The organism is Planococcus salinus (assembly GCF_003719725.1).
GTDB classification, from domain to species: Bacteria; Bacillota; Bacilli; order Bacillales_A; family Planococcaceae; genus Planococcus; species Planococcus salinus.
Genome location: NZ_RIAX01000004.1, coordinates 288,358 through 346,028 on the forward strand (window position 1 = coordinate 288,358; position 57,671 = coordinate 346,028).

Sequence of the window (57,671 nt, forward strand, 5' to 3'; positions counted from 1 at the left end):
TGCTTCGCTACCTGACCGAAAGCGTAACAGCTGACTATGCTGAACAATTCATCAAAGAAATGGGCATTATTCAATATAGAGGCAAACTGGCCCAACTGGAAGCAGATGGCGGCTCTTTGCTGCAGTGGGAACAAGCCGAAGTCGTCCACCTGAAGACAGCCGGTAATAGGCATACATATAAGTTGATTGTGCCAATTGGAGAAACAACAGAAAAATCTGTTTACCATGTCCACCTGAAGAGAGTGTCGCAAAACTCCTGGAAAATTGACCAACTCGAGTACCAAAAAGATGTAACAGCCGACATTCCGGGGAATATCAATCCAGCTTTTGTGTTTTTCCATTATCTGCTGACTGATTCATCTGTAAGCCAGGAGCAATTGGCCCATAAAGATGTCTTGGATGTCCGCTCCTTTAAAAAAGGCATTGAAAAAGTGGAAATCAAATCAATGGAAAACAAAGGTTGGGTGGGCGACAAAGTGGAGTATGCCGTTACATTTCATGCCGACCTGGCAAGAAACTACAAAGGCTCTCTGAAAAAAGGCGAGAACAGGCTGTATTTCCTGATTGAACACACTGGACATATGGAATTCAAAATCGTCAGTGTCAAAAACACCTCCCACAGCAAGTAAAAACAAAAGCCAGGGAACGGTTGTCACGTTCCCCGGCTTTTTAAATGGCCCGAAATTACTCTACATTACGTCATGAGAATTTCCCGGATATCTTCTTCTGTCATCGCACGCAACGGCTCCTGACCTGATTGGATCACTTCATCGACCAGGTTTTTCTTTTTCAACTGCAATTGGGTGATTTTCTCTTCAATCGTCCCTTTGGCCACCATCCGGATCACCTGCACTTCTTTTTCCTGCCCCATCCGATGCGCACGATCTGCAGCCTGCTGTTCGACTGCCGGATTCCACCAAAGATCATAAAGAATCACGGTATCGGCGCCTGTCAGATTCAAACCGGTACCGCCTGCCTTTAAAGAAATCAAAAACAGATTCCCTTCCCCTTCGTTGAAACGGCTACACAGCTCAACCCGTTCGCTGGGAGGCGTTTGACCATCCAAATAAAAATATGGAACGCCACTTTTCGCCAATTGCCGACCGATAAGACCCAGCATTTGCGTAAACTGCGAAAATACCAGCACCCGTCGTCCGGCAAGACGTGCTTCCTCCAACATCTCCATCAATTGATCGTATTTAGCAGAGCCGCCGGTATAACCTTCCACAAACAACGCCGGATGACAGCATAATTGCCGAAGCCGTGTCAGGCCGGCCAATATTTGAATGCGGTGTTTTTGGAAACTGTCTTTGTTCAAATGCTTCAACGCATCATGCTTCAGCTCCGCCAAATAAGCGGCGTACAATTTCTTCTGTTCACCCTGGAGTTCGGACAGCTGGACCGTCTCGACTTTCTCCGGCAATTCTTTTAAGACTTCCTGTTTCACGCGGCGCAGGATAAACGGCCGTACCCGTTTTGCCACCTTTTCCCGTGCCATTTCACTGAACGCCCGCCGGTTTGGCAGCAGTTCCGGGAATACGACATGGAAAATCGACCATAATTCATCCAACGAGTTTTCAATCGGTGTTCCGGTCAAAGCAAACCGGTAGTCGGCCTGAATCGTCTTGACCGCCTTCGCCGTTTGTGTAACCGGGTTTTTGAACGCCTGTGCTTCGTCCAGGAACAAAGTATGAAATTGTTTTTTACGGTATAAAGCCCTGTCCATACGTAAGGAAGGATACGATGTGATAAGAACGTCCATTTTTTCACTTTCTTTTATGGTTAACGCTCTTTTTGCTTTGTTTCCATCGATAATGGCTGCCCGGATCGATGGGGCAAACTTTTTCAGTTCGTTCAGCCAGTTATACGTCAGTGAAGAAGGTGCCACTACCAGCACCGGCAATTGCCGGTTGCGGATATCCGGCAGGACCGATAGGATAAACGCGATGCTCTGCAGTGTTTTGCCGAGCCCCATATCGTCCGCCAGAATGCCGCCGAACCTGTATTTGGCCAGCAGTTTGAACCAGCTGAAACCGCTTTTTTGGTAATTGCGGAGCACATTTCTTAAACGATCCGGTATTTCCATATCCGCCGCTTCCGGCTCACTCAGCTGTTTCATCAGCTGAGTAAAGGTTTTTCCCGGGTCCACCAGTTTGTCCTGCTCCAAAGTTTCCACCATCCGCATTCCTTCGATCAACGGAACTCGTATCTCCTGTTCGTTGAAAGGAGCGTCCTGGACGTCCAGATCGACCAAGAAATCATGAAGGTTTCTGAATTCAGCTGTTTCCAAAGACAGTAATGTACCGTTTGGAATCCGGTAATACTTCCGCTTTTCCTTGAGTGCCAGCAACATTTGTTGGATCTCCGATTCCGGAATTCCTTGAAGGTCGAAACGGAATTCCAGCCAATCTGTCCGTTCACTAACCTCAACTTTGATTTTCGGGCCAGCATACGCTTTTTGCACACGCAATTTCACTGCTGTCGTGGCATAGACTTGCAGCAGTTCCTCCAGCTTCGGAATGGTGTGATACAAAAAATCGTATTCCGCTTCTTCGTCCTGCATATAAAAGCCGCCGTCTGTTTGTGTAAACGCATTGTTTTTCATCAGTTTCATGATTTCCTGTTCCTGATCACGCTGCCGCCGAATACCGGGAAAATGACGAAATTCGTCTTCCGGTTCTTCGCATGGATTGATGACCAGCTGTCCGTAATGGAACTCCACTCCAGCCAGCAGCCGGTGTTTGATGCGGTCCAAAAACAGTTTTGCGTGAAGCGGTGTTGCCACCATTCGTTCAGTGATAACGTCTGCAATTTCCACTTTTCCGAGCTGTTCCAAACCTGGCACCACAGCCTCCATAAAGTGCTCCAATTGTTCAGGCGAAATGAACAGCTGCTCTTCTGTTCCTTCCATCAGCTCTTTCAATTGCACCAGTCGGTTGATGTTGTCTGCTGTCAGGCGGATGACAGTTCCGTTATAAAAAGCGGTTTCATAGGCGGCTGCTACCAAAAGCTGGTCCAACCCCTCTACGTCAAGCCGGTAGCCGCCTGACTTATCTTTGTCAAAATGAAAAGACAAAGCCAACTCTTCCGTTACGTAAAGATCTTCAACCACCTGGCCTTCCTGCACCACTCTGACAAAAGGAGCTTTTTGCAATAATGGCAAAAACCGCTCCCAATCAGAAGGCGTCAGCAACAATGTATTTTCTGAACGGGTTGTTTCGGTGACTGCATGACGGCTTTTCAACAGGAACTGGATGGCTTCTTCCGTTTCTTTATCGAAACTATGGATGTCGGGTGAATACAGAAAGCCGGATGGGCTTTCATACATCTCTCCCTGCTCCACTTTTGAAAGGAACGTCCCCAAGTCCTCAATTTCATGGAATTGATCAAGACCGATTTTCAATTGAAGCCCTATAACAGGCTCCTTTCTTCCGAAAAAAGATGGAATGCAGCTGAATTCCACCCGCACAGCCTCCCTGTTTTCAAAGTAAGACCGTCTGCCTCTTCGTTGCGGTGTTTGCGGAGCAAACAGCTCCATCATTTTTTCTGATAACGGCTGTTCCTTCAGCTCCATGTCAGCAATTTCCCACATGACTGCTGCAATATGGTGGCAGTAAGTCGATACAAACCCGACCGGCGGGCAACTGCAGGAAGCGTCTATTTTCCCTCCGGCTGTCTGCTTCACATTGACGCAAAACCCATTTCTGCCCTGCACGGTCGCCTTCATGGTTAAATCATCCTCTGAATCCGGCTCGAGTCTGACTTTGCCGGCCAAGTGATAGCTCCTGCCTTTTTTTGAAGCGGCGGTTCCGCAGTATTTTTTTATTGTTCGTTCAGTTATTGAAAAATTCATGACCTGGTCCTTCCTGCTGTCCTATACATCATTTGCTCCTTATTATATAGTAAAACAGGGTGATAGCATGAAAATAAACAGTTACAGCAATAACGAGAAATTCATTTATGGACTGACCATGAAAGACGACACGGAACTTGAAAACAACAATATGGCGCTCCACGCTTCCGACAACTTGGAAGATGTATTGGAAAACCGAAGAAAACTGGCCGTTTTTCTGCAAAGCGGACTGGGGGATTTTGTTTGTGCCCACCAAACGCACAGCGCGAATTTTTACAAAGTGACGCTTGAAGATAAAGGCAAAGGATCCAAACATATGGACGATGCCATTGCAGACACAGACGCCCTTTATACGTACGAACCAAACTTGGTCTTATGCAGTTTTACTGCTGATTGCGTGCCGGTCATGTTTTATGATGAAGTGCAGGGACTGACCGGTGTCATCCATTCCGGCTGGCAAGGGACCGTCAAAGAAATTTCGTTAAAGCTTTTCGAACACCTGCAACAGGAAGAAAATTGTGCTCCTGAAAATCTGCATGTCCAGATCGGTGCCGCGTTGAGTCAGGAGAAATTTGAAGTCGATGAGGATGTCTACCTCAAATTCAGAGATCTCGGCTACGCCGATGATTTTATGTATTACAACGGACAAACGCGCAAATACCATATTGATAACCAGCAAACCGTCAAGAAGCAATGCGAATTGGCTGGTATTCCAGCCGGCAACATCTCGATTGACCGGACATGCACCTACATGAGTCCCGACGGATTTTCTTACCGGCAGGATAAAAAAAGCGGTCGGCATTTGGCTTTTATTACGAAGAGGCATGATTAACGCCTGTGACTCTGATAACAGATTTCGATGACACAGAATCATTAATACGCAAAAACCTGTAGACCTCTCTTCATAAGAATGGTCTACAGGCGATGAAATTCAGCTGAATACAAGGTCTTTTTCAGGTTTCGGGGCTGATTTCAATGAGATTTCCACAGCATCACCGACTTGGAAACGGGGTGAGGAGATCGGTTCGTGAACTGTCCACGTTTCGACCCCTGCTTCCACTGTGTAATGAATCTCATGTCCCTGGTATTGAACATAGGTGATACGCCCCTGTGTTTCAGTCCCTGTGCTTAAAGACAATCGGACTTGTTCGGGGCGCACAGGATACAGACCTTTCTTTTTGAAGTGTTCCGCTACCCCCAGATCCGGCCAGCTGCTTTTTGAATCGATTGCAGGAACAAAGCGCCCATCTTGCCAATGTCCTTTTACCACATTGCATTTCCCCACAAAAGTCGCCACAAATTCCGTTTCCGGACGGGTATAGATCAGTTCCGGCGGGGCGATTTGCTCAATCTTCCCTTTGTTCATCACAACGATTTTATCGGCGATAGCCAGTGCTTCGCTTTGGTCGTGTGTTACAAAAACAATGGAAGCCTGGGTTTCCCGATGAAGTTTTTGGATTTCTTTCCTCATCTCCATCCGCAGTTCCACATCCAGTGCACTGAATGGCTCATCCATCAGCAATACGTTCGGCAAAGGGGCGATTGCCCGCGCCAATGCCACACGCTGCTTTTGCCCGCCCGACAGTTCTGCAGGAAAACGTTCGGCAAACGAATCCAATCCGACGAGTGCCAGTGTCTCATTGATTCTCAAACTCATTGCCCGCTTGCTGTCTTTTCTGCTGTTCGGATGGTGACGCAATGGAAATTTGATGTGGTCTGCCACAGTCATATGCGGCCATAACGCAAAAGATTGAAAAACCATGCCGATATTTCGTTTTTCTGGAGGAACAACCCTTTTCGCTGATGCCACCATTGAATCGTTCATGACAATGCTGCCGGCTGTCGGCCCCATGAATCCTGCCAGCAGTTTCAATAACGTCGTCTTTCCGCATCCCGAAGGACCCAGCACGGCGATGAATTCCCCTTTTTTTATTTCCAGGTCCACGTTCTGTAAAGCAGGGAAAGAACCATAATCTTTTGAAACCCCTATCACTTCAATCATTTTGCCTTCAACACCTTTCTGTCCCATAATTTTCCGAAAATCATAAAGAGTGACCCACCAAGTAAAATCCCCAGTACCAATACAGTTGAAAAGGCGGTGGAATATGTAGAGTAGCCAGCCTGTTCGTAACCGAATATGACCACCCCTACGGTTTCAGAACCGCTCGACCATAACAGACTGGAAACGGTCAATTCAGTCAATGCCATCAAAAATACCAGAAGGGCTCCGCCGAGAATACCGGGGAACAAAAGCGGTAATAATATTTTTCGCCATTTCACCCAGCCTCTTGCACCGGAAGTCCGGGCCGCTTCATCCATCGATGGATCGATTTGGAGAAATGCGGTATAGCTGCCCCTGATTTGCAGGACGAGAAACCGCGTTGCATATGAGATGAACAAAATCCAGACAGTGCCGTAGATTCCCGGATTCCATCCCGGAACCGGTTCCATCCACATAAAGATCATACAGAGTGCGAACACCGTGCCAGGAAGCGCATAAGGAATTGTCATGAACAGCTCTGCCGCTCGTGTAGACCATCCCGGAGATTTAAAACGGAGATAGGCAAATACTGTACCAAGAACCAAACAAATTGCCACTGTAACCAGAGCCAGCTGCAAGCTGTTCGACAAGGCCGCTAACGGCTTTGAATCCGTGAAAAATACATGTTCATAATTTTTGAATGATAAATTTTCGAAAGTGAATGGCACTCCGTAAGCGGAAATCAGCGACAAAGCACCCATTGCGACAAGCGGCATGAGACTTGTCATCAAAAGAAACGTCCACAACGCTCCTTCCAACAGTTTTTGCTTCACAGGCTCCAAAAAAATGCGCGGGCTTGAATCGCTGCGTACCGTTTCTGTGACACGGCTGCGCCGAAGTATCATCCATTGAAGTACAGTGCCCATCAATGCAATGCCACCAAGCATCACTGACAAAACAGCTGCCCGTGAAAAAGCTTCGGGACCGAATCCGACCACTTGTTCATAAATGTATGTGCTGAGAACCCGGATATTGGCGGGCGTCCCCAAGAAAGCGGGGATTCCAAAGTTATCAAGATTCGATAAAAAAGCGATCAGTCCGCCGCTCGCAATGCCTGGTAGCGCAAGCGGAAGCACCACTTTCCGGAGAGCCTGTTTTTTCGACAAACCTGAAGTTGCTGCCGCTTCCTCCAAATCCCGTGGAATCTTCCGGAATACGTTAACTGTAAAAAGGTAGACAAGCGGGTAATGCGATAATCCGAGCAGGAGGAGGATTCCCCCAATGCTATAAAGATTCGGAACCTGCAAATCGCCCGGCAGCCAGGAAAGGACTGCCGCCACCGGTCCAGAACCGCCGAAAAACTGCGTCCATGCCAATGTCGTAATATACGAGGGAATGACAAACGGCAGAAAAATGAAAAGCTGCATGGCTCTTTTTCCTCTTATATGGACATACGCAACAACCCAGGCAAACATCACACCGAGAAACAAAGCCAAAAAAGTGGAGCCCAGCACAATGACCAACGTGTTCTGGACGGTGACCCAAGTTGCTTGTTCCTTCAGAACTTCAGCGTAATAGTGCAACGTCAGCGAGCCTTCCTTGACGAAGCTGAGCCAAATGAGCCGGAGGACCGGCAGCAGGAAAAACAGGAAGACCAGCAACAGACCGAGTCCTTTATACAATTTTTTGCTGTGAAAAAAGAGAGAGAAAGAGGATGGCCCCGTTCTTCTCTCTTCCATCATGGAATGTTTAACAATCATTTGGATAGCTCCTTACACCCGTACTTCTATGCGGATCATTGGCCGAAAATCTCGCCGAATTTTGCTTTGTCATCTTCCCTTGTTTCTAAAAGTTCTACAGAATCCGCTTCCAGCACTGTCATTTCATCAAGCGTCTTAAGACCTTCCGGTGCTTCAATGCCTTCACGGATTGGTGTGTAACCCAAGTCCGCCGCTAATTTCTGTCCTTCTTCCGATAAGATGAAATCGACAAACGCCTGAGATGCCTCTTCGTTGTCCGTGTTCGCCAGTATGCCTACCGGTTCTGTGATGACAGGCACCCCTTCTGTCGGATAAACCAGCTCTACAGGAGAACCTTCACTTTTCGCGCGTGCTGCCAGGTAATCGACGATCATGCCATATTGCTGTTCGCCCATCGCTACACCTTCCAGCACTGCGCCGTTTCCTTGAGTGATGGTAATGTCATTGGCGCGCAAGCCTTCATAGAATTCCCAGCCCATGTCGTCCTGTTTCGTAATCACACCTAAGTTATATGCGGCTGCCCCGGAATACAAAGGACTTGGCATAACGGCTTGTCCTTTTGACGCTTCATTCATCAGTACGTCCCAACTGTCCGGCATATCGTCCACATCGTTCGTATTGACGATGAGGCCTGTAGCCATCACTTTCGTTCCTGTGTAAGTTCCGTCCGGATCCACGAATGCGTCATCTATTTTTGCGGCTTCCGGCGATTCATATGCCATCAGCAATTCTTCTTTTTTGAAATTCTCAAATGTCACGGAGTCAGCCACCAGCAGAACATCCGCCTGTATATCACCGGCCTGGTTTTCCGCCTGGATTTTTGACACCACTTCTTCTGTTCCGGAACGGAAAATGCTTATGTCCACGTCCGGGTGATTTTCCGTAAATGCATCGACAAGCGCCTGCGCATCTGCATCCGGCTGTGATGTATAGAAATCCAGAGATCCGGAAACCACTGAACCGTTGCCCGCACTTTCCGCTTCTGCGCTTCCAGCCGTTTCGTCCTGTCCACCGCCACAAGCTGCCAGTAAAGCAGTTGAAAACAGCAACGGCAATCCCACAAATAATTTCTTCATGTAAGTTCCCCCTCTTCTTTTCTCGTTGAGTAGTGGTGCATTAGTTGAACACTAACCAAGTGTAGAACTCGATTATGAAGGCAAGGTTAAGCGGGGATTAAGAAATATGATTTTTTTGTAAAGGGGATGGCATGGAACGGGCAATAAAAAAAGCCCATTCTTTTTCAAGAATGGGCCTTCCCGTACGCTATTGTTTTCTTAAAAAGCATGAAAAAACCACCTTGTCCAAAGACAAGATGGTTTTCGATAATTTGCGGCGTCCAAGCCACGCTCCACAACGTGTTCCCAAAAGGAATGCTTGTCCGTCTTATGCAAACGAGCTCATCGCGTCTTTAACAATATACCAGGCTGCGTCTGACGTCAAGCTTATTTGCTTAACGCCTCTTCCCTTTTCATTTTCCAATTTGTTCTCTGAAATGGAAATTCAGGATTTTCACCAGCAATTCGTTCATATCAGTGGCGCTTTGATGAAAATCCTGACGATGCCACTCAATCACCATTCCGAGAATGGCATTCGCCTGGTAGGCGCTCAGCATGTCCTTGTCTATTCCATTGTCCTCCTGCCGCTTAATGTCCTGGTTCAACAATCGGTTTATCTGGTCAAACAGCAAATAGTAATAGGACATCGGAACATATTTCGAAAAAACGATGCGGTAAAACTTTTTGTACTTCTCAACATGATGAAATATACGGATTGTCGAAGGATCTAGCTCGTTGGATTGTAACGTCTGCACATGCTTATAAGGCTCCATATAAGAGTCAGTCAAATCTTTCATAATTTCCTTGAAATACTCTTCGAATAAATCTTCCACTTTGCCGTAATGCATGTAGAACGTACCCCTATTAACTTTAGCTTCCCGGCATATTGCCGTGACGGTAATCGAATGCAGCGGCTTTTCTTTCAGCATATTGAGCAATGCTTCATGCAAAGCTTCTTTCGTTTTGATCACCCGTAAATCAAGCGGCTTCATTTTTTCACCTCTTATTGAACAGATTTAATTTTTTTGTCTGTTACTGAACGGTTCTTTTGTTTTTGTCCGTTGTAACCGTTTGCTTTTTCATCGTATACTTTTATTGTACACTTGTTCAATAAAAAATGGAGGCGATAGTATGAAATTAGAAGGGAAAGTGGCAGTTGTCACAGGAGCAGCTTCAGGAATGGGCAGAGCCATTGCTGAATTATATGCGGCTGAAGGAGCGAAAGTCATCGTTGCTGACCTGAATTTTGAAGGCGCCGAAGCGGTGGCACAGGGCATTGCATCGAATGGCGGTGCAGCCAAAGCCGTCCAAGTGAATGTTGTCAAACAACAGGACATCGACGCAATGATTGATACTGCCGTGAATGAGTACGGAACTTTGGACATCCTTGTCAACAATGCCGGCATTATGGACAGCTTTGAACCGGTTGGTGACATCACCGACGAAAAATGGGATTTGATCTTTGACATCAATACCAAAGGCGTTATGCGCGCAACACGCAAAGCGATTCCGATTTTCCTGGAAAAAGGCAAAGGCGTCATCGTCAATACAGCTTCCACGGGCGGCTTAAACGGAGCACACGCCGGCGCTGCCTATGGAGCGTCTAAACACGCGGTAGTCGGTCTTACCAAAAACACCGGTTATATGTATGCCAAGGAAGGCATTCGCTGCAACGCCATTGCACCAGGCGGCGTAGCTACTAATATCGCTTCTGGCGTAACCAATTTCAACGAATTCGGCGCAAGCCGCACACAGCCTGTTCAGGCGATCATGCCACGCATCGGACAGCCGGAAGAAATTGCGCAAGTCGCTTTGTTCCTTGCGTCAGATGAGTCGAGCTTTGTAAACGGTACAGTCATCACTGCAGATGGCGGATGGACAGCTGCATTTTAAGTTTCAAGAAAGATTAGTGGGTTAACCTGCTATGGCGTACAAAAAGAGCTGGGAGACCAGCTCTTTTTTACTGCCTATTGTCAAAACAAAACCTTTGTTGCGTTTCGCAATATCGGCCGATTTATGCAATGCATATTCCGCTTCTGTGAAACCGCCTACAGCTACGATAATAATTCATCCAACAGCTCTCCTGTTGGAAATGAGTAAAACGGACGAAAATGCTGTCCGGTTATAAAAAAAACACGCCGACCCCTGTAAGACCATCTGCTTCTTTCACAGGATCGGCGCAATCAGCCGTGATAATCGCTGCTTTACTTTTTGATACAGAGATTGGCTTTCAAACAATTCTTTTGTTAACTCTTTGGATAATTCCATATCCTGCAGGAAAATCCGGGCCATTTCTGCCGCAGTTTCCTGATTATAGATGACGGCGTTTGCTTCGAAGTTCAATGAAAAGCTGCGGACATCCATATTCGCCGATCCTATTGTAAAGGCCTTTTCATCAATAACCAGGGTTTTAGCATGCAAAAATCCGTTGTTATAACTATAGACTTTTGCGCCCACTGACAAAAGTTCATTCAGAAAAGACAAACTGGAGGCGTGAACAAATGGATGATCTGCTTTATTGGGTACCATGATACGTACATCGACGCCTCCAAGTATGGCTGTTTTTATGGCATCTAAAATGGAGGAGTCCGGTATAAAGTAGGGTGTCTGGATATAAATCGATTTTCGGGCGCGGGTGATCAGCTTCAAAAAGACATTTTTGATCTGATCAACCGAAGCATTGGGCCCACTGGCGACAATTTGCATGCCTGTTGTATTTTTTGTCGTGACAGAAGGAAAATAACGATCATTATACCTAACGGGATATTTTTTCGCATTCTGGTTCCATTCAATCAAAAACAAATGCTGAAGCGAGTGAACCGCCTCCCCTTCTATCCGAAGATGTGTATCCCGCCAGTACCCAAATTTCCTGTTTTTCCCCAAATATTCATTTCCTACATTAAATCCTCCAATGTAACCGATTTTTCCATCCACAATACCGATTTTACGATGGTTTCGATAATTGACACGAAGATTGATAAAAGGCAATTTAGATGGCAGCGAAGGAAGCGCTTTTCCGCTTGCCTGAAAGAGGCCGTCAAAAAAATGATTGGGCAAAGACCTTGAACCAAGATCATCGTACAGCAACAAAACCTTTATACCTTCTCTCGCCTTTTGTTCCAATAGTTTAACGAGTCGTTTCCCAATATCATCATTCTTGATAATAAAATACTGCAGGTGAACATGATCCTGTGCCAATTCAATGTCCTTGAATAACTTTTCAAACTTTAACTTGCCATCTGTAAAAATGTGAAGCTGATTGTTTTGCGTATACGTGACAGCTTCCCCGCTCGCTGCATTCATACGGATGATGTCCAGCCATTCTTCTGCAACAGAAGAAGCGTGATGAAAAGTTCCTTCATCTATTTTCCGTAATTGCTCTTCGGAAAGCTTTTGCAATTCGGGATTATTGTAAGCGGATTGATGCTTCATTTTATTTCTGCTGAGCGGCTTACCAAAAAACAAATAGAGAACAAATCCGATAACTGGCAGAAAGAACAGAATTAGCACCCAGGCCCATACCGATGAGGCCCTTTTCCGCTCATAAAATAGAATGAAAAAAGCCAAAATAATATTCAGGATGAACAAAATATTGCTGAACGTATTCCACCATTGAAATGTAGGCAACCAGTCAAAAGAAATAGCCATTCTCCCCCTTTCTCAGTGCGTTCTTTTTATCTCGTTAAACTTGTTTACCCTGTCTGCTTTTGTCTATTCTCACTTTTTTCTGATTGTTGAATTGATGGAAACGTTAAATTGTCGGCTCAATTTATTGCGATGCGCCTTCCTTTCAAACTGACCCCTAAAATTTCTTTCTTATTGGCACTTTCAAACGGTTCACGCCTTTGCTAAAGTTAGCTGGAAATAAAAAAACAAACACCAACAGAAAACGATGCATTAGCCGCATCGCATTCTGAAAATTATTAAGAAACAGAAAGAAGGTTACTATTATGCAAAAAGCATCCAGCAGTTACACATCCGTCCGCACTTATGACCTAATTCTCACTTCCATGGCCATCGCCCTCGTATTCGTTTCCACGCTTTTACTGAACATCCGGCTGCCAATCGCGGCAAACGGCGGCTTGGTCCATCTCGGGACCGCCATGCTTTTTGTCATTGCCATTTTGTTCGGACCGAAAAAAGGGCTTATTGCCGGAGCTGTTGGGATGGGGTTATTCGATCTTGTCTCGGGCTGGACTTTGTGGGCGCCGATTACCATCCTGGCACGCGGCCTTCAGGGATATGTTGTCGGAAAAATCGCCTGGTCAGGCAGCAGAAAAGGTGGCAGCACGGGCTTCAACATCCTTGCTGCCATAGTGTCGATTCCTCTGATGGTGGCCATCTACTATGTCGGGGAAGCTATTATTTTCAGCAGCTGGATTATTCCGGCAGCCTCTATTCCAGGCAACCTTGTCCAGAATACAGTCGGTCTCATCATCGCCATACCAGTGGTTGCTGCCTTGAAAAAGACACCATTTTTTAAATGAATGTAAGCCTCAAAAAGGAGAACGCCTGCAGGCATTCTCCTTTTTCTTATTCCTTTTTTCAGTTCTTCACTCGTGATACAGTCACTCCGTCGCCGATTGGAATCAGCAGCGATTCCAATTTTGGGTGATTGGCTACTGTTTTGTTGAATTTCCGCATGACTTCCGTATATCGCTTAGGCTCCGCCGCTTCATCTGCTACCGTTCCTGCCGCAAGGACATTGTCCGCCAAGATCAATGCTCCCGGTTCAGCCAACTGGATGCACTGATTCAAGTAATTTTCGTAGTTCTCCTTATCTGCATCAATAAAGAAAAAGTCGAATTTTTTATTGTCACCACTCAGTTTTTTCAGATTTTGAAGAGCAGCTCCTGTCAGATAGGTTACCTGGTCCCCAAAACCGGCTTTCGCCAAGTTGCTGTGCGCCAATTCGGCGTAGCTTTCCTCCAATTCAAGAGAAGTCAGCTGCCCTTTTTCCCCGAATCCCCGTGCAAGGCAAATTCCGCTGTAGCCGCCAAGCGCACCGATTTCCAATACATTTTTGGCATCGGAAATGGAAACAAGCATGGAGAGCAGTTTCCCGGAAGAAGGCGAGACCGAAATAGCGGGCATGCCGTGGTCTCTTATGGATGATTGGACTTCCTCCAGAAGAGCATCCCGTGTATGAAATACGGTATCGATATAATGATTCGTTTTTTTCATTTGCTTCACCCTTTCTTTTCAGCATTCATCGCTACCAGCATTATACCGCTATTTTATGGAATAGAAAAAAGAACCTGTCACCCTTTTTTGGATGGCAGGTTCTTTGATTAAAACTTTATGGACAGTCTTCTTACTTGCTCAATACCGTTGCTTTGGCATCGGTATACCCCAACGACTCGCTTTCTTCGTTCAATCCTAAAGCACGGGCTGTTGTCACATGGATTTCCTGAAGAAGTTCCGGGTTTTCCGACAGCGAAACGCCGTAAGAAGGAATCATTTCTTTGATTTTTGGTTCCCATTCTTTCAGATTTTCAGGGAAGCATCTTTCGAATATTTCCAGCATGGCATGAACAGCAGTGGAAGCTCCGGGAGAAGCTCCCAGCAAGGCTGCGATTGAGCCGTCTTCAGCTGTGACAATTTCCGTACCGAACTGAAGCGTCCCTTTCCCGCCGGCTTCTGTGTCTTTGATGACCTGCACGCGCTGGCCTGCTACGACGACGTCCCAGTCTTCAAGCTGCGCCGTCGGGATAAACTCCCGCAGTTCTTCCACCCGTTTTTCATTGGATAGCATAACTTGCTGAACCAGGTACTTCGTCAAGGACAGCTCTTTTGCTCCTGCTGCCAGCATGGTGAAGACATTGCTCGGTTTTACTGATCCGAGCAGGTCAAGGTTGGAGCCTGTTTTCAGGAACTTCGGAGAGAAGCCTGCAAACGGTCCAAACAGCAATGATTTTTTATTGTCGATAAAACGCGTGTCCAAATGTGGAACCGACATTGGCGGAGCTCCCACTTTCGCTTTGCCGTACACTTTTGCATGGTGCTGTTCCACAATTTCAGGATTGTTGCAGACCAGGAACAGTCCACTGACCGGGAACCCTCCCACTTGTTTGGATTCCGGAATCCCTGTTTTCTGAAGCAAAGGCAGACTTCCGCCGCCGCCTCCGATAAAGACGAAGTTGGCCGTATGGTATTCAATTTTATCATTCTCCAAATCGTGCACTTTAACTTCCCATCTGCCATCGCTCGTACGTTTAATATCCTTGACGCTGTGTTTGTAATTAATCTCGACGTTTTGCTCTTTCAAGTGATCAAACATCATTTCCGTTAGCGCGCCGAAATTGACGTCCGTTCCGGAATCGATTTTGGTTGCCGCAATCGGCTCACTGGTTGTACGGCCTTCCATGATCAGCGGAATCCATTCCTTCAGCTTTTCCGGGTTATCGGAAAACTCCATCCCTTTAAATAACGGACTAAGGGACAATGCTTCAAAACGCTTGTTCAAAAAGTTTACATTGTCTGACCCCTGCACAAGACTCATGTGAGGAATGGACATGATGAAGTCCTGTGGATTGCTGATCCGTTTGTTGTTAACGAGATAAGACCAAAACTGTCTGGAAAGCTGAAACTGCTCATTGATTTTTATGGCTTTACTGATTTCTACCGAACCATCGGGTTTTTCCGGTGTATAGTTAAGCTCGCAAAGCGCAGCATGACCCGTCCCCGCATTGTTCCATTCATTGGAACTTTCGGAACCTGCTTTTTCAAGTTTTTCAAAAACTTTGATGTTCCATTCAGGTGACAATTCTTTCAGTAAAGACCCCATAGTGGCACTCATAATTCCAGCACCAATTAAAATAATGTCTGTTTTTTTCTGTAGGTTGTCCATTATAACCTTCCTTATCACGTATATTTGCGGATACAGGTGAGAAACACCTTCTCCGGCATCGTATTAAATTCGTCATAATCTATTGTATGCCTTATGGTGGGAAAATTTCTACTACTAACGTATAATTATAAACCATTTTAAACGAGGTTTAAAGAAAAGAAGCCCACTTGGAAAGGTTTCCGCCAATTAATCAGGAGCATACAAAAAGCTCCACCCGAAAGGATGGAGCTTCCTCAATTCATGCAGTGATCTTGCGGTTCTGTTTTTTTGTTTCGATCGCTTGATGCTGCTCTTCTTTTATAAAGATTTGACGAAATTCACACCGGCACTTTCCACAGCCTTGCTGTGTTTTCAGCCGGAAGAAGCAGCTGCTGCCTTCTGATCCGCTTTCACACAGTCTATTGCCACAACCAGTGAAATGACGAAGTGTTCCATCTCCTCGTTCAGCACTTGGACGCGGTAGCTGTCCCCCCAGCTGAACCATTCCTTGCTCACAGTCCCAATCACTTCACCGTTTTGCAGGATCTCAAAATCCATATCCCACAAGTTTCCCTGAACATCGATGCCTTCAGCCTCGATGGCATAGCGCTGCTTGAAAAACGTAAATTCTTTTTTGATGGTCACCGCTTTCTGTCCTTCCACTTCGACGAAAAACGTTGGCAAGAAGCTGAAGGTCTTTTTCGTAATGACGGTGATTTCGTGTCGCTCTGTATCCATAATCGAAAAGGTTTTAGGGATTTGCAAAAAGCTCCCTTCCACGAAATACACGTCTCGCTCCTGTTCATCCCGGACTGTAAACTTTTCACTCAAACTGAATACTTTTTGTTTGATGTATAATTGCCGCATTTGGGTTCCCCCCTTTTTATGGTCCCTGTTATATAGTTTCGGGAGAGAGATGATCATTTCCTTCATCTGCAGGGAGGAATTCCCTGTGTTCCACGTGAAACACCGCTAAGCTGATTTGTAAAAAAGGGAGACCGTGAACAGGCGAAACGAAAACTTTTTCCTGAGAATCTATTGCTACATCATTTGAGTCTGCCCCGTTGTTTATGAGAAAGCCCCCATCTCAGGCCACAGCCTTTTCCACTTTAGGTAGCTGGTTGAAGCATCAGCTGTCTCTTTCTCCTACTCCAATAACTCTTCCGGCAGCAGCTTAAACCCTTCAATAATCGTGTCTTCTTCCACCTCAATCAGGAGACAGCGTTTGCCGTTGTAATTGACCTCTTTGACGTACCGCAAATCCTGTGGACTGATCTTGATATCCGCAACTTTCGTGCTGATTTTGATCGATTTGGACTCGTAACTTGGCACAACATGGCTTGCTTTCATTTCGTAACTTCGGTCTTCCACGACTTGCTGGAATGCGCGTTCCACTTTGTCTGTGCTCAAATCTTTCACGCCGCTCGCCTTCAGCACACGTTCAACTTCCTTTGCATCCAATGTGGGTGTACTCTCTTCTTCGTCATCCTCTTCCGCCGCCAGCATGCTATTGATTTCATCATAGACATTGGCGAGTGTTCTCGAATTTACTTCTTCTCCGATCACCGTTTTGACAATCTCCTCAAACACCGCTTTATCTTCCTCAGCCGTCATGATTTCATCCCCGTTCAACACATTTTCGATAAACTGGAAATCCGGTTTGTTCGCTTTGCTGGCAGCGTAAAGGATGTGGTGGATGTCTGCGGCGTTGTCCTTAAAACTCGGGAACAGGAAGCCGCCAATCGGGGAAGTGAGTTTGATGACCGGATCCATCACAACATTCGACTTAAACTCTTTCTCGACAAAATCAAACACCAGCGAACTTTTCGGCAGCTCGGTCTGATTCATGCTGCACAGGATAAAAGGCGTTGTAAACACTTCGTCGCGCATATCGATTTCCGTTTCATCCGGCTGCCGCTTCGTCGTTTTAAAGTAATTTCCACGAATAAACGTGACTACCATATCCTTTTCATATTGGGTGTCCTGAACCATTTTCAAAGCGATTTCCTGCATATTCGATTTCCACTCCGCTTCATCCTCTGTCTCGAGGCCTTCGTACAGGAGATGCTGCGTGTGGTCCGTCTGCCCTTCTTCCTGCGGCTGGAACTTCACGTCAAACAACTTTTGATCGAGCTTCCCGCCCAACACCTTCTTAAAATTGGCAAGGAACAGCTCCTGCTGCTCGCGGTCCAGCAAGGAAAAGGAGCGGCTCTCTTCGTGAAAGATCTCACTGCTTTCCTTTTGGATATATACATTATAAATTTCAGCGATTTTCAATAAATCCGTATCCAGCTTAAACCGTTTGCGGATATCGGCTATGTCTTTCTTCTTCATTTCTAATTCCAACTCCCTGGCTAATAAAATCCGTATTGCATGTAAAAAAGAGCATCCAAAGCTAGGTCAGCTTTTGGTGCTCTTACATTATAACAACTATTAAGGTGAATAAAGGTGCGTCCCTGAATTGAACTAATAATCTTTAATAGCCGATATTCCGCAAAACAGCTTGCTTTCCGGGAGCTCACGGAGTCTGCGCTGTTTTGCTCCATATCTCTGGAATTTTCTCTCAGCCTCGGCGTATATCATTAAAAAGCTTATAGTGCGAGCCATTATCATTTCTTACCGTTTCGTCTCATGCGACCGCCGATGAAGTTGGTGAACCAATTCCGCCAGTTCCGGAACAGGACCATCAACTTCTGTATCCTTAATCACATCTTCAATGGCCAATTTCCGGACACGGGACGGCGCAGCTCCCATTTCATTTAACCACCCGGCCAATTGTTCAGACGAACTTGCGTATACAATTCTTCCCAATCCGACCAACCCATGAGCCGCTGCACACATCGGGCAATGCTCTCCCGACGTATAAACTGTCGCCCTCTTTCTTTCTTCTGGAGACAGATTATTTGCCGCCCACCTGGCAATCGCAAACTCAGGGTGCTGTGTACGGTCGCCTCCGGCCACGTGGTTATGGTCTTCAAAAAGAACTTCTCCAGTGGCTGAAACAAGTACAGACCCAAACGGCTCGTCGCCTTTCTCTAAAGCCGTTTCCGCCAGTTCCACACAGCGCCGCAAATGCTTCAAGTCGGTTTCGGTGATCATATTTTTGCCCCCTTTGTGTGCTTTGCATTCCTAATAAGTTAGTTTATACACAACTTCTCCATCTATTATCCGCCCATCCGCTTCGAATTTCAGCTTTTCATATAACTGCTTGGCAAGGACATTTTCTGGCTCGAAGCTTAAATAAATCATTTGATGTTCTTTATCTTGTTTAATGCGATCAATCAACTTCTCCATGGCCGCTTTTCCATACCCTTTAGACTGGTATTTCGAGTCAATCATCAAACGGTAAATCCAATACTCTTTATCATCGAAATCGAGACAATACATCGTAAATCCTACTAACACATTATCATTATAGATGGCTAAGCAAACACATTCCGGAAAGGCTTTAGCCTGTGCAAGCGAGAACACATTCGGCGCCACAAAGCACTTTTGTTCATCCGCCACACGTAAATCAATAACATCAAAAAAATTGTGCCGGTCTATTTCTCTGAATTCAATCATGTAATTTCCCCCTGAAGTGATTTTCCCCTTCTTTTAGTTCGATGGGCTTGAAGGGAAATCCTTCTGAAAAGGAATCCATTAATTCGTGATAAAATCCTTCTAATAAACAAGAAAACCCTAAAGCGTTGGGTCCACGATGCTTAGAGTTCTCTTTATCAGCCTTATTTACTTATGATACGGTTCTCCGTACTGTATCTAAATGAGATTTTCAAATAAATTTATTTACAAAATAATAAACTGAACTCCAAAGCAGGCATTATTAAAGGTGTCCGCCATTCGAGGTTCAGTTTAATTACTTAGCTTGGAATTAGTTTATCGAGCTCTTTTGCAGAATAATATTAAAAGTTTTTTAAGGAATCCTCTACTTCTGTAAAGCATATATGCAAAGTTCTGTAATCACTTTCGCTTATTTCAGAAGCGTGCGCATCTACTTCTCGAAATTTATTTATTGTGTTCATTGCAGACATAAAGATGCCCTTATCCATTGTAAAAACATTTGAAAATGCAGGATATTCGCCAAAAATTACGTTTTTTAGTTCTGAGAAAAACAAACAATCAATTAATTCTTTTCCTTCTCTTCTTTTTAATATAGAATCTAAGCTTGTATTTACATACTTCTCTATAATTTGTGGAGATTTATCTCGCCCGTACTTTAAAGTTAATACTTGTCTCGTAAGAATTCTTAATTTCTTTTCTATTTGATTTCTTCTACTAGATATAATCTCTCTAGACATCTCCGAATTGTTTGGAATTTTTTCATATCTATAACTTTCTTTCATATAATTAGTAATGGCATCAATTTCTATATAATAATTGTTTTTAATACTCTGTGTAATAACGCCATATCCAAGCAAGTGGATAATACTTAACTTATCCTCATTTATTTTTTCTAAATAACTATCTTTATTATCTAAAGCAATGTCTTTCAAGATTTCAAACTCTAGTATATACCATCTCTCTAGCACAAATAGAATGGATCTTATATAAGAGATCAGTTTAGAATCAATTTCTTCTTTATAGTCATCATAATCTCTACCAGTAATTCTATACGGTCGTTCTTTAAAATGGGTATTAAGCATACTGCATACATTTCGAATTAAAAATGGATGCCCTCCATAATTTATATGTAGTTTGTGGTAAACTGCTTCATCAAAAGATAGTCCCATATATGCTCCGATTTCACTGACCATATTTCTTACATCCTCTAAAGTAAACAAGCTTAAATAAGTAACACTGATATTACTAAATATAGGATTATCCAATCCATTTATTGATACTTGCTCTGTTATCTTTGGATTTACTCCAGCAATAACAAAAGAACAAAGGTTTTTTTCGGTTTGTATAATCGATCTAATAGTTTGCCAAAAAGATAAATAATCTTCTCCGCTTTTCCATTTCTCATTATTAGAAAGTTCATAAGTTATATGTTCAATTTCGTCAAAGATAAATAAAATCCTTTTACCCGTTAGCTTATTTATATCTCTAATTTTTTGTAAAAACTTGTCTGCAGCGTTTTTTTCATTAAATTCATTCATACTAGAATCATAATCAAGACCATACTCTTTACATACTTTAGAGACCATGTTTTCTAATAATTCAAACCACCTTAAATTATAAACACCAGGACTTTGACAATCAATATAAATACTCATTCCAGATCTGGTATCAACCAGTCTCTGTAAAGCATATAAAACAGAAGTTTTTCCTGTTTTTCTTAAACCAAATAAACCTGTTTGTTCACCAATACTATATTTATCGAAAAAGTTATGAACAATATTAGACCTTCCATAAAAATAGTTATCTGAATTTAAAGGGGACTCCATTGCAAATAAGTCACGTTGATAAAAATATTCTCTTAAACGGCTTTGGAATAGCTTCTCGTTGAATTGTCCATTGATAATTTCATCATATGAAAAAGGCACAATAATTCTAGATTCATGATTGCTAGCATTATTCCTTTTAATTTTTTGCTTAATCTCATTATCTTTACTAATCAAAATTATTACTACTGGATCTAACCTATTAGAGTAATCCATAAACAATTTATCTACATAATCCATTGCTCTATCGTCATAATTTGGAAAAGTGGAAAATAGCATTAAAACTTCATTGAACATGTTAAAACTTTCTTTATAAGTATTAGATGGTTTTAGGAAGTTGAAATAATAGGTAGCTCTTTTAAACTTCTCTTCCCTTGAAAAAGTTAGTTCTAAAAAACTTGAAAACTTATTAGAGATAATAACTTCCTCTTCTGTACCTTTATAATTTATATTATGCTTAACTTTTTTCACATTTTCTTCCTCGTAATTTTTTAATTCATCAGCATTAAGTGACTTAAGAATTTCACTTGCTCTTAATCCTTTATCTGTTTTTATTGCTGTAAACACAACTGGATCATTAGTACTTAGATTATAACTACTGCTACTAGCTAAAATATCGTCTTTATGAAAAAAATAATCTTTATTGTCTTCTCCATTAATAAAGCCAAAAGCTTTTTTAGTATTATAAAAAGTAACATAACCTTGCATTCTAAACCAACACCCCTTAGGTTTATATTTCAATCATATTGTAACATTCATTTCGTCACGAATTCTCAAAAAAGTTTATAGCTATATTATGTGAAATCAAAATTAGAAATAAAATATCTAATACAATATTTGTTTAAACCTCATTTACTTATGATACGGTTCATTTTTCATAATCCTGAACGCCCGATACACCTGCTCCACCAAAATCAGCTTCATCAACTGGTGGGGAAACGTCATCTTCGAAAACGACAGTTTTTCATCCGCCCGCTTCAACACCTCATCATGCAAGCCGAGCGAACCGCCGATGACGAAGACGACTTTGCTGCGGCCATAGGTCATCAAGGACTCCATGTCTTTTGCCAGCTGCTCTGAGGTCTTCATTTTCCCGTCGATGGCAAGCGCAATCACGTAAGCCTCGGGGGGAATTTTCGCCAGGATGCGATCGCCTTCTTTCTTTTTGACAATTTCCATATCCGCCTCGCTCAATTGCTCGGGCGCTTTTTCATCCGCTACTTCCACTTCGCTGATTTTCGCGTAACTTCCCAGCCGTTTCTTGTACTCTTCAATGCCGGATTTCAAATATTTTTCTTTCAGTTTTCCAACACTGATAATTGAGATATTCACAACTTATCCCCCTTTACGTTAAATTTACAAACAAGTTACACACAGACGTTATGCACATATCCACATGCTTTTCTATATCTTGTGCCCGTTCATTCGTTCGCCACAAGATACGTTGCAGCTTCTTCACAGTAAGCGCATTTTGTGGATAACTTTTTCTCGTCGGACAATTCTGTAAGAATCGGGTAGCTTTCCGTTTCTGCCACATACATGTCCAATGCGTGTTCCACGTGGGTTTGACAGCATTTAATTATCATTTTTTTCATCCCTTTCGATTTCCGAATATTCCACAAAGTTATGCACAATTCATTGCTCTTTATCCACAACTCATTTTAACAGAACAAATTCACTGCGGATAGCCGAGTTTCTTTACTTCTCCCCGCTGTGAATAAAATAAAACAATCTGAAAAGTTATCCACACAAAAAATAATGTGCGGAGAAGTAGAAAAGACTCATTTTTCACAAACGAGACACTGTTTTGCGGTGAATCCAATCGCCGCCTTTCCCAGATAAAAACCTGCACTTCAATAAAGTGCAGATTCACTTTTCCTATTCAAATTTCCGGTGGTTTCGTGCCCATGACCGACCAGTCTTCCTTCGACGGCCCGTATACACCTGGCACCTTCAGCCCTGCCTGTCGCATCAGCACCGTCATCTGGCCTCTGTGATGAATCTGATGCGCCACAAGCAAATACAGAATATCCTTCACTTTCCACACTCGGCCGTATAGATCGCGTTCTTCTGTTAACGTTCTGTCTGTCCACTGCTCGCGCATCGCTTCCACTATCGCCTGACTGGATTTCCGGTAACCTTCCGAAATGGCTGAAGCAGAGTCAGGCATCGGTGCATCTTTTTTCACGGCATTCAGTTCCAACCCAGCACTTCCCATCATCTCATCAAAAGTCGTGGTCAAATGCCAGGCGAGACGACCAAGTGTCCTGTGGTCTGAGGTCACTTGCTGACCCAGGGATTCATCCGTCAATGCGTCAAACACTTTCCGGGTCTTATCCGTTTCCGGCTGCCAAAGAGCAAAAAACTCATCCATTGTTGAAAACATACGATCCCTCCATTTTGATAGCTGCATCAGTTGAATCGAAGCTATTCCTTCCTTGATACAATTCGGGAAGTCCATCACTTCTCCTGCTCCAAAAGAAAAGACCTGAACATCTATCGTCCAGGCCTTTTCACATTTCTATAGCGTGGAATTGTCCACCAGTTCCAATTCAAACTCCATCAATTCTCCATTTCGATAGGCTTGAACGTTTAACGTATCACCGATTTCTTTTTCGTTGTACAGGTGCTGGCGCAATTCGATGATGTCGCTGACGGGCTGTCCGTCCATCTCGACAATGACATCGTAGCGTTCCATGCCGGCTTCTGCTGCTGCAGACCCTTCCACGACATCATTGACAACCACACCTTCCGTGACATCCTCCGGCAGATTCAACGTCTCCAGACGGGCATTTCGCGGTACTTGAGCCAAGTCCAGAAGCGTAATTCCCATGGCAGGCCGAATCATCTCTCCTTCCTCTTCAAGCGACTCAATGATCGGCAGCGCTGAATTGATCGGAATGGAAAAACCGATGCCTTCCACTGCAGACGTCGCAATTTTCATCGAGTTGATCCCTACTACCTGGCCTGCCAGGTTAACGAGTGCTCCACCGCTGTTTCCGGGGTTAATCGCCGCATCTGTCTGCATCACTTCCGCCTGCCAGTCTTCCTGTCCATCTCCGTTCAAATCCACCGGGATGGCACGGTCAGTTCCGGATACGACACCGGTTGTCACCGAACCGGAAAAATCGAGGCCGAGCGGGTTACCGATGGCAATAACAGTTTCGCCTTGTTTTAAAGCATCGGAATCACCGAATTCAGCGACAGTTTCAATCGTCGAACCATCCATCTCCAGTACCGCCAAGTCCGTCCAGATATCGCTGCCGACCAAAGTGGCTTCCACCTTCGATCCATCGTATAACGTCACTTCCAGTCCTTCGGCTCCTTCGATGACATGGTGATTGGTCACTACATACGCAGTCCCGCCTTCGTTCTTATAGATGACTCCCGAACCGGTTCCAACTGCCTGATTTTGTGATTGCGACCAAAAATCCGTGGAAGACTGCAGGTTTGAGACCCCGACGACTGCATCCGATGCGATTTCGACCGCTTCCGTAACATCAGTCGTGACATCAACGGAAACTGTCTCAGAAGAGCCGTTTGTCTGTTCTATGACGGTTTCCGACCCTGTATCGTTTTCGGGCAGCAGTCCCGGCATCGAATAAAACAGCAACCACACGAGGAGCGCCCCGACCGCCACTCCAGCCAGCCCTGAAAAAAATACACCCGTCCGGTTCGGCCGCTGCCTGCCGTTCGGGGTTTGATTGTAATATCCCATTAAGCCCATCCTTTCTTCTTCTTTCTTTTCTATATCCTAAGTTTAAGAATCCGAAACAAGCAATGCAAGCGGCAACTTCAAAAGGTTTTAGGCAATGAAAAAACCGGAAGCAATGAGCTTCCGGCAAGTTTCCCCACTAATCATGCACGACTATACGATAACCAGCTCGGTTGGTGTTTTGGCATCTGTATCGTATAAATCGACATATTCACCTACAATGATGCCTTTTGTTTTCAACGTCTGCTCGACGCTCATGCGGGCCAGTTCTTTCATGTTATTGTCTTTGCTCAAATGCGATAAATAAATGCGTGTCGGTTTTTCAGCCATTACTTCGCTCATGGCCACCGCCGCATCTTCGTTGGAGACATGGCCGACATCGCTCAATATACGCCGTTTGACCGACCAGGGATAGCGTCCCATCTGCAGCATGCCGATGTCATGATTGCTTTCAAACACATAAGCGTCAGAGGCTTGGATTACCCCTTTCATCCGGTCACTGACATATCCCGTATCCGTAATGAGTGACAGCTTTCTGCCGTTCTCATGGAAAACATAAAACATCGGATCAATCGCATCGTGCGACACCGCAAACGATTCGATATCCAATGAGCCAAAGCTTTTCACTGTGTCCATATCGAAATGGAAGCGCTGCTCTACTGGAATCGCCCCAACCAGTCCATCCATCGCATTCCACGTTTTTTCATTGGCATAGATCGGCACTTTGTGTTTACGTGCTACAATCCCCAGTCCCTTAATATGATCACTGTGCTCATGTGTCACCAGGATGCCGTCCAAATTGCTCATCTTTTTCCCGATGGAGGCAAAAAGCTCTTCCATTTTTCGTCCACTCAGTCCCGCATCCACTAAAAATGAATGGCGGTCAGTTTCTATATAAATCGCGTTTCCGGTAGAACCGCTTGCTAATACACTAAAACGCATCATGAAATCTCCTTACTGTTCTTCGTCGTTATCTTCTTCATCTTTTTCCAGTTCCAGGACCCCGTCCTTGAAAGCATTGACGAAGTAGTTTTCAGAACTGCCGTCTTCCAATGTGACTTTGACACGCCATGTCGGCAAAAACATTTGGGTTCCATCTGAAATCCGTACGTGTGCAGAGTATCCCAGCGTCACAAAATCGATTTCAGAATCTGACGGCAGCATGGTTCTCTGATACAGGGTCTGAAGCGCCTGCATTGGCGGAATCACATCTTTCAGCAGTTCTTGAGGGGTAATTTCCTCAAAAATGGTTTGCTCGTAATGAGTCACTTCCTCGTCCTCATTCCAGTGGAGCACCAATTTTCCACTATCACTATGATACAGTGTTTTATCGTTTATTTCCTGGAAAAAGATTGCTTCGTTCTTTTCTTCGTCGACATTCCACAAGACATATTCTTCGCCTTCATAGACATGTTCAGAGACAAACTCCTCCACCGGCTCTCCTTCTTCCACTTCATTTAAAGCGAGGGGGGAGTTGAGTGTCACGGTCAATTTTGTATCGTCGGTAATCCGCACCTGAATGCCTTCGGTGGCAATATCTTTTGTCTCGAACACTTTGGCCGTTCCCAGAACATATGGTTCCTGGTCGACTTCTTCCGGCAGCTCGGGATAGGCAATCGTGTCAGCCTTCAGTTTTTCCTCAATCGTGGCATCTCCCAGAATTCCGACTTTTTCCGATTCCGTGTAGCGCTCAACGTACAGCAAGTACAGGAATATATTCAGAATGGAAAAGACAATAATAAAAATAGTTTTGGTTTTACTCCAATCCAAGTTGACTGCCTCCTAACGTTTCACTCGTTAGCGGTTGCCACGTTCCACTTACTTTCACATACCACATCGGCTGAATCTGGATAAGCTGGTCTGCATCGTTCCGTGTCAGTTCATACGCCTGAATAATGTCTGTAACAGAAGACGGATCCAGATTTTCCAATCGGCTGATCCCCGACAATATCACTTCTCCGGATGCCAATTCAACTGTATTTGTCTCCACAGCTGATTCCAGTAAGTAATAAGGACGCCGGTAACTGAAAATCTGCTCCACGCCTGCATCAGCTCCCCATGTCAATTCCATTTTTGTTGCTGTAGTATCGCTGAATACCGGTTTATTGCTTACAAACAGCCGGTAGTCGATTTGCTGATTCAAGGCATTTACGCCAAAATACCGGTAATCGTTTGTCCAGCCTCCATGTTCGTTGACAAAGTTGACAGTGTCAAAAAGCAAGTCGGACGGAATGGCAGGGTCCGTAGTTTCCGCTCGCGGCTGGATATAAGTCAGCATTTTATCTTCATCATCCAGTCTCATGACGGCCGAATCATCTGTATACTCCTCATCCAGAATATCTCCTGTTGATTGAACATTGGCGGGGTCATCAAAAAGGCCATTTCGGAAGCTTCTCGAAGCGATTTCTTCCATCAAATAAGAATAAGCCACTTCTTCCGTGCCATTTTCCGGTACGTAAATGGGTAACACGCCGATGGCATCATCTGTTATATAACTTTCATAATCCAATGCCTGCACAATTAAATCCTGGAATTCCTCCAGCTCTTCTGCCGCTACAATTCCCTGATAAACGCCCCCTGAAGTGCTGTTGATGAAATAAGCCGTCAACGGGCTGCGCTCGTCGGTCCCGCGTTCAATGACCACACGGTCGAAAGAAGCTTCAGGGATGGTGTTTTCATCGATTTGCAAAATAACATCGAATACCGGAAAAGGGACTGTTCCCGGATAATACAAGACCGTCCGGTTGGGACCATGCATGTACGATGACAGAACAGTGGGAGAAGCGCCTTCTTCCACTTGCGTGATATCACGGATTTGCCACTCTCCCATTAACGTGACGAGTGCATCGATTTTCTCTTGTTCCGTAGTGCCGGTCACCACATCAAAAGAATGATACAGAACTTTGATGGGTTTTATCACTTCTTCTGCCGATTTGCTTTCGCCTATCGAAACCTCGACCGGTGTAGCCGATTCGAGTTCTTCAAAGGAAGGAGTGAAATTCCATATCGTAAAAGTCAGCGCAAGGCTGAGCAAGATAAGCAGGAATAAGATAATGGATTTTATTTGTTCAATGTATTTCATTCCCATTCACCTCCATCGTCCGCTTCAAAAGGCAGCGTGAAGAAAATGGTTGTTCCTTTTCCATACTTGCTTTCTGCCCAGATGACTCCGCCATGTGCCAGAATCATCTCTTTTGAAATCGCCAAACCTAAACCGGTTCCGCCCATGGCACGTGAACGTGCCCGGTCGACCCGGTAAAAGCGGTCGAAGATCTTTTCCACGTTTTCTTTCGGAATTCCCATCCCCTGGTCACTGATTTGCACCAAAAGAAAGCCTTCCTGGGCGTTTACTTTAAACCTTACTTTTCCGCCTTCAGGCGAATATTTCAAAGCGTTGGAAATAATATTATCAATGACTTGAGTCAACTTATCGGGGTCAATTTCCACAAAATAAGATTCTGAAGGAAGTTGCCGCTCGAAATGGACATCCTGGGATTTCGACATTTCAAAACGGTCAATAATCCGGTTAAAGAAAACATTGAACTCCACCATTTCCTTGTTCAGTTCTGTATCGCTGGAATCCATTTTCGATAACTTCAGTAAATCATTGACGAGACGGATCATCCGTTCCGTTTCTGTCTGCGTAACATTCAAAAAGTTCGGCGCGATTTCCGGATCCTGCCACGCCCCGTCCGCGAGCGCCTCCAGGTAGCTGCGCATGGTTGTCAATGGCGTTCGCAACTCATGAGAGACGTTTGCCACGAATTCGCGCCGCTCCGTGTCGATTTTTTCCTGTTCGGTATTGTCATGCAGTACCGCAATCAAGCCGTTGACAAATCCCGTCTCTTTCTGAATGACAGAGAAATTGGTCCGCAGCAGCGTTGTCTGATCATAATTGCTGAGATCCAGCGTGATGGCTTCTTTCATGTGAATTAAATCTTCAAATGTATAGTCATTGTCCAGTCCGAGCACTGCTGTAACAGGCCGGTTAATCACTGTTTCACGTGAAACATTCAACAATTGAAGAGCCGGATCGTTGATGAGGATAACCCGCCCTCTTCGATCAGTGGACAACACACCATCTGTCATATTAGACAACACCGAATCGAGCTTTCGGCGCTCGCTTTCAGTAGTCTGCTGGGATTCCTGCAATCGATTGGTCAAATGATTAAAGGACCTCGCCAATTGGCCGATTTCATCATCACTGTAGACGCGGACTTTTCTGGAGAAATTCCCTTTCGCCATTGCCTGTGCCTGTCTGCGCATATCAGCAATCGGTTTGGAGATGGTCTGGGCAACCAATACCCCCAGGATGGCTGTGATTGCCAAAGATAACGCCGTACCGCCTGCTAGAATGGAGTTGATGTCATCCATTTGGTTGTAGACATTTTCTACGTCTGATTCCACGTAAAGAGTGCCAAGAACATCTCCGCCGACTGCCATAATCGGCTGCGTAGCCACCCAGACACGGTCCCGTTGCTGAGGATCGACTTTTGTTTGATCCAACGGCGCTTCCCCAGCGATCGTCTGCCTTACCAGTTCTTCCGTCGAGCGCTGGCCAACCAATGACTGATTGTCGATCAACGACGATCCGAGAATCCGATAACGGGAATCGATTACACGGATTTCATTGATATCGTCAGACTGGAAACTGGATAACACAGAACGCAGGCTTTGCTGTAACGATAAATCTTCTTCCGTCCGGTCTCTTGTCATTTCTTCACGTACACTGAACTCCACAATTTGCATCCGGTCTTCCACGGAATTCTCGAAGTTCCGGATGAGCGTTTCTTCCAGCTGTTGGGCAAAATACAGGCCGATAATCTGCATGGCCAATAAAATCAATAATATATAAATCAAAACAAATTTCACATGAATCGATTTGAAAAATGTAACTTTACGCATTCAACCTACTCCTGTTCAGGGTTCCGCAGATAATACCCCACGCCGCGGCGCGTGACAATCCATGCCGGATGACTTGGGTTGTCTTCAATTTTTTCACGCAAACGTCGGATGGTCACATCGACTGTGCGCACATCCCCGAAATAATCGTATCCCCAAACAGTTTGAAGCAAATGTTCCCGTGTCATCACCTGGCCGATGTGCTTCCCAAGATAATGAAGCAACTCAAACTCCCGGTGAGTCAATTCAATGGTTTCATCCCGCTTCAACACCAGATAGGCATCAGGCTGAATCGTCAGCGAACCCACCTGTATATCGTTTGAACTGGTTCCTTCTTCTTCTGCAGGGGCGACATTCTGACGACGCAGATTCGCTTTTACACGGGCAATCAATTCACGTGTCGAAAAAGGCTTCGTCACATAATCATCCGCCCCGAGCTCGAGCCCCAGCACTTTATCAATTTCGGAGTCTTTCGCCGTTAGCATGATGATTGGAAAATCGAATTTTTTCCGCACTTCCCGACACACTTCCATGCCGTCACGGTTGGGCAGCATGATGTCCAAAAGCATCAAATCAGGCTGGATTTCTCCCGCAATTTTAATCGCTTCATCTCCATCGTATGCACATACCACATTAAAGCCCTCTTTTTTCAAGTTAAACTGCAAAATATCCGCAATCGGCTTTTCGTCATCTACAACCAGAATTGTTTTACTCATTATTTTTTCGCTCCTTCATTTTCCAGCTTACTCACCCATCACACAGCCGTTTCGCATTTTTTTCTTCCTTTACTTTATCACTGTTTGTATGGTTTCGCATCTCTTACTCTTTTGCGGCTGTTCCAGGGAAACAAAGCTGGCTGACTTTCCGAACTATCGAAAAAGACCGGTCAGAATCACTGACCGGTCGTTACTCACTGTTTTATTTTATATAATTCAACGGATTTTTTGTCTGGCCATTCAATGATATTTCGAAATGCAGGTGAAGCCCTGTAGAGCGTCCTGTGTTGCCCATGTTGCCCAACTTGGTTCCTTTGGGAACGACATCCCCTTTTTTCACATCGATGGACGACAAATGCGCATAAATCGTCTCGTAGCCGTTCCGGTGATCCACAATCACCCGGTTGCCAAATGTGCCGGCTGCTCCAGCTGCTTTTACGACACCGTGATCGGCTGACAGAATATCCAGGCTGTCCGGCTGTGCAATGTCGATGCCGTTATGCAATCTTCCCCAACGTTGGCCTCTTTCGCTTGAAACGTATCCGCCATCTGCCGGCCAGGCGAATTTCCCCGTTCCTTTTGAAGGCGGTTCTCCAGTTCCGTTCAAAACAATCTTATTCACAGGTTCGGCACTGACCACTTCGTCTGATACTACACGTCCAACGCGCTCTCCACTTTCTTCGCGTATTTCATACGTCAGTTTTTTTGTGCCGTCTTTGCCGTCTTCGGCTATTTCTGTTTGGCCGACATACAGCTTGTCATCGTCTTTTTGTTCCGTCTTATATGCAATGCGTTCTTCCACTGCTTCTTCTTTTTTCACTTGCACCGTAACACTGAAATCTTCCACAAGTGTTTTCACTGCTTGTTCCACATCCATAATTTTCTCAGGATGAATTTCTGTTGTGTAGCCGTTGACTTTTTGAGCAATGGAAACATCCAGAATTCGGGTTTTACCAGCTTCCAGCTTGGGTAAAGACTCTTTGGAATGCTTTCTTTCTTCCAGTTCATCCAGATCTTCTTCTGTTACATGCTGCAATTTCAGTTGGCGGACCGTTTCGTCATATGCTTCCAGGTCTTCCAGATAAACAGCTTCATCGCCGTCAACTGCCAAAGCGAAGGATGTCGCTTCTACCGCCAATTCTTCATTTAATTGGTCCAGCACTTCTTCTTCCGCTTGCACCGAAGGATCGAAAACTTGTTCAGGCAAAATTTCCAGGGCATCGCTTGCCTGTAAGCTCAGTCCTTCAAACTCCTCACTCATTGCCGTCACTTTTTCTTCGACCAGGCGCTCGACTGGTTCAACTTCTTCTACAGCGCCGACATAATCGTCGTCATTATATATATGGTAAATGGTTTCGAGGCCATCTTCGTCTGTATTCTGGGCGGAAATTGTATTAGCTGCAAAACTTGTCAGCAACAAAGCCACCACTGCTGATATTTTCAATAAATACGAGCTGCCAAATTGCATACTCTGAATCCGTGTCTTTTTCATGCGCGTCATTTAAACTCCTTCCATGTCTTCCTGATCGTCTTTTTCTATAAACCTCCCCCACTTTATCATAAATCTTATTTTGAAATAGCGCTTTCTGCTCAATTGTAAACAAACTGTAGTAATCCTTCCGTTATCTTCTAGATATTGTTTAAGCTTTCCTTATTTTTAATATAAAATATCAATAAAATTACAGTTTTATAAGAAAAAAATGAGAAAACTTTCTGATTTCTCGGTCTTTTAGAGGGCTTTTTAATAATCTCGCCAATGAAACAGTCAAACCTTTTCTTTCAAACACTTTTTTAACATAATAAAAAGCTGCCCAACGAGTCAACTTGCAAACTCACTGGGCAGCTTTTTAATGATGGTTATTCTCTTTTATCTCCATACACTCGTGACGATATTCGTTTGGTTGCGGTCCGGACCTACAGAGAAAATGGAAATCTGAACACCGGTCAATTGAGCGATGCGCTCTAAATAATGACGGGCATTTTCCGGCAGTTCATCCAATGACTTGCATCCTGTTACATCTTCCGACCAGCCCGGCAATTCTTCATAGACCGGTTCGCAATCCGCCAGCATGCGCAAATTAGCCGGATATTCAGTGATCAACTCGCCCTGGTAACGGTAAGCCGTACAGATTTTCACGGTATCAAGTCCCGTCAGGACATCGATGGAGTTGACCGTCAAATCCGTCAGCCCGCTGACACGTCTCGCATGACGAACTACGACGCTGTCAAACCAGCCGATACGGCGCGGACGGCCTGTCGTGGTACCGAATTCTTTACCGACTGTGCGGATTTGATCTCCCACTTCGTCGAACAATTCGGTTGGGAACGGACCATCACCGACCCGTGATGTATAGGCCTTGCAGACACCAATAACATGGTTGATCGTCGTAGGTCCCACGCCTGCACCAATTGTCACTCCGCCAGCCACAGGGTTGGAAGATGTTACAAAAGGATATGTTCCCTGGTCAATGTCGAGCATAACACCCTGAGCGCCTTCAAACAGCACACGACGTCCGCCATCCACGGCATCATTCAGCACTTTTGAAGTATCCGTTACATATTTCGCGATTTCCTGCCCATATGTATAATACTCTTCCATAATTTCTTCTACTGTAAAACCTTCCGTTTCGTAAAATTTCTCGAACAAACGGTTTTTTTCGTTTAAATTCATGCGCAGCTTTTCTTCAAAGACGACGTGATCCAACAAATCCGCCATCCGGATTCCGACACGTGCCGCCTTATCCATGTAGGCAGGTCCGATGCCTTTTCCTGTTGTGCCGATTTTGTTCGCACCGCGGCGTGCTTCTTCCACTTCGTCCTGCTTGATATGGTACGGCAAAATAACATGAGCACGGTTGGAAATGCGCAGGTTTTCCGTTGTCACACCCCGGTCGTGAAGGCCTTTCAACTCATTCACCAGCGCTTTCGGGTCTACTACCATGCCGTTGCCGATTACTGAAATCTTATCTTTATAAAAAATCCCCGAAGGAATCAAGTGCAATTTATATGTTTCACCGCCAAAAATGATTGTATGGCCGGCATTGTTTCCGCCCTGGTAACGCGCAATCACTTCTGCGTGCTCCGATAGAAAATCCGTAATTTTCCCTTTTCCTTCGTCTCCCCATTGCGTTCCTACTACTACGACTGATGTCATCGTCCGCACCTCCGTTAGGCTTCCGCCCTGTCTCAAACAGTGTTAATTGTACCAATGAAAGCTTGCTAAGTCAATATGAAACAAAAGAAAACACGAACATATAAATGTGTTTTCACATTCAATGTTCGTGTTTAAAAAGCTCCTTGAGCTTCGTGCTGGCTCCAGTCGATCGTCACAAATTTGTTGTACTCTTTCACAAAAGCTAATTTTACCGTTCCTGTTGGGCCATTCCGTTGTTTTGCCACAATGATTTCAATCATGTTCTGGTCTTCGGTTTCTTTGTCGTAATAGTCTTCACGGTACAGGAAGGAAACGATGTCAGCATCCTGCTCGATACTTCCTGATTCACGCAAATCCGACATCATCGGGCGCTTGTCCTGTCGTTGTTCGACTCCACGGGACAACTGAGAAAGGGCAATGACCGGCACTTCCAATTCACGCGCCAGGGCTTTCAATGAACGGGAAATGTCGGATACTTCCTGCTGGCGGTTTTCGCCTGACCGGCCGGGGCCTTGGATCAACTGCAAGTAGTCAATCATAATCATGCCCAGCCCATACTCTTGCTTCAACCGCCGGCATTTGGCCCGGATATCATTTACACGGATACCCGGTGTATCATCGATAAAGATGCCGGCATTTGACAAACTGCCCATTGCCATCGTCAATTTCCGCCAGTCTTCGTTTTGAAGAGCCCCGGTTCTGAGAACTTGTGCATCGATATTTCCTTCCGCACAGAGCATCCGCATGACCAGCTGCTCTGCTCCCATTTCCAAACTGAAAATCGCCACGTTTTCATCTGTTTTCGTGGCCACGTTCTGTGCCACGTTCAATGCAAAAGCTGTCTTACCGACAGAAGGACGCGCAGCGACGATAATCAGGTCATTACGCTGAAATCCTGCAGTGATATGATCCAAATCGCGGAAACCAGTGGGAATCCCTGTTACATCCCCTTTGCGGGTATGCAACAACTCGATATTGTCATATGTCTTTACCAAAACATCTTTGATATGGGTAAAGTCACCGGCATTTTTTCGGCTGGATACCTCCATCATTTTCTTTTCGGCTTCGGACAGCAAAGCTTCCACTTCGTCTTCCCGTGTAAAACCGTCTTCTACAATGGAAGTCGCTACACGGATCAGTCTGCGCAGCAAGGCTTTTTCTTCGACAATATGGGCGTAATGCGCAACGTTGGCAGCTGTCGGCACTGAATTGGCGATTTCCGTCAAATAGGACAGGCCGCCAACGTCTTCCAGTTCTTTTTTCACCGATAATTCTTCGGTGACCGTCACCACATCAATTGCTTTTCCTTGATCTGACAGCGTCAGCATGGTCTGAAAAATCTTTTGATGGGCAATTCGGTAGAAATCTTCCGGCATGACAATTTCAGCTACCGTAATCAATGATTGCGGCTCTAAAAAGATAGCCCCGATAACCGATTGCTCGGCTTCATGGTTATGCGGGGGGACACGATCCATTGAATCATTCATGGTCTCGTCTCCTTACGCTTCTTCTGTTACATGAACTTTAAGTGTCGCCGTGACGTCCTGATGCAGTTTTACCGGGATATTGGTATATCCAAGTGCCCGGATGGCATCATCCAGTTCCATTTTACGTTTATCCAATTTGATGCCATGTGATTTTTCCAGCTCTTTTGCCACTTGTTTTGTCGTAATCGATCCGAACAATCGGCCGCCTTCACCGGATTTTGCTGTCAACTCGATTGTCAGGCTCTCAAGTTTTTCTTTCAGCTGTTTTGCTTCTTCCAGTTCCTGTGCAGCTTCTTTTTGTTCTTTCTTCTTTTGGCCATCCAGCTGGCTGATGGTTGCCTGATTTGCTTCAATCGCTAAATTATTTTTCAATAAAAAGTTATGAGCATAGCCATCTGCTACGTTCTTAATCTCGCCTTTTTTGCCTTTTCCTTTTACGTCTTTCAAAAAAATCACTTTCATTCGGTTTTTCCTCCTTCATATTGTTCCAACACAGTTGTTTTCAGTTGTTCAACCGCTTCGTCTATCGTTGCATCAGGCAGTTGAGTGGCAGCGTTCGTTAAGTGGCCTCCACCGCCGAGATTTTCCATGATGATTTGAACGTTCACTTCCCCCAATGAGCGGGCACTGATTCCTACACCGCCTTCATTGCGTTCCGCTACAACAAATGAGGCGCTGACATCTTTCATCGTCAGCAGAATATCAGCTGTTTGAGCGATCAGGACAGGACTGTAAAATTTTCCGGGCTCAGCGCGGGCAACAGCAATGCCATCAGCCACAAATTCCACCGTCTCGACGATTTTGGCGCGTTCAACATAGGTCTCCAGATCTTCCTTCAGCAAACGCTGCACCAATACCGTATCGGCTCCATTCGCACGCAGATAGGAGGCCGCTTCAAACGTCCGGGCCCCGGTTCTGAGCGTAAAACTTTTTGTATCGACAATAATGCCCGCCAGCATGGCTGTCGCTTCAAGCATCGACAATTTCTTATGCTTCGGCTGGTATTCGATCAATTCCGTCACCAGTTCCGCAGTGGATGATGCATATGGTTCCATATAGACCAGCATCGTATTGGTGATGAATTCTTCGCCTCTCCGGTGGTGATCGATCAGGACTACCCGCTCCATCTTCTGCAGTACTCTTTCATCGATGACCATGGATGGCTTGTGGGTATCCACCACTACCAATAAGGAGTTGTCCGTCATATCAGCCAACGCTTCTTCCGGTGTGATAAATTGCTCGAACAATTCCGGATCTTCTTCAATTTCCTCCATTAAACGCATGACACTGCGGTCGTATTCATTGAAATCAAGGACAATGCGTCCTTTGACTTTGTTCATGGCCGCCATTTTGGCTACGCCAACCGCGGCACCAATGGAGTCCATATCAGGCATTTTATGGCCCATGATAAAGACCTGGTCGCTTTCCTGGATCAGATCGCGCAAAGCATGGGAAATGACGCGCGCTCTTACGCGTGTCCGCTTCTCAACAGGATTGGTCTTGCCCCCGTAGAACTTCACTTTTCCACTCGGATGCTTGATTGCCACTTGGTCTCCGCCGCGGCCAAGCACCAGGTCAAGGCCCGATTGAGCCATGCTGCCCAATTCCACAAGAGATGCTGATCCTGCTCCGACACCGATACTCAAAGTCAGCGCCAAGTTGTCTTTGGACGTGACTTCACGGATATCATCCAGAATGGCAAATTTTGATTGTTCCAGTTCTCTTAAAATCGATTCATTAAAAACCGCCATGAAACGGTCTGAACCAATCCTTTTGACAAAAATTCCATGGTTAGCGCCCCATTCGTTAATCAACGAAGTCACCAGACTGTTTAAATTACTGCGTGTCTGATCATCCATCCCCTGGGACAGTTCATCGTAATTATCGATAAATAAAATACCGAGAACGGTTCTGTCTGCCTGATATAAGGCCTCGATTTCCACTTGTTCAGTAATGTCGAACAAATAAAACAAGCGATCGTCCGCTTTATAATAGACATGATATTTCCGATTTCCCAATTCGATCGTCCCGTCCGTTGCTTCACCAGTTTTCACCAGCGTTTGGAACTCTTCTGATAAGGTGAAGACAGATTCGCCGACCAGGGTATCATGTTCCAAAGTTGAAACCATGAAAGGATTCGCCCATTCAATATTATATGCTTCATTGACGAGCAAAATCCCGATCGGCATTTCAAGAAGTGCTTCTTCGCCAACTTTTTTCATCCGGTAGGACAGTGTTTCAATATGCTTCTCCGTTGCTTCATATATCCGGTTTTCTGTAATCCATGTAACGGCAAATACAGTACCGAAAAACAACAGGAAGACTCCTGCTACCCATTCCGACCAGAAGGACAACAGCAGCGTTGCCACCAGGCCGAGCAGCAATAATAGTATAAGAGGAAATCGTAGTTTCCTTTTTCTAAAAAAAGCCGACATGTAATTTCAGCTCCTCATTTTCCTTTGAACTCATGAGCCCGTTTGATCCATCCCCGGATGTCAAAACCGAGATCTATAATTCCGACTATGCTTGTAAAGGATTGCAGCGGCACTGACAGAATGGTCACCAGTACAGTCACCCACACAGGCCAGCCTTCCTGCTTGATGTAAAAATGATAAAAAGACACACCCTGCAGAAACAACAGGACCTGGAGCAATACATAAGCGTTCATAAATGCCAGGTACATCATTGTACCAGGCTGCAAATCAGATAACATCGAAACAAGCAAGACGATTAAATAATACCATAATATACTTTTTGGCAATTTCATATCCCGAAAAGGCGGAAACTTCGGAACTTCAATGCCTAAGCGTTTCAGGATCGGCAAAAAAATCAGCAACAGCAACCATGCCAAAAAGAAAGTTACTAAAATCAGCAAAGAAGGCAATAAGGTCTCAAAAGAAAAAATCATCTGATTGACCGCTTCTTCGAATTCTTCCGTCGAAGTCCCCATCTGTTCCATCAGGGCAATGGCTTGGGAGGTAGACTGTCTTGTCATGGTCGAAAATTCATCGAGTAAATTGATGCCCAAAAAGGCGATGGTCGCTACATATTGAATCATCAAAGACAGCAGCAATACAATGCTTGTTCCCATGAACATAAATAACTTGCTTTTTTTATAGTAAATGGAAAGACCAATCATCAATCCGATCGGCAGATGAATCAAAGCAAGCGGTATTGCTATTAAGCCACCGACGAGCAAAGACAGAACCAAACAGACGGCTGCCACAAGCGCTGTTGCTTTCCACTGGTATTTGGCACCGTACCAGGCAATCGGCAAACCCAGCAGCAAAGTGGTCACCACACTTAACACAGGGACGTATACTGAAACTGCCAATAGTACTGTAAACATTGCCGCCATCAAAGCACCATTGGTCAGTTGTCTCGTTTGTTGATTTTGCATTCGAGTTCGTTTCCCCTTCTTTCGGGTTTATTTCATCCTTGTAATTGTAACATGATTGGAGACGGTGAACAAAAAGTGGTGGTTCGTTCTCTGACCGTGGTCCAAGATCAAATTTCCATAAATTGAGAAAAATAAAAAAGACCGGTTTCCCGGCCTTCCTGTGAATCGTTATTATCTTTCTTCCGCAACAAACGGTAGAAGTGCCATGATACGAGCGCGTTTAATAGCGATTGTCAAACGACGTTGCCATTTTGCACTAGTGCCAGTAACACGACGTGGCAAGATTTTTCCTCGCTCAGAAATGAATTTCTTCAGCAAGTCCGTATCTTTGTAGTCGATGTGCGTGATGTTGTTGGAAGTAAAGTAACAAACCTTTTTCCGCTTTTTTCCTCCGCGACGTGGTGCCATAACGAATTACCTCCCTTACGTAGTAGTTGTCTTATCCGTGAAACGCAATCATTCTTAGAATGGCAGATCGTCATCCGATACTTCGATCGGTCCGCTGCCGCTTGAAAATGGGTCTTCGTCTACACGGGTATGGTTTTGTTGATTGGGCGATTGATTCTGCTGATAAGACGGCTGTTGACCGGACGAACGATCTGTGTTGGTATTGGCGTTTCTTGGTTCAAGGAATTGAACGCTGTCGGCCACTACTTCAGTCGTATAAACCCGTTTGCCATCTTGTCCCTCGTAGCTTCCTGTTTGAATACGGCCTTCTACTCCAGCCAAACTTCCTTTTTTCAGGAAATTCGCCGTGTTTTCAGCCTGTTTGCGCCAAACCGTACAATTGATAAAATCCGCTTCCCGTTCACCTTGTGCGTTGGAGAATGTCCGGTTTACAGCCAGTGTAAACCGAGCCACCGCTACCCCACTTGGTGTATAGCGAAGGTCTGGATCTTTTGTCAGCCTTCCGACTAAAACAACTCGGTTAATCATCAGTCAACCTCCCTTAAATCGATTATTAGTACCGGTTCATATACTGTTTACGCTTCTTTGCGTACAGCGATATGACGAATGATATCTTCGTTAATGTTCGCAAGACGTGTGTATTCGTTGATAGCTTCAGAACCAGCGTTTACTTTTACGATTTGGTAGAAACCTTCACGTAAATCGTTGATTTCGTAAGCTAAACGGCGTTTACCCCACTCTTTCGACTCGATGATTTCAGCACCGTTAGAAGTAAGAACTTCGTTGAAACGCTCAACTAGCGCTTTTTTCGCTTCTTCTTCAATTGCAGGCTGAATAATATACATTAATTCGTATTCTCTCATCGTGTTGTCACCTCCTCATGGACTTGGGCCCTGCTGATTCCAGCGGGCAAGGAGCAAGCAATTCATAAATATTACTCACATCACAGTATTGTAGCATAAACTATTGTACTCTGCAACTATCATTTTTCCTTGTGACTCCGTTATAATTTAATAAAGATATTGTTGATATTCTGCAAAACAACTGAAAGAAGTGAGTGCATGAAAGCGGATCGCATCATCGAACTTAATATGGAAGAACTTGTACTGAAAATGCTGTGGGTCAATGTGCTGCTGCTTGTGCTGTTTGCTGCTGCTTTTCATGTTTTTGCACAGCCTTTTTCTTTTCGCCCTTCATGGGGCGGCATTTTGTATTTCCTTGCAGGCTATGTGGTGCTCATCGTGCTTCATGAATTGTTTCATTTGATCGGCTTTGTCGTTTTTGGGAAAGTGACCGTCTCTTCCCTTCAATACGGTATCAATTTGAAGATGGGCATTGCCTATGCGACGACCCGTACACCGGTTCAAAACAAAGCGATGAAAAAAGCGTTGCTGCTGCCTTTTTGGACTACTGCTGTGTTGCCGACCATTGTAGGATTTTGGCTGGACAGCCAGGTGCTTGTGCTGCTTGGTGCTATGCTCACTGCCGGTGCCATGGGGGATTTTGTGATGTACCGCGGACTTTTGAAAGAACGAAACAGCGCCTGGATTGTCGATGACCCCGAAAAGCCTAAACTGCATATTTACGATTTGTATCCTGAACCGCAAAAAAGCACCGAAACTTAATCGGTGCTTTTTTCATATGTCAATTTTACTTTGATATTTCAAAGTGTTTGTTTATTTTTATACGTTAAACCGGAACAGCATAACATCGCCATCTTTAACGAGGTATTCTTTTCCTTCCTGACGCACTTTTCCGGCTTCTTTGGCAGCGGCCATTGATCCTGCTTCCACCAGATCTTCGTAAGCCACTGTCTCGGCACGGATAAACCCACGTTCGAAGTCTGAGTGGATGATGCCGGCACATTGCGGGGCTTTCATGCCTTTTTTGAAAGTCCAGGCACGGACTTCCTGTACACCGGCAGTGAAATACGTTGCCAGGCCAAGCAAACTGTAAGAAGCTTTAATCAGTTGATCCAATCCTGATTCCTCTATGCCCAGTTCTTCAAGGAACATTTCTTTTTCCTCGTCTTCCAGTTCCGCCATTTCTTCTTCAATCTTCGCACATACGACGATAACGTCCGAATTATCTTCAGTGGCATACTTGCGCACTTCCTGAACGTACGGATTGTTGTCGGCATCTGCAATTTCATCTTCTGCGACATTCGCCACGTAAAGCATCGGTTTCAATGTCAACAAATTCAATCCTTTTGCAATGCGCAACTCATCGTCTGTAAAGTCGATGGAACGCGCCAATTTGCCCGCTTCAAAAGCTTCACGCAATTTTTCCAGCACCGGCTGTTCCGCCATGGCTTCTTTGTCTTTTTGTTTGACCAATTTGGCAGCACGGGTAATACGTCTTTCAATGCTTTCCATGTCAGCCAGGATCAATTCAAGGTTAATGACTTCAATATCTGAAATCGGATCGACGTTACCGGAGACATGCGTAACATTGTCGTCAGCAAAACAACGGACAACCTGGCAGATGGCATCCACTTCACGGATATGGGAAAGGAATTTATTTCCCAGCCCTTCCCCTTTGCTGGCCCCTTTGACGATGCCGGCAATATCGGTGAATTCGAAGGCTGTTGGAATGGTTTTTTTCGGCTCCACCAATTCCGTCAGTTTGTTCAAGCGCTCATCCGGAACTTCTACAATTCCGACGTTCGGATCTATTGTACAGAACGGATAGTTTGCCGCTTCCGCACCTGCTTTTGTAATAGCGTTAAATAATGTGGATTTCCCCACGTTTGGTAATCCTACAATCCCTGCAGTTAATGCCATAGGATTCACGACCTTTCTTCTTATGAAAACGAATTTTTTTACACAACCACTCTATTATAGAAATGAAACACCTAAATGTCCATTGTTCATTCCTTTTCAGCTTTCACCAGGACCTTCTTCATTTTTTTATTGAATTCCACACGCGGGAGCATGACACTGTGTCCGCATCCTTCGCATTTAATCCGAATGTCCGCTCCCATGCGTATAATCTTCCAGGCATTGGCGCCGCATGGATGCCCTTTTTTCATTTCGACAATATCGTTCAATCCAAATTCTTTCATTTCCATCGGCTTAGCTCCTTCTCTACTTTTTGGCAATGGCAGGTGACTCGCTGTCCCCTGGTGAACGTTGGACCATGACCATCCGAGGGTATGGAATTTCCACACCACGCTGATCAAGAAATTCTTTCAAATCCCTTCTCATGGCGCGTGCTACCGCAAAGTGCTGCATCGGCAGGGTCTCTGCTGTAATCCGCATAACCACTTCAGTCGTGGTCAGGTTCTGGACACCCAGCAACTCTGCGGGCTTGATGATTTGTTCATATTTGTCCTGTAATGTGCCGAGAAATTCCTGAATCAGGCTTTCCACTTTGGCAATATCCGAGTCATGTGAAATATTCACATCCACCACGGCAATCGAGTTATGAATGGAGAAGTTGACCACCTCGGTTACATTGCCGTTCGGGAAGATAAATACCTCTCCTGTCCATGCCAGTACTTTCGTGGTTCGAAGTCCGATTTCTTCAACCGTCCCTTCCGCCTGGCCAATCCGGACATAATCCCCTACAGAAAACTGATCTTCAAAAATGATGAAAAACCCGGTAATCACATCACGCACCAGGTTCTGAGCACCGAAACCGACTGCTAAACCAAGCACACCGGCACCGGCGATCAACCCTCGGATGTCAATGTCAAAAGCTGCGAGAATCGTAATGATCGCGATGAAATACACCACGTATGCCACTACGTTCTCCAGCAGTTTCGACAGCGTCTGATGCCTGCGCCCATTGTATTTCAGAGGGCCTTTGATCTGGACGGAAAATGTCCTCCGAATCAACGCTTTTGCAACGCGCACGACGATTCCTGCAATAACAGCAATCAACACTACTTCCAACAATACCTTTCCAATTTCAATCCACATTGCTTCATCAAGAATCGCATTTTTTGTATCCTCTACTGCGTCTAAATTCACCATTGTTTCTAAACCCACTATCTCACCTTCCTATCAATACCCTTACATTAAATTGAATTGGTAAAGCACCGTAACGATAAACGCAACAACCACTATGCCCGGCAACAAATTCGCCACTCTGATTTTTGTAAGTCCAATCAAATTCAATCCGATGGCCACAATCATCAGTCCGCCGGTTGCCGTCATTTCCTGAATGAACATATCCAAAGCCGCTTCCGGAATAAGCAAACTGATCTGCGTTGCAAACAACGCGATCAACCCCTGGTAGACAAATACAGGGACCGCTGAAAGCAGCACCCCGATTCCAAGAGTAGAAGCCAAAATAATGGAAGTAAACCCATCTATAATTCCTTTGGACATCAGAACGCCATGTTCATTGCTCAAACCGCTTTCCAAAGCGCCGATAAAGCCTAAAGCGCCAATTACGAAAATCAGCGTAGCCGTCACAAACCCTTGTGCAATGCTCCCCTTGCTTTCCTTAACTCCTAACTTCAATTCAACCCAATGGCCAAAATAATTGAGTTTCCCATCAAGGTTCGTCCATTCGCCAATCACTGTCCCCAACACCAGACTGATGATAACAATAACAAAGTTGCCGCTTTCAAAACCCATTTGAAGGCCCAGAGCCACTACGGCAATACCAATGACATACATCACGGTTTCTTTCATTTCCTCGGGGATATTACGCAATGCTCGCCCGATGATCGTTCCCACTACAATTAAAATCGCATTCACCAATGTTCCAAAGAGAACCATCGTTTCTCTCCTTCCTTACTCCCCCACAACAACCATCTTGCACTTGTGCCCGAAGTACATAGGCAACGGCTCAAGTAACCGCTGCGACCGGGTGCCGCACCGTCAGGTTACCTTCTGCTTTTAGCCGCCTACGCTTTTCTTATTGTCCAGTCTCCGGCGGCCAGCCTCTCGGGTCATAAACCAAGCCACCTGTGCGGCTGAAAACATGCCGCTTCGGTGACTCGTCTTATGCCCGTCGAGCCTCCATGGCCGCCTACGCTTTTCTTATTGTCCAGTCTCCGGCGGCCAGCCTCTCGGGTCATAAACCAAGCCACCTGTGCGGCTGAAAACATGCCGCTTCGGTGACTCGTCTTATGCCCGTCGAGCCTCCATGGCCGCCTACGCTTTTCTCTACAAAACAGAACCTATTTCCTGAGTTCCAGGAAATAGGCATCAGTCAGTTTAACAATTCTAGAATCCGNCTACAAAACAGAACCTATTTCCTGAGTTCCAGGAAATAGGCATCAGTCAGTTTAACAATTCTAGAATCCGTTCCAGGTCTTCTTCTGAGAAAAATTCGATTTCAATCTTCCCTTTGTTTTTGTTTTTTTTGATTTGTACTTTCGTGCCAAAGCGATCTCTTAATTCGGATTGCTTTTCTTCCAGGAACAAATCTTTTTTCTTCTCAATTGTTTCACGTGGAACATCTTCGTTTAAACGCTGCACCAGGTTTTCCAATTGACGAACGTTTAAATTTTCTTTCACCACTTTTTCAGCAGTTTCCGGAATCATTTTTTTGCTTCGCAGTCCGAGCAATGTCCGTCCATGTCCCATTGTTAGTTTTTTATCAGAAATCAACTTGCGGACTTCTTTGGGCAGAGCGAGCAAACGGACATGGTTGGCGATATGCGGGCGACTTTTTCCTAACCGAAAAGCTAATTGTTCCTGAGTTAAATTCAAGGCTTCCATCAACTTTTGATAGGCTTCCGCTTCTTCAATCGGCGTCAAATCTTCACGCTGCAGATTTTCCAAAATAGCCAGTTCCATCATTTGCTGATCAGTCAGTTCTTTAACAATGGCAGGAACTTCTTTCAATTTCGCCATTTTTGCTGCCCGAAAACGCCTTTCCCCTACAACAAGTTCGAAATGGTTGCCTGCTTTTCTGACAACAACCGGCTGCAAAATTCCATGCTCTTTGATTGAATCCGATAATTCCTCCAAAGCCGGTTTATCGAATATTTTCCGGGGCTGATAAGGGTTGGTCCGTAATTGATCGATATTGATTTGGTTGATTTTTTCCGATTCATTCAACGATTCGTCTGGGAACAATGCATTGATGCCTTTTCCTAATCCTTTAGCCATTACGAATCACTTCCTTCGCCAATTCTAAATACACTTCTGCGCCTCTGGATTTTGGATCATAAATAATAATCGGTTCCCCGTGGCTGGGAGCTTCGCTCAGACGTACATTCCGTGGGATGACCGTCCGGTAAACTTTGTCCTGAAAGTATTTTTTCACTTCTTCAATTACTTGGATTCCAAGATTGGTCCGCGCGTCAAACATGGTCAACAATACACCGTCAATCATCAGGTCCTGATTGAGGTGCTTTTGAACGAGGCGAATTGTGCTCAATAATTGGCTTAATCCTTCCAATGCATAATATTCGCATTGCACCGGAATAATAATTGCATCTGATGCTGTCAATGAATTGATTGTCAGCAAACCGAGAGATGGCGGACAATCAATAATGACATAATCGTACATGTCTTTCACTTCTTCAAGTGCATTTTTTAATCGCGCTTCTCTGGAAATGGTCGAAACCAGTTCAATTTCAGCCCCTGCCAGTGAAATAGTAGCTGGCACTACATGCAAATTTTCCACTTTGGTTTCCATAATAGTACTTTTTACATCGATGTCATCAATCAACACTTCATAAATGCATTGATCCACATCGCCTTTATTCACCCCAACACCGCTCGTTGCGTTTCCTTGGGGATCAATATCTATTAACAGAACTTTTTGCCCTAAATAAGCAAGGCAGGCACTTAAGTTCACTGAAGACGTTGTTTTTCCTACGCCGCCTTTTTGATTGGCGATCGCGATAGTTCTACCCACTCTTGCACCTACTTTCTTTACTACTCTCTTATTTTACTGTGCCGGCATTTTTATTGCTAATATTAACGATAAAAAATAATCACATATCTTCCTCTATTGTAACAAAACTATGAATCCCGTATTGTTACTTTCCTATAAAAAAACCCTTTCCATGGAAGGAAAGAGTTTTTTATGATTTTTTCTTGGGAATTTTCACCGTGATTTGATAGAATTCTTCGTGCTCTTCTTCTTCAGTGGTTACATCAATTCCACTCTTTGTCACCATATTCAGTGACTCTTTGATGGTATTCATCGCAATCCTCAAATCCCGGCTCACCGCTTTGCGTTTCGGTTTGATTTTTTTCGGTTTTACAGCCAGTAATTTCATCACTTTTTCTTCTAGTTGTTTAACATTCAATCCAAGCTCCATCGCTTCATTGAATAATTTTTGCTGCATGTCACTGTCTTTGATCTGCAATAAGGCGCGTGCATGCCGTTCTGTGATTTCCCGGTTCAGCAGCGCATCCTGAACTTCTTTCGGTAATTTCAGCAGTCGTAGCTTATTGGCCACCGTTGACTGCCCTTTTCCCAGACGCTGTGCCAGTGCTTCTTGTGTAATTTCGTGAATCTCCAGTAAATTTTGATAGGCATTGGCTTCTTCTACAGCCGTCAATTCTTCACGCTGCAGGTTTTCGATCAATGCAATAGAAGCCGTTTCTTTATCACTCAAGTTGCGGACAATTGCAGGAACTTCTGTCCATTCCAGCGAACTCATTGCCCGAAAACGTCTTTCTCCGGCAATGATTTCGTAATTCCCTTCATCATCCGACACTCTTACGACAATTGGTTGGATTACTCCATGGACATGAATGGTCCGAGCCAATTCTTCGATCTTTTCCTCATCAAAGATCGTTCTCGGCTGAAACTTATTGGCACTTATTTTATCGATTGGCAGTTTCACTACTTCTTCTGACGCTTCTTTTTTTGCCTCTATTGTATTTTCTATGTCTTCTGCTTTATCGCCACCTCCGAAGAAGCGGGAAAAAGGACTTTTCATCCTCAAGCACCACCTTTTAAAAGCTCGCTGTTATAGTATTCGCTGCCTAAGCACGATTCCCTGTTCACCCAATGTTCCACGTGAAACATTTCTTTTCTGTCACTCTTTGGTTTGCAAGAGCTCTTTGTCCCGCTTCGGTCAAAGCGGAAACCTCCTGCCTGAAGTTGCTCTTTACTGAATAGGAGACTTATTGGGAACTCCTGGTTTACGGGGGTATTTACTGGGAGTTGCTTTGGTTTTCCGAAAGACTTGGATATGTCGCTCACTTTCTTCTATCGGCAATTGGAAGGAGTGGATTTGGTGTTGTTCAGCCCCCAGTTTCTGAAGGGCTTTTTGGGCATCGTTCAATTCATCCACAGCGGAAGCAGCTTTCATGGCGGCAAACAAGCCCCCCTTTTTCACTAATGGCACGCATAATTCTGCCAAAACGGACAAACGGGCCACAGCACGTGCTGTAACTAAATCATAACTTTCCCGGTGAGCTGGCGCTTGACCGAAATCCTCTGCCCGGGAGTGAACAAAATGAACTCCAGTCAATTCCAGTTTGTCACTTAACTGGTTCAAGAATTGAATTCGCTTGTTTAATGAATCCACAATGGTCACTTCGATGTGAGGAAAACAGATTTTCAAAGGAATGCTCGGAAATCCGGCACCTGCCCCCACATCACATATTTTCATCGGCTGCGTAAAATCCAGATAAAATGCTGCTGTAATGGAATCATAGAAATGCTTTAAATAAACCGATGGCTGGTCTGTTATAGCCGTCAGGTTCATTTTTTCGTTCCATTCGACAAGTTCTTTGTAATACGTATGAAACTGGGCCAACTGCCCATCTGTCAAATCGATTCCTTTTTCACTGAGGGCGTCTTTAAATTGCTGCTCGTTCACTTTTTTTCCTCCCTCTTCTTTGCTTGTGTATGTTTCAAAATCTGCTTGTACAAGGTGAACTTAATATGTTGAGCTGCTGGTATTCTGCAAAAAAGCATGGGCTTCTGTCTCTGTATCGCTATGCTGCTGCGTAGCAAATACGGAGCCGAAGAAAGTTCAGCCCATGTATTTCCTATGTAAAAAGGACTGGTCTACGCCAGCCCATTTATAATTTATCCTTTTAAACCGAAACTTTTGCAATTCTTCCCTGTTCAATATACACCAAAAGAATAGAAATGTCAGCAGGGTTTACCCCGGAAATCCGTGACGCCTGCGCAATGGAAAGCGGACGGACTTCCGCCAATTTTCCTCTCGCTTCTGTCGCCAGGCCTGAAATTGCATGATAATCGATGTCTTCAGGTATTTTTTTGTTTTCCATTTTCTTCAGTTTATCGACTTGCTGAAGTGATTTCTCGATGTATCCTTCATATTTGATATGAATTTCCACCTGTTCTTTCACTTCATCTGCCAACTCCACTTCGGAAGCTGTCAACTGAGCAATCATATCATAAGTCATTTCCGGACGCTTCAGCAGATCTGCTGCGCGGATGCCGTCTTTCAATTCGCTTCCGCCCGCTTCTTGGATCAACTGCTGCGTTTGTTCGTTTGGTTTGATCATCATTTTTCTCAAGCGTTTGATTTCTTCTTCAATCAAATCTTTTTTCGTCAAAAACTTCGCATAACGGTCTTCCTTGACCATGCCGATTCTGTACCCGAGATCTGTCAGACGCATATCTGCATTGTCGTGGCGCAGTAAGAGGCGATATTCAGCGCGCGAAGTCAGCAAACGGTAAGGTTCGCTTGTCCCTTTTGTCACCAGGTCATCAATCAGCACTCCAATATAAGCTTCCGAACGGCTTAAAATCACTTCTTCTTTGCCCAGCACTTTTGCTGCCGCATTGATGCCCGCCATCAAGCCTTGTCCCGCCGCTTCTTCGTATCCGGATGTGCCGTTGATTTGGCCTGCTGTATATAAATTCACGATCTGCTTGGACTCCAGTGTCGGCCATAACTGAGTCGGTACGATGGCATCGTACTCAATGGCATAACCTGCACGCATCATTTCCGCTTTCTCAAGCCCTGGAATCGATTCCAGAAGCTGACGCTGCACATGTTCAGGCAAACTGGTTGAAAGCCCTTGTACGTAAACCTCGCTCGTATTACGGCCTTCTGGTTCCAGAAAAATCTGATGTCGCGGTTTGTCGCTGAAACGGACAATTTTGTCTTCAATTGATGGGCAGTATCTTGGACCTGTCCCTTTGGCCATACCGGAATACATCGGTGAAAGATGCAAGTTCTCATCAATGATCTGATGGGTTTTCCCGGTAGTGTAAGTCAGCCAGCACGGCAACTGATCCAGGATAAATTCCGTCGTTTCAAAGCTGAACGCACGCGGTACATCGTCTCCTGGCTGAATCTCAGTCTGGGAGTAGTCAATGCTTTTGCTGTTGACCCGCGGCGGTGTTCCGGTTTTAAAACGGACCGTTTCAAAACCCAGCTGTTCCAGGTTTTCCGCCAGTTTAATGGATGGCTGTTGATTGTTCGGACCACTTGAATAACGCAAATCTCCGATGATAATTTCTCCGCGAAGAAACGTTCCGGTCGTAATGACCACTGATTGGGCACGGTAAATTCCGCCGGCCTGTGTTTCCAGCCCTTTTACGGTTCCATCTTCCACGATCAGTTTCTCTACGACACCCTGATGCAGTGTTAAATTGTCTTCGTCTTCCATCAATCGCTTCATTTCCTGCTGATAAAGCACTTTATCGGCTTGAGCACGCAATGCGCGGACAGCCGGTCCTTTAGCTGTATTCAACATTCTCATTTGAATGTGTGTTTTATCGATTACGCGTCCCATTGCTCCACCGAGTGCGTCAATTTCGCGCACGACAATGCCTTTTGCCGGCCCTCCAATGGATGGGTTGCATGGCATAAACGCGATCATATCCAGATTCATCGTTAATACAAGTGTTTTGGCACCCATACGAGCGGAAGCAAGAGCGGCTTCCGCTCCTGCATGCCCCGCTCCCACAACGATGACATCGAACGTGCCTGCTTCAAATTTTGGCATGTTCGTTCATTCCCTTCGAATTTTATTTCCCTAAACAGAACTGGGAGAATAACTGGTTCAGGAGTCCATCGTCAGCTGTATCGCCGATGATTTCCCCTAGTATTTCCCACGTTCGAGTAACATCAATTTGGATCATATCGACAGGTACATCCATTTCAGCTGCACCGATGGCATCCGAAATGGTTTTATGTGCCTGATGCAGCAGCGAAATATGTCTGGCATTCGACACATATGTCATATCCCCGGCTTCGATTTCCCCTTCAAAAAACAACGCGGCAATGGCTTCTTCCAACTGATCGATGCCTTCTTCTTCTATTAAAGAAGTGGTCACCATCCGTTTACTGCCGGCCAGTTGCTGAACCTGTTCCAGATCAATTCCTTGCGGCAGATCGGTTTTGTTGATGACTACAATATAATTCATATCCTTTACAGCTTCAAACAACAACTCGTCTTCTGCTGTCAATGCTTCCGAATAATTCAGCACATAAAGGATCAAATCGGCTTCCTTCAATACTTTTCGCGAACGTTCCACACCAATCCGTTCCACTATATCTTCAGTTTCCCGGATCCCGGCAGTATCCACCAGGCGAAGCGGCACTCCGCGGACGTTGACGTACTCTTCAATTATATCACGGGTCGTTCCTGCTATTTCAGTGACAATGGCTTTGTTTTCGTGAACCAAACTGTTCAGTAAAGAGGATTTTCCGACGTTTGGACGCCCGACAATAACAGTAGAGAGTCCTTCTCTCAAGATTTTCCCCTGGGAAGAAGTCTGCAGCAATTTTTCAATTTCTGCACGCACCCATTCTGCTTTTTCCAGCATCATTGGACGTGTCATTTCTTCCACATCATCATATTCCGGATAATCGATGTTCACTTCCATTTGAGCGATCGACTCGAGCAGAGCCTGACGCAATGTGCTGATCAGCTTCGACAGCCGGCCTTCCATCTGGCCTAATGCCACATCCATGGCACGGTCTGTTTTTGCTCGGATCAAATCCATGACGGCTTCGGCCTGCGATAAGTCGATGCGGCCATTCAAGAAAGCACGTTTTGTAAATTCACCGGGTTCTGCCAGCCTGGCGCCGGCCTGCAGTACCAATTGCAGCACGCGGTTGACCGATACAATTCCACCATGACAATTTATCTCGATCACGTCTTCACGCGTGAATGTTTTCGGCCCTTTCATAAACGACACCATTACTTCTTCTGCCACTTCACCAGTCGTTGGGTCTTCCAAATGACCGTAATGGATGGTGTGGGTGGGCTGGGAAGCCAATGGCCTGCCGCCGGGGGCACGGAATAATTTATCTGCGATGCCAATAGCTTCCGGCCCACTCAAGCGGACAATCGCAATGGCGCCTTCACCGCTTGGCGTGGAAATCGCAGCGATTGTATCGAATTCCATATTGTTCCCTCCTAAAGTAAGAAACGAGCAAGCGCTTAACACAAAAGCAGAGAACCTGCATGTTAGAGCTCTGCAGCGACTCGCTTTTGAGCGCAATACCCATTCTGTCTCTATCGTTTGTTCGTCTATTCACAGTAGTCGATCCGCAAATCACTACATTCATAATTAAAGGCTTTAAAAAAGTTGTCCACATGTGGACAACCAGAAAATGCACATGACTTTCTAACATATTACATTAGCATAAATCCCATTAAATCAAAAGGCACAGTACTTCACAGAAAGAAAAAATTATTCTGCGGCCACAAAAAAAGACCCGCCGGGAGGGCGAATCTCTTATCTGTGCGGTTCGATGACCAAATAACGGTTCGGATCTTTTCCTTCTGAATGGGTATCAATGTCCAGTCTTCTCGACAATGCCTGGTGAATGACTTTTCTTTCATAGGAAGGCATCGGTTCAAATTGAACGCGGCTGCCGGTCCGGATCGCTTTGTCCGCCATTCGGTCCGCCAGCTGCTCGAGCGTTTCCTGCCGCCGTTCACGATAGTTTTCAGCATCCAGCTGAACCATCATAAACTGGTTCGAATATTTATTGGCTACAAGCTGGGCCAGCTGTTGAAGGGAATTCAGAGTTTGTCCTCTTTTGCCGATCAGCATAGCTACTTTTTCGCTTTCCAGGTAAAAATTGACCTGTTTGCCTTTTTGTTCATGCGTGATCCGTAAATCTTCAATCTTCATGCCTTCAGCTATCATTTGAATATACTTAATCGTTTCTTCTATCGCTCGGTCATTGGAAACAACCGGAATTTCTTCCGCTTCCTCCACTTTTTCCTGTTCTTGCACCACTGCTGTTTCTGCTTCAGCTGAACCAGTGGTAGTTGTTTCCAACTGCTGTTCTTCCACTGGCGCCGGTTCCGGCGTGTTCAGCGTCACTTCCACTTCAGCCTGTTTGGCACCAAAGCCCAGAAACCCTTTTTTCTCTTGCTGCAAAACCGTAATGCTTACTTCTTCACGTGTTACTTGGAGTTTTTCTAATGCTGCAGATATCGCGTTTTCAACAGTTGTACCCGTTTGCGTAATCTGTTTCACTTTTTAGCCCCTCCTGCTTTCGTTTTAACAGGTTGTTGCACTTCCTTTTTCTCCCACGGACGATAAATAAACATGTTTTGGATAAGAGAAATGATATTCCCGATTACCCAGTAAAGCGTTAATGCGGATGGCAGGATAATCCCGAATCCGACAATCATGACCGGCATAAAATACATCATGGCTTTCATTTGCGGGTTATCCATTGCTGGGCCTGTGCGCAATACAAGCAATTGCATGAGACCTGCAACTACTGCGAGGATAATGCTTGGTTCGGCCAGCGGGAAAATTAAGAATGTCCCCAGGTCGATTTCCGGAGTCGCGTTCATCCGGCTGATGGCATGGTAGAAACCGATCAGTATCGGCATTTGGATCAATACCGGAAGACAGCCCGCCATTGGGTTGACGCCTTTCTCCTGGAACATAGCCATCATTTCCTGCTGATACTTCTGCTGTGTCTGCGCGTCTTTGGATTTGTACTTCTCTTTTAACTTAGCCAATTCCGGCTGAATTTCCTGCATCCTTTTTGAGCTGCGCGTCTGCTTGATCATCAATGGAAGCAATACCAAACGGATGATGATCGTGACGGCAATAATTCCAAGGCCGTAAGTTCCCAGCAAATCTTTAAAGTAGGTGATCGCTGAAACGAGCGGCCAAACTATGAACTGGTTCCAAAACCCTTCGCTTTCATCACTGATGGGCTGATCGAATTCCATACAGCCTGCCAGCAGTAAAGTAACCGCTGTCAATGAGAGCAGCAATACTATTCGTTTATTCAATCTTCTTCCCCCAAACTTCTTTTCAATTACTTCTATAATACCATTCCTGTAACGCAGCTTGCTACTTCTTAGGCAAAGCGCGGGCGATTTTCAATACATGTTCCAAACTTTTCTTACTTTCGTGAAAATCCATTGTGGCCGCCTGTTGTCTGGCGATAATAACATAATCCGCATTCGGCACCAAATCGTCCTTCAATTCCAGGAACGATTGCCTTATATACCGTTTGATGCGGTTTCTCGTAACTGCGTTTCCCACTTTTTTGCTGACGGACAAGCCCAGGCGAAACTCCGGTTGATCGCTTTTCAACATATAAACGATGAATTGACGATTCGCATATGACTTTCCTTTTTTGAAAACGCGTTGAAATTCAATATTCTTTTTGATCCGTTGATGCTTGTTCATTTTTTCACCTGCTTTTTTTGGTTCATTTCTGCCGGTTTCCCGGCAGAAAAGAAAAAAAGACCACTGATGCGGTCAGTGGACTTAAGCTGATAATACTTTTCTTCCTTTGCGACGGCGTGCAGCAATTACTCTGCGTCCATTTTTCGTGCTCATACGTGCTCGGAAGCCGTGTACTTTGCTGTGTTTACGTGTATTTGGTTGGTATGTGCGCAATGACATATATGACACCTCCTGAATGAGAGTTGAGTACTTCTTAAAGACAGTCTTGACTATTATATAGTTGGACCCTTCAAAATGTCAATGTCTAAATGAATTTCTTTCTTCCTTCAGCCGCTCATGTTATCCACACCAGCTACAAATTTCGCTGAAAATCCTGTGCAGCTTTTTTGGTCCAAAAAATATTATCCACAGCCCTTATCGACAGCTTTTTCACATGTAAACCTGCTGTGGACAGTTGAATTGTGATTAAAACGGAGTGTGTGGATAAGTAGAATCCATGCTTGTGTTGTCTAATGTTTTTTGGTAACATTAACTTGTTTTCACTTGTTGATAATTTCCTTACCTAAAAAGTTATCCACATTTTGTGTATAAGGTGTGGATAGTTATTCACCACCCTGTTTGCAATTGTTATCCACAAGCTGTGGTTTTGTGTATGATATACTTATAAAATATTACATATAAAGGAGAAAAGCTATTGGAACACTTAGACGAACTTTGGTCGAGTGTCTTAGCCCAAGTTGAAACGAAAATCTCCAAGCCTAGTTTTGAAACATGGTTGAAATCGACAAAACTTCTATCTTATCAAAATGATACAGTCACCATATCAGCGCCAAATTCATTTGCACGTGATTGGTTGGAAAACCATTACGTGCATTTAATTACTGGCATTTTGTCAGATCTGACTGGCGATGACCTTTTGATAAAATTTGTCGTGCCCAAAGACCAGGACATGGATGATTTTCAGCTTCCAGCGCCTCGTGTAAAGCCGGGACAAAACGGCCAACAGGAGTTTTTGCCGGGTATGCTCAATCCGAAGTACACATTCGATACGTTTGTCATCGGGTCAGGCAACCGTTTTGCCCATGCAGCATCATTAGCCGTAGCGGAAGCGCCTGCCAAAGCATACAACCCGCTGTTTATCTATGGAGGAGTAGGACTTGGGAAGACACATTTAATGCACGCCATCGGACATTATGTCCTGGAACACAATCCGAATGCCAAAGTGGTTTATTTGTCTTCGGAAAAATTCACCAACGAATTCATCAACTCAATCCGTGACAACCAAACGGTCGATTTCCGCAATAAATACCGGAACGTCGATATTTTACTGATTGATGATATTCAATTTTTGGCCGGCAAAGAACAGACACAGGAAGAATTTTTCCATACATTCAACACACTTCATGAAGAGTCGAAACAAATCATCATCTCAAGCGATCGTCCGCCAAAAGAGATTCCGACACTGGAAGACCGCCTCAGATCCCGCTTCGAATGGGGATTGATCACGGATATCACACCCCCAGACCTGGAAACGAGGATTGCCATTCTGCGGAAAAAAGCAAAAGCGGATGGACTCGATATCCCGAATGATGTCATGATGTACATTGCCAATTCTATTGATTCGAATATCCGCGAACTGGAAGGTGCCTTGATCCGAGTGGTTGCATACTCTTCTTTGATCAACCGCGACATGAGCGGGGAGTTGGCAGCCGAAGCGCTGAAAGACATCATGCCGAATTCAAAGCCGAAAGTCATAACGATTCTGGATATCCAACATGCTGTCGGCGAACAGTTCAACATTAAAATTGAAGATTTCAAGACAAAGCGGCGGACAAAAGACATTGCTTATCCACGGCAGGTTGCGATGTATTTGTCCAGGGAAATGACGGATTTCTCTTTGCCTAAAATCGGAGAAGAATTCGGTGGCCGCGATCATACGACCGTCATTCATGCCCATGAAAAGATTTCAAAGATGCTGAAAGACAACCAACAGCTCCAGCAGGATGTCAAAGACATCAGAAGTACATTAGGGAAGTCTTAAAGATCTGTGGATAACCCGGTTTATTTTACAGCAGTTTATGCACAGTCTGTCTACATGTGGATAAGCTGCTTTTATTGACTGGAAAAGACTTATCCACAAATTCACAGCCCCTACTACTATTATTACTTTAAAGATCTTAAACAAAATATATATATAAGCGAGGTTCGAGAATGAAATTCGAGATAAAACGTGAGCGATTAGTTGAAGGATTAAACGATGTGATGAAAGCAGTCAGTTCAAAGACGACCATTCCGATTTTGACTGGTATCAAAATGGACGTTTCTTCAGAAGGCATGAGTTTAACCGGAAGTGATTCTGATATCACCATCCAAACATTCATACCGGCAGAAGAAGATGGGGAACAGATTATCCAAATCGCTCAGGGAGGAAGCATCGTCCTGCAAGCGAAAGTATTTGGGGAAATCATCCGCAAACTGCCAACCAATGATGTGGAAATCGAAATCACAGGCAATTTTCAAACGCATATCCGTTCAGGAAAGTCAGAATTCCATTTAATCGGTTTAGATGCCATGGATTATCCGCAGCTCCCGGATATTCAAGATGATCGGCTGTTTACCATTCCTGCCGATTTATTGAAAACCATCAACCGGGAAACAGTATTCGCTGTTTCGAGTTCGGAAACACGTCCGGTTCTGACAGGAGTACACTGGGAAGTGAAAGACGGAGAATTGGTTTGCGTAGCTACAGACAGTCATCGGTTAGCCAGACGCAAAACAAAATTAGAGACTCTTCCGGAAGACGAATACAGTGTCGTCATTCCAGGGAAAAGCTTAACGGAACTAAACCGGATTTTGGACGACACTTCAGATCCAGTGGAAATCGTCATGACCAATCAGCAGGTATTATTCAAAGCAAAACATATTTTGTTTTTCTCGCGTTTACTGGAAGGCAATTACCCGGATACTTCCCGGTTGATACCGTCTGATTACAAAACGCAAGTAACTGTCAATGGCCGTTCACTTCTGCAAGCCATCGATCGGGCTTCACTATTGGCCAGAGAAGAACGCAATAACGTAGTTCGTTTTTCCACTAATACAAGCAGCGAAGTGGAAGTATCTTCAAATTCACCTGAAGTCGGGAAAGTTGAAGAACAGATCCAGGCTCAGAATATTGATGGAGAAGAATTGAAGATTTCGTTCAGTGCCAAGTTTATGATGGATGCCTTGAAGGCGATTGACGGCCAAGACGTCATTATTCAATTTGCCGGAGCCATGCGCCCGTTTATATTGAAATCGGCATTGGATGATTCCATTCTTCAGCTGATTCTTCCTGTCCGAACCTATTAAAAATTGAAAAGACATTCGAGGATAGCCATAAAGGCTATCCTTTTTACTTCTGACCCCAAATAAGGTAAAATAGAGGGATAGACTACGAATTGAAGGATGAGTGCATTGTGAAAGAAATAGGGATTGAAACAGAATTTATCACGCTTGGCCAATTGCTTAAGATGACCGATACCATCAGTTCTGGAGGAATGGCCAAATGGTTCCTGGAAGAGCATGAGGTATATGTCAATGGGGAATTGGAAAATCGGAGAGGACGCAAGCTTCGTCCCGAAGACATTGTCAACATCCCCGAAGTCGGTGAAATTCAGATAGTCACTGCTGAAGGCATGGACTTCGATGCGGATTGACCGTCTCGAACTTACCAATTATCGGAATTACGAAACATTGGACTTGGCTTTTTCTCCGGAAATCAATGTATTCATCGGTGAAAATGCTCAAGGCAAAACAAATATCATGGAATCTTTATATGTCTTATCCATGGCGAAATCACATCGAACTTCAAACGATAAAGAATTAATACGCTGGGATGCGGATTATGGTAAAATAAAAGCTGATGTGCATCGGAAATACGGGAAACTTCCTCTTGAAATTTCGTTGTCGAAAAAAGGCAAAAAGGCGAAAGTCAACCATCTGGAACAAAGAAAACTCAGTGATTATGTCGGTCAATTGAATGTAGTGATGTTTGCACCCGAAGACCTGCACCTGGTAAAAGGAAGCCCGCAAGTCCGCCGGCGTTTTATCGATATGGAAATTGGCCAGATTTCACCTGTTTATTTGCATGATCTGGTGACTTATCAAAAACTTTTAAAACAGCGAAATCATATATTGAAACAAAACTACGGCAAGCCATCAATTGATGATGTCATGTTTGATGTCTATACGGATCAATTTATCGAAGCAGCCGTAAAAATTATTCAGAAACGCTATCAATTCATGGAACTTCTGCAGCAATGGGCAGAGCCGATCCATCATGGGATATCCCGTGGGCTGGAACAACTTCAAATCCGCTATCGCCCCATCAGCGGTTTAAGACCCGAGTGGACGCCTGAAGAAATGGCGTCTTTTTTAGGACAGAAACTGGTTGAAGTACGAAAACGGGAATTAGAGCGAGGAGTGACTCTTGTAGGTCCCCATAGAGACGAACTGC

At 44.8% G+C, this 57,671-nt stretch carries 54 protein-coding genes (2 of these 54 only partly in view); 9 read left to right on the plus strand and 45 right to left on the minus strand.

The genetic code is table 11. The annotated features are described in order from the left end of the window. Positions 1 to 629: the 3' portion of a DL-endopeptidase inhibitor IseA family protein gene (locus EEX84_RS07995; RefSeq protein ID WP_123165088.1), read on the plus strand. The gene continues 286 nt to the left of window position 1, outside the view; the window shows 629 of its 915 coding nt (coding positions 287–915); its start codon lies beyond the left edge, outside the window; it ends in the stop codon at positions 627 to 629. A gap of 65 nt (positions 630 to 694) precedes the next feature. On the opposite strand, the gene EEX84_RS08000 is transcribed toward EEX84_RS07995, so the two are convergent. Next, positions 695 to 3,853, minus strand: coding sequence for a DEAD/DEAH box helicase (locus EEX84_RS08000; protein ID WP_123165089.1), 3,159 nt, complete (start codon positions 3,851 to 3,853; stop codon positions 695 to 697). A 67-nt stretch (positions 3,854 to 3,920) separates the two neighbouring features. Here EEX84_RS08000 and pgeF point away from each other — a divergent pair, with 67 nt between their 5' ends. Beyond that, on the plus strand, positions 3,921 to 4,685 hold the full coding sequence (gene pgeF, locus EEX84_RS08005) for a peptidoglycan editing factor PgeF (RefSeq protein WP_123165090.1): 765 nt from the start codon (positions 3,921 to 3,923) through the stop codon (positions 4,683 to 4,685). A 99-nt stretch (positions 4,686 to 4,784) separates the two neighbouring features. Here pgeF and EEX84_RS08010 read toward each other — a convergent pair whose 3' ends face one another. The 4 genes from EEX84_RS08010 to EEX84_RS08025 form a co-directional block, all read right to left on the minus strand. Beyond that, positions 4,785 to 5,855, minus strand: coding sequence for an ABC transporter ATP-binding protein (locus EEX84_RS08010; protein ID WP_123165160.1), 1,071 nt, complete (start codon positions 5,853 to 5,855; stop codon positions 4,785 to 4,787). Beyond that, complete coding sequence (locus EEX84_RS08015) at positions 5,852 to 7,594, minus strand: ABC transporter permease (RefSeq protein WP_123165091.1); 1,743 nt, start codon at positions 7,592 to 7,594, stop codon at positions 5,852 to 5,854. Before EEX84_RS08015 ends, EEX84_RS08010 begins: the two co-directional genes overlap by 4 nt. Before the next feature lie 35 nt (positions 7,595 to 7,629). Continuing rightward, positions 7,630 to 8,670: an ABC transporter substrate-binding protein gene (locus EEX84_RS08020; protein WP_123165092.1), complete on the minus strand. Its 1,041-nt coding sequence runs from the start codon at positions 8,668 to 8,670 to the stop codon at positions 7,630 to 7,632. A gap of 392 nt (positions 8,671 to 9,062) precedes the next feature. After that, entirely contained in the window at positions 9,063 to 9,641 is a 579-nt protein-coding gene (locus EEX84_RS08025; RefSeq protein ID WP_123165093.1) for a TetR/AcrR family transcriptional regulator, read from the minus strand. A 139-nt stretch (positions 9,642 to 9,780) separates the two neighbouring features. On the opposite strand from EEX84_RS08025, the gene EEX84_RS08030 reads away from it, so the two are divergent. After that, entirely contained in the window at positions 9,781 to 10,542 is a 762-nt protein-coding gene (locus tag EEX84_RS08030; RefSeq protein ID WP_123165094.1) for an SDR family oxidoreductase, read from the plus strand. Between the two features lie 273 nt (positions 10,543 to 10,815). Here EEX84_RS08030 and cls read toward each other — a convergent pair whose 3' ends face one another. Then, positions 10,816 to 12,297, minus strand: a complete 1,482-nt coding sequence (gene cls / locus EEX84_RS08035; protein ID WP_123165095.1) for a cardiolipin synthase — start codon at positions 12,295 to 12,297, stop codon at positions 10,816 to 10,818. A gap of 302 nt (positions 12,298 to 12,599) precedes the next feature. Between cls and EEX84_RS08040 the strand changes: the two genes are divergently transcribed. Next, a complete protein-coding gene (locus EEX84_RS08040; RefSeq protein WP_123165096.1) occupies positions 12,600 to 13,136 on the plus strand; it encodes an ECF transporter S component in 537 nt (178 codons plus the stop codon). A gap of 58 nt (positions 13,137 to 13,194) precedes the next feature. Here EEX84_RS08040 and EEX84_RS08045 read toward each other — a convergent pair whose 3' ends face one another. From EEX84_RS08045 to rpsF, 25 genes are all read right to left on the minus strand, one after another. Beyond that, positions 13,195 to 13,833, minus strand: coding sequence for an O-methyltransferase (locus EEX84_RS08045; RefSeq protein WP_123165097.1), 639 nt, complete (start codon positions 13,831 to 13,833; stop codon positions 13,195 to 13,197). A 130-nt stretch (positions 13,834 to 13,963) separates the two neighbouring features. Continuing rightward, the gene (locus tag EEX84_RS08050; RefSeq protein WP_123165098.1) at positions 13,964 to 15,499 is read right to left on the minus strand and encodes a malate:quinone oxidoreductase; all 1,536 of its coding nucleotides are present in this window, start codon (positions 15,497 to 15,499) and stop codon (positions 13,964 to 13,966) included. 351 nt (positions 15,500 to 15,850) lie between these two features. After that, positions 15,851 to 16,345: an LURP-one-related/scramblase family protein gene (locus EEX84_RS08055; protein WP_123165099.1), complete on the minus strand. Its 495-nt coding sequence runs from the start codon at positions 16,343 to 16,345 to the stop codon at positions 15,851 to 15,853. Between the two features lie 279 nt (positions 16,346 to 16,624). Beyond that, positions 16,625 to 17,812: a DUF4317 domain-containing protein gene (locus EEX84_RS08060; protein WP_123165100.1), complete on the minus strand. Its 1,188-nt coding sequence runs from the start codon at positions 17,810 to 17,812 to the stop codon at positions 16,625 to 16,627. Between the two features lie 282 nt (positions 17,813 to 18,094). Further along, positions 18,095 to 18,577 (minus strand): nucleoside deaminase, encoded by a 483-nt coding sequence (locus EEX84_RS08065; RefSeq protein WP_123165101.1) that lies wholly within the window; start codon positions 18,575 to 18,577, stop codon positions 18,095 to 18,097. A 30-nt stretch (positions 18,578 to 18,607) separates the two neighbouring features. Continuing rightward, on the minus strand, positions 18,608 to 19,042 hold the full coding sequence (locus EEX84_RS08070) for a GNAT family N-acetyltransferase (RefSeq protein ID WP_123165102.1): 435 nt from the start codon (positions 19,040 to 19,042) through the stop codon (positions 18,608 to 18,610). 338 nt (positions 19,043 to 19,380) lie between these two features. Beyond that, positions 19,381 to 21,570 (minus strand): cold shock domain-containing protein, encoded by a 2,190-nt coding sequence (locus EEX84_RS08075; RefSeq protein ID WP_123165103.1) that lies wholly within the window; start codon positions 21,568 to 21,570, stop codon positions 19,381 to 19,383. 144 nt (positions 21,571 to 21,714) lie between these two features. Then, positions 21,715 to 22,194, minus strand: coding sequence for a 23S rRNA (pseudouridine(1915)-N(3))-methyltransferase RlmH (gene rlmH / locus EEX84_RS08080; protein ID WP_123165104.1), 480 nt, complete (start codon positions 22,192 to 22,194; stop codon positions 21,715 to 21,717). Positions 22,195 to 22,283: 89 nt separating this feature from the next. Continuing rightward, positions 22,284 to 22,457, minus strand: a complete 174-nt coding sequence (locus EEX84_RS08085; protein ID WP_420812561.1) for a CxxH/CxxC protein — start codon at positions 22,455 to 22,457, stop codon at positions 22,284 to 22,286. Positions 22,458 to 22,744: 287 nt separating this feature from the next. Further along, positions 22,745 to 23,248: a DinB family protein gene (locus EEX84_RS08090; RefSeq protein WP_123165105.1), complete on the minus strand. Its 504-nt coding sequence runs from the start codon at positions 23,246 to 23,248 to the stop codon at positions 22,745 to 22,747. Between the two features lie 135 nt (positions 23,249 to 23,383). Continuing rightward, complete coding sequence (locus tag EEX84_RS08095; RefSeq protein WP_123165106.1) at positions 23,384 to 24,580, minus strand: S1C family serine protease; 1,197 nt, start codon at positions 24,578 to 24,580, stop codon at positions 23,384 to 23,386. 150 nt (positions 24,581 to 24,730) lie between these two features. After that, positions 24,731 to 25,519 (minus strand): MBL fold metallo-hydrolase, encoded by a 789-nt coding sequence (locus tag EEX84_RS08100; RefSeq protein WP_123165107.1) that lies wholly within the window; start codon positions 25,517 to 25,519, stop codon positions 24,731 to 24,733. Between the two features lie 12 nt (positions 25,520 to 25,531). Further along, the gene (locus EEX84_RS08105; RefSeq protein WP_123165108.1) at positions 25,532 to 26,347 is read right to left on the minus strand and encodes a two-component system regulatory protein YycI; all 816 of its coding nucleotides are present in this window, start codon (positions 26,345 to 26,347) and stop codon (positions 25,532 to 25,534) included. Further along, entirely contained in the window at positions 26,334 to 27,659 is a 1,326-nt protein-coding gene (locus tag EEX84_RS08110; protein WP_123165109.1) for a YycH family regulatory protein, read from the minus strand. Before EEX84_RS08110 ends, EEX84_RS08105 begins: the two co-directional genes overlap by 14 nt. Next, positions 27,656 to 29,482, minus strand: a complete 1,827-nt coding sequence (gene walK, locus EEX84_RS08115; protein ID WP_123165110.1) for a cell wall metabolism sensor histidine kinase WalK — start codon at positions 29,480 to 29,482, stop codon at positions 27,656 to 27,658. Before walK ends, EEX84_RS08110 begins: the two co-directional genes overlap by 4 nt. A gap of 5 nt (positions 29,483 to 29,487) precedes the next feature. After that, complete coding sequence (gene yycF, locus EEX84_RS08120; RefSeq protein WP_123165111.1) at positions 29,488 to 30,195, minus strand: response regulator YycF; 708 nt, start codon at positions 30,193 to 30,195, stop codon at positions 29,488 to 29,490. A gap of 202 nt (positions 30,196 to 30,397) precedes the next feature. Beyond that, on the minus strand, positions 30,398 to 31,696 hold the full coding sequence (locus tag EEX84_RS08125; protein ID WP_123165112.1) for a M23 family metallopeptidase: 1,299 nt from the start codon (positions 31,694 to 31,696) through the stop codon (positions 30,398 to 30,400). 366 nt (positions 31,697 to 32,062) lie between these two features. Beyond that, positions 32,063 to 33,349 (minus strand): adenylosuccinate synthase, encoded by a 1,287-nt coding sequence (locus EEX84_RS08130; protein ID WP_123165113.1) that lies wholly within the window; start codon positions 33,347 to 33,349, stop codon positions 32,063 to 32,065. A gap of 131 nt (positions 33,350 to 33,480) precedes the next feature. Beyond that, a complete protein-coding gene (gene dnaB / locus EEX84_RS08135; RefSeq protein ID WP_123165114.1) occupies positions 33,481 to 34,836 on the minus strand; it encodes a replicative DNA helicase in 1,356 nt (451 codons plus the stop codon). A 12-nt stretch (positions 34,837 to 34,848) separates the two neighbouring features. Beyond that, positions 34,849 to 35,298, minus strand: a complete 450-nt coding sequence (rplI, locus tag EEX84_RS08140) for a 50S ribosomal protein L9 (protein ID WP_123165115.1) — start codon at positions 35,296 to 35,298, stop codon at positions 34,849 to 34,851. Beyond that, positions 35,295 to 37,271 carry a DHH family phosphoesterase gene (locus EEX84_RS08145; RefSeq protein ID WP_123165116.1) on the minus strand — a complete coding sequence of 659 codons (1,977 nt, stop codon included), beginning with the start codon at positions 37,269 to 37,271 and terminating at the stop codon, positions 35,295 to 35,297. The genes rplI and EEX84_RS08145 overlap by 4 nt, the downstream gene beginning before the upstream one ends. A gap of 14 nt (positions 37,272 to 37,285) precedes the next feature. After that, positions 37,286 to 38,236, minus strand: a complete 951-nt coding sequence (locus tag EEX84_RS08150; protein ID WP_123165117.1) for a YybS family protein — start codon at positions 38,234 to 38,236, stop codon at positions 37,286 to 37,288. A gap of 171 nt (positions 38,237 to 38,407) precedes the next feature. After that, on the minus strand, positions 38,408 to 38,644 hold the full coding sequence (rpsR, locus tag EEX84_RS08155; protein WP_123165118.1) for a 30S ribosomal protein S18: 237 nt from the start codon (positions 38,642 to 38,644) through the stop codon (positions 38,408 to 38,410). Positions 38,645 to 38,698: 54 nt separating this feature from the next. Further along, positions 38,699 to 39,172, minus strand: coding sequence for a single-stranded DNA-binding protein (ssb, locus tag EEX84_RS08160; protein WP_123165119.1), 474 nt, complete (start codon positions 39,170 to 39,172; stop codon positions 38,699 to 38,701). Positions 39,173 to 39,219: 47 nt separating this feature from the next. Next, positions 39,220 to 39,507, minus strand: a complete 288-nt coding sequence (gene rpsF / locus EEX84_RS08165) for a 30S ribosomal protein S6 (RefSeq protein ID WP_123165120.1) — start codon at positions 39,505 to 39,507, stop codon at positions 39,220 to 39,222. Positions 39,508 to 39,705: 198 nt separating this feature from the next. Here rpsF and EEX84_RS08170 point away from each other — a divergent pair, with 198 nt between their 5' ends. Beyond that, positions 39,706 to 40,269, plus strand: coding sequence for a DUF3267 domain-containing protein (locus EEX84_RS08170; RefSeq protein ID WP_123165121.1), 564 nt, complete (start codon positions 39,706 to 39,708; stop codon positions 40,267 to 40,269). A 57-nt stretch (positions 40,270 to 40,326) separates the two neighbouring features. Here EEX84_RS08170 and ychF read toward each other — a convergent pair whose 3' ends face one another. From ychF to rpmH, 14 genes are all read right to left on the minus strand, one after another. Continuing rightward, positions 40,327 to 41,427, minus strand: coding sequence for a redox-regulated ATPase YchF (gene ychF, locus EEX84_RS08175; RefSeq protein WP_123165162.1), 1,101 nt, complete (start codon positions 41,425 to 41,427; stop codon positions 40,327 to 40,329). An 86-nt stretch (positions 41,428 to 41,513) separates the two neighbouring features. After that, positions 41,514 to 41,714: a DUF951 domain-containing protein gene (locus tag EEX84_RS08180; RefSeq protein ID WP_123165122.1), complete on the minus strand. Its 201-nt coding sequence runs from the start codon at positions 41,712 to 41,714 to the stop codon at positions 41,514 to 41,516. A gap of 16 nt (positions 41,715 to 41,730) precedes the next feature. Further along, positions 41,731 to 42,567: a mechanosensitive ion channel family protein gene (locus EEX84_RS08185; protein ID WP_240033946.1), complete on the minus strand. Its 837-nt coding sequence runs from the start codon at positions 42,565 to 42,567 to the stop codon at positions 41,731 to 41,733. Positions 42,568 to 42,660: 93 nt separating this feature from the next. Further along, complete coding sequence (locus EEX84_RS08190) at positions 42,661 to 43,374, minus strand: DUF554 domain-containing protein (RefSeq protein WP_123165123.1); 714 nt, start codon at positions 43,372 to 43,374, stop codon at positions 42,661 to 42,663. A 507-nt stretch (positions 43,375 to 43,881) separates the two neighbouring features. After that, the gene (locus EEX84_RS08195) at positions 43,882 to 44,715 is read right to left on the minus strand and encodes a ParB/RepB/Spo0J family partition protein (protein WP_123165124.1); all 834 of its coding nucleotides are present in this window, start codon (positions 44,713 to 44,715) and stop codon (positions 43,882 to 43,884) included. Further along, the gene (locus tag EEX84_RS08200; protein ID WP_123165125.1) at positions 44,708 to 45,469 is read right to left on the minus strand and encodes a ParA family protein; all 762 of its coding nucleotides are present in this window, start codon (positions 45,467 to 45,469) and stop codon (positions 44,708 to 44,710) included. The genes EEX84_RS08195 and EEX84_RS08200 overlap by 8 nt, the downstream gene beginning before the upstream one ends. A 169-nt stretch (positions 45,470 to 45,638) precedes the next feature. Further along, positions 45,639 to 46,505: a nucleoid occlusion protein gene (noc, locus tag EEX84_RS08205; protein ID WP_123165126.1), complete on the minus strand. Its 867-nt coding sequence runs from the start codon at positions 46,503 to 46,505 to the stop codon at positions 45,639 to 45,641. Between the two features lie 171 nt (positions 46,506 to 46,676). After that, positions 46,677 to 47,393, minus strand: a complete 717-nt coding sequence (rsmG, locus tag EEX84_RS08210; RefSeq protein WP_123165127.1) for a 16S rRNA (guanine(527)-N(7))-methyltransferase RsmG — start codon at positions 47,391 to 47,393, stop codon at positions 46,677 to 46,679. 220 nt (positions 47,394 to 47,613) lie between these two features. Beyond that, positions 47,614 to 49,503: a tRNA uridine-5-carboxymethylaminomethyl(34) synthesis enzyme MnmG gene (gene mnmG / locus EEX84_RS08215; protein WP_123165128.1), complete on the minus strand. Its 1,890-nt coding sequence runs from the start codon at positions 49,501 to 49,503 to the stop codon at positions 47,614 to 47,616. Positions 49,504 to 49,525: 22 nt separating this feature from the next. Beyond that, positions 49,526 to 50,911, minus strand: coding sequence for a tRNA uridine-5-carboxymethylaminomethyl(34) synthesis GTPase MnmE (mnmE, locus tag EEX84_RS08220; protein ID WP_123165129.1), 1,386 nt, complete (start codon positions 50,909 to 50,911; stop codon positions 49,526 to 49,528). Positions 50,912 to 51,244: 333 nt separating this feature from the next. After that, on the minus strand, positions 51,245 to 51,997 hold the full coding sequence (gene jag / locus EEX84_RS08225; protein ID WP_123165130.1) for an RNA-binding cell elongation regulator Jag/EloR: 753 nt from the start codon (positions 51,995 to 51,997) through the stop codon (positions 51,245 to 51,247). Then, on the minus strand, positions 51,994 to 52,773 hold the full coding sequence (yidC, locus tag EEX84_RS08230; protein ID WP_123165131.1) for a membrane protein insertase YidC: 780 nt from the start codon (positions 52,771 to 52,773) through the stop codon (positions 51,994 to 51,996). The genes jag and yidC overlap by 4 nt, the downstream gene beginning before the upstream one ends. A 61-nt stretch (positions 52,774 to 52,834) precedes the next feature. Continuing rightward, the gene (gene rnpA / locus EEX84_RS08235; RefSeq protein WP_123165132.1) at positions 52,835 to 53,176 is read right to left on the minus strand and encodes a ribonuclease P protein component; all 342 of its coding nucleotides are present in this window, start codon (positions 53,174 to 53,176) and stop codon (positions 52,835 to 52,837) included. An 81-nt stretch (positions 53,177 to 53,257) separates the two neighbouring features. Continuing rightward, positions 53,258 to 53,395, minus strand: coding sequence for a 50S ribosomal protein L34 (gene rpmH, locus EEX84_RS08240; protein WP_123165133.1), 138 nt, complete (start codon positions 53,393 to 53,395; stop codon positions 53,258 to 53,260). Between the two features lie 475 nt (positions 53,396 to 53,870). On the opposite strand from rpmH, the gene dnaA reads away from it, so the two are divergent. From dnaA to recF, 4 genes are all read left to right on the plus strand, one after another. Continuing rightward, on the plus strand, positions 53,871 to 55,217 hold the full coding sequence (gene dnaA, locus EEX84_RS08245) for a chromosomal replication initiator protein DnaA (RefSeq protein WP_123165134.1): 1,347 nt from the start codon (positions 53,871 to 53,873) through the stop codon (positions 55,215 to 55,217). A gap of 170 nt (positions 55,218 to 55,387) precedes the next feature. Continuing rightward, positions 55,388 to 56,524 carry a DNA polymerase III subunit beta gene (gene dnaN, locus EEX84_RS08250; protein ID WP_123165135.1) on the plus strand — a complete coding sequence of 379 codons (1,137 nt, stop codon included), beginning with the start codon at positions 55,388 to 55,390 and terminating at the stop codon, positions 56,522 to 56,524. A 107-nt stretch (positions 56,525 to 56,631) separates the two neighbouring features. Continuing rightward, complete coding sequence (gene yaaA, locus EEX84_RS08255) at positions 56,632 to 56,871, plus strand: S4 domain-containing protein YaaA (RefSeq protein WP_123165136.1); 240 nt, start codon at positions 56,632 to 56,634, stop codon at positions 56,869 to 56,871. Then, a protein-coding gene (recF, locus tag EEX84_RS08260) for a DNA replication/repair protein RecF (protein WP_123165137.1) crosses the window boundary here: on the plus strand, positions 56,861 to 57,671 show its 5' portion. The gene runs 302 nt beyond the window's last position; 811 of the gene's 1,113 nt are visible here — the first part of the coding sequence; the start codon lies at positions 56,861 to 56,863; its stop codon lies beyond the right edge, outside the window. Before yaaA ends, recF begins: the two co-directional genes overlap by 11 nt.

Excerpts from the sequence above, each read along its gene's own strand:
- EEX84_RS08095 (WP_123165106.1), bottom strand. The coding sequence starts at position 24,580 with ATGGGATATTACAATCAAACCCCGAACGGCAGGCAGCGGCCGAACCGG.
- EEX84_RS08010 (WP_123165160.1), bottom strand. The coding sequence starts at position 5,855 with ATGATTGAAGTGATAGGGGTTTCAAAAGATTATGGTTCTTTCCCTGCT.
- noc (WP_123165126.1), bottom strand. The coding sequence starts at position 46,505 with ATGAAAAGTCCTTTTTCCCGCTTCTTCGGAGGTGGCGATAAAGCAGAA.
- EEX84_RS08190 (WP_123165123.1), bottom strand. The coding sequence starts at position 43,374 with ATGGTTCTCTTTGGAACATTGGTGAATGCGATTTTAATTGTAGTGGGA.
- EEX84_RS08070 (WP_123165102.1), bottom strand. The coding sequence starts at position 19,042 with ATGATTGAATTCAGAGAAATAGACCGGCACAATTTTTTTGATGTTATT.
- mnmE (WP_123165129.1), bottom strand. The coding sequence starts at position 50,911 with ATGGAATTCGATACAATCGCTGCGATTTCCACGCCAAGCGGTGAAGGC.
- rpmH (WP_123165133.1), bottom strand. The coding sequence starts at position 53,395 with ATGTCATTGCGCACATACCAACCAAATACACGTAAACACAGCAAAGTA.
- EEX84_RS08030 (WP_123165094.1), top strand. The coding sequence starts at position 9,781 with ATGAAATTAGAAGGGAAAGTGGCAGTTGTCACAGGAGCAGCTTCAGGA.
- mnmG (WP_123165128.1), bottom strand. The coding sequence starts at position 49,503 with ATGCCAAAATTTGAAGCAGGCACGTTCGATGTCATCGTTGTGGGAGCG.
- EEX84_RS08180 (WP_123165122.1), bottom strand. The coding sequence starts at position 41,714 with ATGGAAATGAAAGAATTTGGATTGAACGATATTGTCGAAATGAAAAAA.
- dnaN (WP_123165135.1), top strand. The coding sequence starts at position 55,388 with ATGAAATTCGAGATAAAACGTGAGCGATTAGTTGAAGGATTAAACGAT.
- EEX84_RS08020 (WP_123165092.1), bottom strand. The coding sequence starts at position 8,670 with ATGAAGAAATTATTTGTGGGATTGCCGTTGCTGTTTTCAACTGCTTTA.
- EEX84_RS08065 (WP_123165101.1), bottom strand. The coding sequence starts at position 18,577 with ATGATCACCGAAACCGACTTGAAGCATTTGCGGCGCTGTGTGGAACTG.
- walK (WP_123165110.1), bottom strand. The coding sequence starts at position 29,482 with ATGCGTAAAGTTACATTTTTCAAATCGATTCATGTGAAATTTGTTTTG.
- EEX84_RS08195 (WP_123165124.1), bottom strand. The coding sequence starts at position 44,715 with ATGGCTAAAGGATTAGGAAAAGGCATCAATGCATTGTTCCCAGACGAA.
- EEX84_RS08050 (WP_123165098.1), bottom strand. The coding sequence starts at position 15,499 with ATGGACAACCTACAGAAAAAAACAGACATTATTTTAATTGGTGCTGGA.
- EEX84_RS08185 (WP_240033946.1), bottom strand. The coding sequence starts at position 42,567 with ATGTGGATTGAAATTGGAAAGGTATTGTTGGAAGTAGTGTTGATTGCT.
- EEX84_RS08130 (WP_123165113.1), bottom strand. The coding sequence starts at position 33,349 with ATGACATCAGTCGTAGTAGTAGGAACGCAATGGGGAGACGAAGGAAAA.
- EEX84_RS08055 (WP_123165099.1), bottom strand. The coding sequence starts at position 16,345 with ATGCGGCAATTATACATCAAACAAAAAGTATTCAGTTTGAGTGAAAAG.
- dnaB (WP_123165114.1), bottom strand. The coding sequence starts at position 34,836 with ATGAATGATTCAATGGATCGTGTCCCCCCGCATAACCATGAAGCCGAG.
- EEX84_RS08110 (WP_123165109.1), bottom strand. The coding sequence starts at position 27,659 with ATGAAATACATTGAACAAATAAAATCCATTATCTTATTCCTGCTTATC.
- rplI (WP_123165115.1), bottom strand. The coding sequence starts at position 35,298 with ATGAAAGTGATTTTTTTGAAAGACGTAAAAGGAAAAGGCAAAAAAGGC.
- pgeF (WP_123165090.1), top strand. The coding sequence starts at position 3,921 with ATGAAAATAAACAGTTACAGCAATAACGAGAAATTCATTTATGGACTG.
- rpsR (WP_123165118.1), bottom strand. The coding sequence starts at position 38,644 with ATGGCACCACGTCGCGGAGGAAAAAAGCGGAAAAAGGTTTGTTACTTT.
- EEX84_RS08090 (WP_123165105.1), bottom strand. The coding sequence starts at position 23,248 with ATGTTTTCAACAATGGATGAGTTTTTTGCTCTTTGGCAGCCGGAAACG.
- yycF (WP_123165111.1), bottom strand. The coding sequence starts at position 30,195 with ATGAGTAAAACAATTCTGGTTGTAGATGACGAAAAGCCGATTGCGGAT.
- EEX84_RS08045 (WP_123165097.1), bottom strand. The coding sequence starts at position 13,833 with ATGAAAAAAACGAATCATTATATCGATACCGTATTTCATACACGGGAT.
- cls (WP_123165095.1), bottom strand. The coding sequence starts at position 12,297 with ATGGCTATTTCTTTTGACTGGTTGCCTACATTTCAATGGTGGAATACG.
- EEX84_RS08100 (WP_123165107.1), bottom strand. The coding sequence starts at position 25,519 with ATGCGTTTTAGTGTATTAGCAAGCGGTTCTACCGGAAACGCGATTTAT.
- EEX84_RS08040 (WP_123165096.1), top strand. The coding sequence starts at position 12,600 with ATGCAAAAAGCATCCAGCAGTTACACATCCGTCCGCACTTATGACCTA.
- ssb (WP_123165119.1), bottom strand. The coding sequence starts at position 39,172 with ATGATTAACCGAGTTGTTTTAGTCGGAAGGCTGACAAAAGATCCAGAC.
- EEX84_RS08015 (WP_123165091.1), bottom strand. The coding sequence starts at position 7,594 with ATGATTGTTAAACATTCCATGATGGAAGAGAGAAGAACGGGGCCATCC.
- EEX84_RS08025 (WP_123165093.1), bottom strand. The coding sequence starts at position 9,641 with ATGAAGCCGCTTGATTTACGGGTGATCAAAACGAAAGAAGCTTTGCAT.
- EEX84_RS08150 (WP_123165117.1), bottom strand. The coding sequence starts at position 38,236 with ATGCAAAATCAACAAACGAGACAACTGACCAATGGTGCTTTGATGGCG.
- rnpA (WP_123165132.1), bottom strand. The coding sequence starts at position 53,176 with ATGAACAAGCATCAACGGATCAAAAAGAATATTGAATTTCAACGCGTT.
- EEX84_RS08060 (WP_123165100.1), bottom strand. The coding sequence starts at position 17,812 with ATGAAGAAGAAAGACATAGCCGATATCCGCAAACGGTTTAAGCTGGAT.
- EEX84_RS08075 (WP_123165103.1), bottom strand. The coding sequence starts at position 21,570 with ATGCAAGGTTATGTTACTTTTTATAATACTAAAAAAGCTTTTGGCTTT.
- EEX84_RS08170 (WP_123165121.1), top strand. The coding sequence starts at position 39,706 with ATGAAAGCGGATCGCATCATCGAACTTAATATGGAAGAACTTGTACTG.
- ychF (WP_123165162.1), bottom strand. The coding sequence starts at position 41,427 with ATGGCATTAACTGCAGGGATTGTAGGATTACCAAACGTGGGGAAATCC.
- EEX84_RS08125 (WP_123165112.1), bottom strand. The coding sequence starts at position 31,696 with ATGACGCGCATGAAAAAGACACGGATTCAGAGTATGCAATTTGGCAGC.
- EEX84_RS08000 (WP_123165089.1), bottom strand. The coding sequence starts at position 3,853 with ATGAATTTTTCAATAACTGAACGAACAATAAAAAAATACTGCGGAACC.
- EEX84_RS08145 (WP_123165116.1), bottom strand. The coding sequence starts at position 37,271 with ATGTCGGCTTTTTTTAGAAAAAGGAAACTACGATTTCCTCTTATACTA.
- rpsF (WP_123165120.1), bottom strand. The coding sequence starts at position 39,507 with ATGAGAGAATACGAATTAATGTATATTATTCAGCCTGCAATTGAAGAA.
- EEX84_RS08085 (WP_420812561.1), bottom strand. The coding sequence starts at position 22,457 with ATGAAAAAAATGATAATTAAATGCTGTCAAACCCACGTGGAACACGCA.